Below are 57,671 nucleotides of genomic sequence, written 5' to 3'. Positions count from 1 at the left end.
GTGCGACCTTTAATCCCGAGTTAGCCAATTGCAGTGCTGCACGCATTCCAGCACCACCAGCACCAATAATTACCGCATCAAATTTGTTACGTGGAATTGCCATGCTTATTGTCCCCAAACGATCATTAAGCCCCAAATAAATTGACTAAGGAGCCATAAAACAACCAGCAATTGTACTGATAAACGTATAGCAGTACAGTTGATATAGTCTGTAGTTACTGTCCAAATACCTATCCAGGCGTGCAGTGTAAGAGCGAATAGCCCAATCGCTGTAGCTATTTGGAATACGGGGTTGGCAAATAAAGTATGCCATTGTTCAAAATTCAAGCCTGGATGCAAGAACAAAAAACCAAATAAAAAAACAGCGTATACTGCAAAATATACTGCAGTTACTCTCTGAATTAACCAATCTTTTAACCCATTACCTGTTAAGCTGGTGACATTATTTACCATATCCAGATTCCTAGAAAAATTGTCAAAATAACAGAAAGAACTATAACTAAAATAGCACTACGTCGCCCTGCACTGAGGTGCTCTCCATACCCCATATCCATTAGAAGGTGTCTTATTCCTGCTAATACATGGTAAATTAAAGCAGCACTAAAGGCCCAGAGCCCTAATTTGTAATAAGGACTGGTGAGCATCGATTTTGTTTGAATAAACAGGTCTTCTGATTGAAGAGATTTACCCAGAATAAATAACATCAAGGGCAATAATAAAAATAATGCAATCCCTGAAATCCTATGTAATATAGAAGCAATAGCCATAGGAGGAAATTTCAAGCTGCTTAAATCAAGATTAACTGGTCTTTTCTTGTCCACTATTAAATTCTTCCTCATTTAGAAAATGTTTTAAATATAGCACCGTCCGCAATACAATTCGAATAAAATTATTCCGTCGTTATTTTTGATGGATACTTACACTAAATATCATTGCAATGCACCATTTTGCTAAAAAACAAACAATTAGACAACTATAGTGCAATTTGGAACAGCTAAATTTCAATACATGCTAGCGAAGTATAGCACTCTGTCTTTATCACGCAAAGTTCAGTCTGTAAGGAAAATACATCCGCTTCTGGTCAATTGATAAAAGCAGTACTATGATTAAATAAAATGAACAAATAGGGATCTATATGCTCGTTAAAAGGCCTATATATAATCAACAATTAAACTGTGTAGCCTTTGAAATTTTATCGCATCAAAACATCCAGCCCACTGTTGAGATAAGTCATTGCCTTTTTGAATTAATTCATAATTCAGATACTGAATTACCACTATTTATTCCCTTCTCATTAAAAAATATTTTAGAGAATGTTGAGCCTCCAATAAATAACCCCATAATTTTAAAATTACCAGCGGAAGAAATAGAATCAATTTATTCTCTAACTGAATTACAAGAATCATTATTTTCTATAGCTCTTTTGATCAACACGCCTCAACAATTAGCTTGGTTAAATTTTGCTGAATATATCGCTTTAACGGAACAACTAATGAGTAGAGCAGATGTCACTAAAGTAGTTCAGTTTTCCAGAGCTAAAAATCGTAAAGTGATCGCTTATAACCTCAATAAGCCCATTAGTTTTGATAAGTGTAAAGCAATGACAATGGATTATTATTGTGGTGATTTTTTATTTAAGCCTTTAAACAATGATTCAACCAATCTAGCCGCCAATAAATTAAATGTATTGCACCTTATTCAAATACTGCAAAAAGACGATTGCGATTTTAATGAAATTTCTCTCATCATCCAATCAGATCCTCTGCTGAGCTTTCAGTTGCTTAAAATTGCAAACTCAATCGTATTTTCCAGTGGGCAGAAAATAGGTTCTATTGAGCAAGCCGTCGTTCGACTTGGTATGATTAATTTAAAGAACTGGATTATGCTCTTATCGATGAAAAATATTACCGATAAACCCCCAGAAATATTAGAATCGGGATTAATCAGGGCTCGTATGGCAGAACAGTTAGCAAAAGCCAGTAAAGATATTGTGAGTCAAAGTGCTTATATAGCAGGATTACTCTCTATATTAGACTGTTTAATAGATAGACCAATGAGTGAATTAATTAATCAAATTACTTTGGCCGATGAAATTAAAAATGCGTTGCTACATTATACAGGTCCGTTGGGTGAGTTACTCGCTCTTGTAATTGCTTATGAAGAAGGTCATTGGGAAAATGTTCCCCAGCCTTCTTTTCAGGGGCATGATTTGAGTAAATTATACATAGAGAGCCTCGATTTTGTGGCCAAAACCATACATAGTTAAATGCCTCTTCACCATGATACATCGGTGCATTAATCTACGACTTAATCATTATTAGATGATTCGACTATATTCTCCACCAGAAACATTAACCCCGTTTAATCCCAGCAGAACTAGGGCTGTGCGATACCTTATAAGTATCTCGTGGAGCCTCTGGAGGATAACCGTATTTGTCTGCCATGCGTTTCACATTGGACAAATAACGTTCGCCCCACTCACCAGGTTCAAAATTAGTAACAACTACGTTATAACTTAAGTTAATGATAGACTCAAAGGCCTTTCTTTGAGGCAGTTCATGCCCACCGAAAGCAACCTGCACTTCCGTTTCTGTACTAATCCCTCCAGATTTGAGGCGAGAAATAAGGATGTCTATCATTTTTTCTATGGTGAAGTACAACTTACACATAGACATTCCAGCACTCATCATGTCCTGGCTTTTTGAAGTTGACAGTTTATACCCTGAATCAAGAATATTATAAACAAACTCCTTTTCATTGGTTCCGGATATTATCTCTGGTTCAATAATTATTGGAGGAGAAATCCTTTCTATATGGGGAGATGAAATATAAAGATGAAAATCGGCCCAATGCCACCATATTTGATAAACCCGCTCAACCAATGTAATAGGATTACTAAGATCCTCTTCAATCATTGCTTTGCGAAAATCAAGTGTAGTTTCTGTGATACCTGGTTTTTCTTTATTTGTTGTCTCTGACATTTTTTCTACCCAAATATTAAGGGGATATTTGCTATATTAGCCCAATTTTAATTGATGAGCACGATAGATACAGTTTGAAAAGGTAAAAAACCTGTAAAAGTGGTTCTTTGGAATAATAATTAACAGCAAAGACAGTAATGAATTTAAATATGACGAACTATAGCTACCCGTCATCACGAAAGAAAAGGTTACATTTAAGCGATTATACTCATAATGCAGTAAAATATTGATAATACTCGGGAGGTTGAATGCGACATTTAAAGCAAGTGCTTTGACAATTAGCTTTCTCCTGGCATTTTCGTATCATTCCTTTACGTACCCATAAATCCAACATAGGCTGTAATGCGGACAACTCCAAGCGAAACTCTCGGGTTAATTGCTGAGTACTCACTACGCCTTCACGACGAATGAAATCACGTATTTGTAGTAGCACTTTGCCTCCTCACAATTTGTCCACCATAATAAAATAGCGTGACAACGCCGATTAAAACGAACGACATGCTAATAATCCAAATTAGACTATGTTGTGAATGTTCTAAAAATTTTGCACTCTGATAAAAAATTACCGCCACAAAATAGGCAACAAAAAAAGACCACGTCACAGAGAACCACATCAAGCGTTTATTCGCTTCTTGGCGAATAACTGCCATAGTAGAGACACAGGGAATATAAAGAAGCACAAACAACAGATAAGCATAAGCACCGATTTTGCCATCAAAGCGCTGAAACATGACTCCATAAACTGACTGAGATAACTGGCCATCATCAGCACTCGCAGCTATTGGATTCAACAATGCAGCACCGAGTTGGGATAAATTATTAGGAATAGACCATAAGGCATCGTAAATACCCCCCAAAAAATCAAAATGGGCGGCTGCAACCTCACCTACATGCCCTACCTGTGCGTAAAGAGAATTTAACGTACCCACGACAACTTCTTTAGCCAGCATTCCGGTTAATAAACCGACAGTAGCTGGCCAATTATCTTGATGAATGCCCATAGGAGCAAATAAAGGGGTTACCCATTGCCCAACGATGGACAATAGCGATTGAGTACTGGCCTCACCTGAATTAATACCGCCATCTAAAGTAATTGCATTTAGCCCACCCAAAATAACACAGATTGGAATAATTAGTTTCCCTGCTCGCAAAACAAAAAATTTCAATCGGAAAAACATTTCTTTAAATAAACGTCTTATTGCGGGTCTATGATATGCAGGTAACTCTAAAATCAAAGGTGATGCATGCCCTTTTAATGTAGTTTTACGCAGAATAAAACCCGTTAAAACAGCCATCAAAATACCTATAAAATATAACGAAAACACTACATTTTGACCACCACTAGGAAAAAAGGCAGCGACAAATACAGCATAAATAGCCAAACGAGCACTACATGACATAAAGGGGCTCATCATCACAGTCAACAAGCGATCACGCTCTGAGTCGAGAGTGCGGGCAGCCATAATAGCAGGCACATTACATCCAAAACCAACAATCATGGGAACAAATGATTTTCCTGGTAACCCCATGGCTCGCATTGCTTTATCAACAACAAAAGCTGCTCGTGCCATATATCCTGATGTTTCTAATAAAGATAAAAAGAAAAACATCGAGGCAATCACCGGAATAAACGTCAAGGTAGTATTAATACCTTTTCCAATACCATTAGCAATGATGGCAATCAACCAATGAGGAGCATGCCATTGTTGCAACAACCAGGAACTCCCTTTCACAAAAATAGTATCTGTACTGATATCAAAGAAGTCTTGAAATGCACCGCCTATGTTAATAGCAAATAAAAACATCAAATACATCATTGCGAAAAAAATAGGCAAAGCCCAAAAACGGTGCAACACTATCCTATCTAATTTTGCCGTAAAATGTTCACTAGCATCGCTATGCTTTTGTTGTACAAAAGAAGCAATTTCATGAATTTTCTGATAACGAACATCAGCCAAGATCACATCAAGCCCTAGATCCGCTGTAGAAATTTGAGCTAAATCAATTTTCATATTCCCATCAGTTACAAGACAATCGCCCTCGGCTAGTCGGCGCGAATAGTAATAAGCAAGGGATGGGGTATGTCCTTTATTAATTAATTGTGCTTCTAACTTATTTAATTCTTCTTGAATAGGCTGCGTCAAGGATAGCTTTATAGGGGAAACGGTTGGAGGCAGTTGTACTAATGCTTTTTGTAACGTAGTAATACCAATGTTTTTATGTGCCTGTATTGGAACAACAGGACAACCCAATTGTTTTGCCAATGCCTGAACATTAATAGAAATCCCCCTCTGCTCAGCAATGTCCATCATATTGAGAGCAACAATAACAGGCTTACCTAGTTCAAAAAGTTGACTGGTTAAGTACAAGTGTCGCTCTAAATGACACGCATCTATCACATTGATAATACAATCAGATTTTATAGTGACGATGGACTGAGCTGCGATTTGTTCATCCTGACTCAAACCCTCGGCATTAGCGACTAGAGAATAGACTCCTGGTAAATCAGTTATTTCTATGAGTTGCTCACCAAGCTGTAATTGTCCAGTTTTCTTTTCAACCGTTACTCCTGGCCAATTTCCTACCCGTTGATTGTCACCAGTGAGTGCATTAAATAGAGTGGTTTTACCGCAATTAGGGTTTCCAATTAATACTATGTGAGTCATAAGCGCTCCAATATCAATTGGCTCGCCTCTTCTTTACGTAATGTTAAGGAAGTCCCCCTGACCTCAATTTGCACAGGACAACCTAATGGTGCCATTCTAACAACGGAAAACTCTACACCACGAGTAACGCCAAGAGATAACAATCTACGTCTATACTGCGATTCTGTTGAGCCAAAATCAACCAATCGCACTCTATCTCCTTGTACTAAATCACTAATTTGCATGATGGAACAACACTCTATTCTAGATAAATTAATTTTAACACAAATGATATCGAGAATCATTCTCAATTATGTAAAAAAATAAACATTTCCTACTTATTTGCCCGTCTATCTTTTTAGTCCCTCCGCATCCTTGTCGTTCTATCCCTCTCTATCACCTAACCACCACCAACAAAGGAATTTTACTTTTTCTCTACGTCCCGCAACTTGCTCGGGATCCAATAGTGTCTTAATTTAATCGTGGTGCCCTATTCGCTTGCGGCTGATCTGTCGGCTTGCAACGACATTAATCTTCTTTTGGGCCGCGCTTAGCACCTACCTACCAGATACCTCAGGATGTGATTTGAGAACAGAGGCTTACAGCATATTCTTTACTATGCGTCGTGGATGACGTCTAAGATAATCAACCGATTGCATCTCATTCAAACGACTCAAAGTACGTTTAAATGTTTCTTGCATTTCTCCTTTAACATACAGCTCTTGCGCAGGAACATCCGCAGAGATAATGACATTAATTCCCCGATCGTACATGACATCAATGAAATGAATGAACATTATCGTTTGTGCGGTGTGATTCTCTGTCAACCGAGGAATACCGCTAATGAATATATTATCAAACTTATCAGCTATTTCTAAGTAATCTAATTGACTTCGCGGCAAATTACATAAAACATCAAAAACAAACCAAATAGATTTTTCATCACATTGCAAGTAAGGAATAGCTCGATTTTGCACGGTGATGCATCCATTTTTTTGAACGTCCTTGGCTAATACAAGAAACTGCTCTTGCATTTTTTTTTCAGTCAATTCATTTAAAGGATATAAATAAGCCTCTAATAGTGGCTCTCGTCCTAAACGATAATCTCTCTTTTCATTCAAAAAAAATACATCACAATTCTTTTTAATCAGCTCAATCGCAGGCATGAATCGTGCTCGTTGCACTCCATTTAAATACAGCTCATCTGGCTTTGTATTTGAGGAAATAACTAAAATGACGCCTTGAGCATTCAGGGCCTGCAACAATTCAGCCAAAATCATAGCATAAGCAACATCATGGACTAAGAACTCATCAAAACATAACAAGCGAATAGATTTTGCAATCTCTTTCGCAACTTGCTGTAAAGGATCCTTTTTCCCTTGTAATCGCCTTAATTGAGCATCAACCTGTTGCATAAAATGATGAAAGTGAAATCGTGCTTTTTTCTGCGCGGCCACATGCTCAAAAAATAAATCAACTAAATAAGTTTTCCCAACCCCCACCGGACCATATACATAAAGACCTTTAATTGAACTATTCTTCCACCAACGCCACCAAGAAGACTCCGATTGACTGAGCTCATCATTCAATCGTTGCATATGCACTAAAAGTTCTCTTTGCAAGGGATCGTTATCAATTTCACCTCGCGAAATGGCAGCTTCATATTGGTTGACCAAACTCATAGTGCAAGAACCTGAGGGCGAACGTACTCAATGAGCTTGGTTTTAAGCTCTATCAATTTTCCATGGAAAAAATGCCCCGTATCAGCAAACTCAATGACGGGTATTGCAGGTGAGGCCAGTTGAGCAAAGTTCATTACCAAAGAATAGGGTACTACCTCATCAGCGTCCCCTTGAATAATTAACCATGGATCTGGTTGAGGATTATATTCGGTATAATCATAATGATGCACTGGCGGTGCGATGGTAATTAGCAACATTGAAGCGAATTGAGCCGCAGTGCGATAAGCAACATAAGAACCAAAAGAAAAGCCCGCAAATATTAACTTGGTTTCAGGTTGTTCCCGTTGCCATGCCTTCACCAAAGCAATCATATCATCACTTTCCCCAATTCCATTATCATAAGCTCCCTCCGATTGCCCCACGCCACGAAAATTAAAGCGCAATGAAGGAATGCCTAATTCTTTAAAAACTCGAGCTAAAGTAGTCACCACTTTGTTGCTCATGGAACCACCCTGCAACGAATGAGGATGTCCAAGAAAAGCAACCGCGTTATCCTTTATCTGTTCAGGAACTGTTAACACCGCCTCTAATTGGCCAGCCAAGCCTTGCAATAGCAGAGGATGCTCGCCAGGAGTAGCTAATTTTTCAATGAATCTCATAAGAAACCTGTTATTATAAACTACCCGCATAATACCCTAGATTGTCTGTTGATATAAAGGTCAATAAATGAATGAAGCAAACGAACATAAAGAAATATCATCTCAGCAAAAAACGAAAAATAAGCGTTTTATTCTTCTTGTAGGGATACCTGCAATTCTTAGCCTACTTGTAGCGAGTGTTTATCTGATGAGCGGTCGTTATGTTGAAACAGAAGATGCTTATGTAAAAGCAGACAAGGTTCCCATTAGTTCCCAGGTTTCTGGTGTAATTAAGGAAGTCTTGGTTAAAGAAAATCAGGCAGTTACAGAGAATCAACTATTGTATCGCATTGATCCTCAGCCTTTTCAAGTGGCATTAGCTAAAGCTGAATCACAATTAGCACAAGCAAAAATAAACATCTTAGCTCTAAAATCTAGCTACCGTGAAAAACAAGCAGAAATTGCTCTGGCTCAAACAAAATATGCTTTTTCCCTGCGGAATAAAAAACGGCAGACTGATCTGGCAGCCAAACATTTTACCTCTATGTCTAGCCTTGATGATGCCAAAGAAGGGGCCGAAATTGCCGCGCAACAACTAGTGACGACAGGACATGATTTACAACGTTTAGCAGACTCTCTTGCGGGAGGCGTGGAAGAGCCTGTTGAAAAACATCCTAGTTATTTAGCTGCAAAAGCAGAATTGGACCAAGCAAAGTTAGACCTAGCTCATACTGAAATCAGAGCCTCGATGCCTGGTTCTATCAGTGCTCCCCCCAAATTAGGCCAATATATTACTACTGGCACCATTACCATGACGCTTGTAGCCAATCAACGTCCTTGGATTGAAGCTAATTTTCCGGAAAAAGATCTTACTAATATTCGTATAGGGCAAAATGTCACAACAACTATTGATGTGTATCCAGGAAAAAAATGGAATGGAATAGTCGAGAGTATCAGTCCAGCAACGGGCTCAGAATTTTCCATCATACCAGCTCAAAATGCTACAGGAAATTGGGTTAAAGTCGCTCAGCGCATAGCAGTTAAAATTAAATTGCTGCCGGCTCCGGATAATCCCTTGCTGCGTTCAGGATTAAGTTCTTGGGTGAAAATTGATACTAAATCAGGAAATGATGCTGCACAGAAAACATCTTAAGAAGAGCGTGACATCCAAAATGCAAGAAAGCCATACAACAATTAATCCGACACGAAGACTTTTTATCACACTCTCAGTGATGCTGGCCACCATTATGCAGGCACTAGATACAACTATTGCCAATGTAGCATTGCCCTACATGCAAGGAGGAATGGGAGCAACCCAAGAACAAATTTCCTGGGTATTAACTTCTTACATAGTTGCAGCAGCCATCTTTATGCCCATGACGGGATTTTTGGGTAATCGTTTTGGCCGAAAACGCATGTTTATATGGTCTGTAGTAGGATTTACTATAGCCTCTATGCTTTGTGGTGCCGCGCAAAGCTTGCCACAAATAGTGTTCTTTCGATTACTGCAGGGTATTTTTGGAGCCAGCCTCGTCCCGCTATCGCAATCGGTCCTACTCGATACCTATCCTCCGCAACAACACGGCTCCGCCATGGCAATTTGGGGAATAGGCGTCATGGTAGGTCCAATTTTAGGTCCCTCTTTAGGAGGATGGCTAACTGAGTATTATAGCTGGCGCTGGGTGTTCTACATCAATCTACCGTTAGGTTTATTAGCCTGGCTGGGATTGGCGACTTTTCTAGAAGAAAACGCCCTGGAGCATGAGAGACATTTTGATTTATTGGGCTTTATTTTTTTAAGCATTGCCATAGGTTCATTACAATTATTTCTGGATAGGGGGGAGTCGCTAGATTGGTTTAATAGCAATGAAATTATCATAGAAGGTGCCCTATCACTCTTATGTATTTATTTATTCATTTGCCACATACTCACTGCAAAACAACCATTTCTTGATCCGGGTATGTTCAAAGATCGGAATTTTAGCATTGGCCTTATTTTTATTTTCATCATTGGCATTATTCTTTTAGCGACTATGGCCTTATTGCCTCCTTTTTTACAAGGTTTAATGGGTTATCCAGTAATCGATATCGGTTTAGTATTGGCTCCAAGAGGTATAGGCACTATGGTTGCCATGATGGTGGTGGGAAAAATATCAAGTAAAATAGATGCTCGTTACCAAATCTTTTTGGGGATGGTGCTTACTAGTTATTCCTTATGGTTAATGACCTTGTTCGACACTGACATCAGTAGTTTTGACATAATCTATACAGGAATCATTCAAGGTTTGGGTCTGGGGTTTATTTTTGTTCCGTTATCAACATTAACCTTTGCTACCCTACCAGCACAATATCGCAATGATGGTACCCCTTTATTCAGTTTGCTGAGAAATATAGGAAGTAGCATTGGCATTTCTGTTGTCATGGCAAAACTGTCGCAAAATCTCCAAGCGAACCATGCAGCATTTTCTGCTTTTATTACCCCATTTAATCTAAGTCTACAGCAAGCAGCCCAATCAGGAGCAATAAACATCAACTCTGCTGCCGGGATTGTTTCTCTTAATGCCGAGGTAACGCGTCAGGCAACTATCCTTGCTTATTTGCAAGATTTTCGTTTCATGATGTGGTTAGTTATTTCTGCTGTTCCTTTGCTTTTATTGCTAAGATCACCTAATAAAACCGCAAATGAGACGACCTCTACCAGAGTAGTAGAGTTTGAATAACTATCTGCCTCTTTCACCAGAGACAACTAGTCTATTAGACAAATTGTCGCAATAATCTATTCACCTTCATCTCATTTAATTATATGATTCTAATGACGCACTGACCTATTACAGGCGGTGACTTTACTTTTAAATATAGAGGAGGACTTGATCCATGAGACAGGTACCCGTAAAACAGATTACTCTTTTTATGGCCTTTCGTTTTCTCCCAAGAAGGAGAATCGTATGAAAATCCAAGACTTTAAAAGAAAAAAGCAGGAACATAGCAAAATTTCTATGATTACCTGTTATGACTATCCTTCCGCCCGCATTGTTGCTGAATCCAATATTGATTGCGTATTGGTAGGTGACTCGGTGGCTATGGCTGTTCATGGCCATGAAACTACCATCATGGCGACTATAGACATGATGGTTCTTCATACTCAAGCAGTAGCACGAGGATTAAATAAACAATTTCTAATTAGTGACCTGCCTTTCTTAAGTCATAAAATTTCACTTACTCATACCATGAAGCAAGTTAAAAGTTTATTACAAGCTGGGGCTCATGCAATCAAAATAGAAGGAGCTGATGAAGATACCTGTCAGACCATTGCTTATTTAGTTAAGGCAGGGGTACCGGTCATGGGACATATTGGCTTAACACCACAATCTATTCATCAATTAGGTGGTTATAAAGTACAGGGGAAAAATCAAGAACAGGCAGAAGCATTATTACAACAAGCCAAGGACTTACAACAAGCGGGTTGTTTTGCCCTCGTCATTGAATGTGTTCCCCAGTCGCTTGCTCGAACCATTACTCAAATATTAAATATTCCTACCATTGGCATTGGAGCGGGCTCAGATACTGATGGCCAAGTCCTTGTTTGGCACGATATGCTGGGTTTACAAACATCATTTAACCCTAAATTTGTAAAAAAATATGCCCAGGGAAAAGACATCTTTGTTGATGCGTTAAATACCTATGTACAACAGGTACAACAGGTTAATTTTCCTACAGAAGAATATGCTTTTTAAGAAGAGATACTGATGCAAATTATTTCTAACCTTAACGATTGGATAGGCTTACGTAAAAGCCTATCCAATGACGCTACCCTAGGCTTTGTGCCCACTATGGGTAACCTACACGCAGGTCACGCTTCTTTATTTTCAACAAGTCAAAAAGAAAATAAATACACTGTTTCCAGTTTATTCATCAATCCAACTCAATTTAATAAATTAGACGATTTCACTCACTATCCACGCACGTTAGAAGCAGATATAGAGCTAATGACTCGCTCTGGAGTAGATTTTTGTCTATTGCCCACAGATCAAGATATCTATGCAGATGGTTATACTTATCAGATTCAAGAAAACAAACTCTGTCAATTGATGGAGGGTAAACACCGTCCGGGACATTTTAATGGGGTATTGACTGTGGTCATGAAATTACTTCAGCTAACTCGCCCACATAGAGCCTATTTTGGGGAAAAAGATTACCAACAATATTGGTTAATTCAAGGAATGGCTAACGCTTTCTTTATGGATATAGAAATAAAATCCTGTCCAACCATAAGAGAAGCAAGTGGATTAGCCTATAGTTCCCGCAACACCCGATTAAATCAGGAACAAAAAGTTCTTGCAAACCAATTTGCGGCTCTATTCCACCAACAAGACAAACCTTGTGACTTAATCGTTGAAGAACTAACTACCTTAGGAATCAAGGTTGAGTATGTTGAAGAATATCAAAATAGACGATTTGCTGCTGTTGTAATAGGTGATATTCGTTTAATTGATAATTATTCGCTGCTATAAATCAACCAGTAATTCATGAGTCAATCCAGGTCGGGCTACAAATAGCCCGACAAAATATCCTTATTGTAATTCCCATCTCGAATCACCCGCAGATGCCAGATCTAGTCACAGCCATATTCCTTGTTCTCATCAATTTCAAGTGTCGGCTATACGGTTGCCCGACCTACGGGAAACTCACATTTTAGGTTGATAACCGACCAAATATTACTATTTTTACTCCTATAATATTAATTATATGCTGTTGTGATTTTACTTTTTTTCTCCATACGTACAGAATGGAATGATAGCACCTTACGCTAAGATAAATTGCTCAACGAAACATTTTATTCAGGATGAATATATGCAAACAAATTGGTATGTAATTACTGGTGCTCCCTCGTCCGGAAAAACCACATTAATTAACCACTTAGCTGCAGCGGGTTATACCATAGCCCCCGAGGTGGCGAGAGAGTATATTGAGAAATTACTTGCCAATAATTATACATTGGACGATCTACATCACTATAATCATCAGCTACAAAGGGGAATTTTGGCAAATGTTTTAAAACGAGAAAGACGTCTTCAAAGAAATCAGCTCATCTTTTTCGATAGAGGAGCAACTGACAGCTTAGGATACTTTCATTATTATCATTTAAATACAACGCAGATAATGAATGCGTTCCAGCATGCTCAATATAAAAAAATCTTTTATTGCCATCAATTACCCATAGTCTATGATGCCGTTCGAGTTGAAGACCAACTCAGTGCAAAAAGAATAGGTGAGCTTATTTTTGAAGCTTACGCTACTCTCGGCTACCAACTGATTGAACTTCCGGCAATTCCTGTAGAGCAAAGAATAAAAATTATAATAGAACATATAGAAGCCGATTTAGACTTGACGGTAATACCTTAAAAATTAAATCCAGCTCGATAACGAGGAACAAGGTGCTTCGGGCATTTATTTCTTCCTAATTCTCCTTATAAGAAAAAATAAACCGATGCATTTCAATAACAATAACCTACGATTGTAGATCTCCTGGCATTCCAAGAGGCCATTTTCCATCTATAAAGGCATCACAAAGAACTGATAGATACCTATAGTAGCTCGGGAATAACTTGGCCTGTAGCTCCCACAACCTCTGTATCTGCCTGATGTACTGGATGCAAGTTTCCTGTAACTAAAGTAGATTGTGCTGGAATTCCAGCCCACTCAGTATTAGCAGGAAGACGTTCACCTTTCATCAACAGAGAAAGACTACCTAAAGTGGCGTTTTCCTCCATCAAGGTGTTATAAAGAACTATTGATGCGACTCCAACGTTACATCCAGAGCTAATAACAACATTAGATACTTTAAATATTCGGTCCTCATATAAATGTGTTTGTATCGTCACATCAGAATTCAGACAGACATCATCTCCAATGCTAATCAAATCGAACTCTGAAAATGAAACAGTGTCAGTATAAGCACGTTTTCCAACTTTACTCCCCAAACAGCGAGGGACTAAAAACGCATAAGGAGTTCCCAAGGCTAACTCAACAAAGTAAGAGCACATAAAATAATTGAATGAATATTCAACTATATCATTTTTCCATATAAAGATGTCCCAAATAGGCTTGGTCAAAGGCTTCAATCGTCCTAAAAGCATCCATTTTAAACCTACCAGCAGTCCTATAAGTCCAAGAACACTAAACAACTCAGCAACTGGTAAGGTCAACGCGGTCACGAACCAGGAGCTGTGAGCCAACATAAAATTCATTACAACAATTAAATTAAATAGGATAACCAGAGAAAACATAGTAGGAAGAATAATCCTAAAAAACTCTATTGCTAACCGAGTACAATAAATTTTCTTTGATGGGTTATATGTTTCTTTATCAGAATATCCTACGAATAATTCACGTTTCGGTAAAAATACGGCTGGAGAGCCAAGCCATGCAGTATTAACCTCAGCAGATTGATTACCCTCTGGAGCAATTGAAAGGGTTCCCAACAATCCACCATCGCCAATTTTTTTATCTCCAGGCAGTACACTAAAGTTACCAAGAAAGCCTTTTTCCCCCACAATTACAGGGGCATAAGTAATTGAATCGTTGTAAACCTTGGGCCACGCCATAGCAACAGCACTGGCGGAAAAACCTCCATCTTTAATAGTCACTAAATCGGGAATAATATGAGGTGTTTCTCCCATTTCCACACGTTTACCCAGTTTTGCTCCAAGTAAACGCATAAACATTGGCATATAAAGAGAATCTGACAGGATAAATACTTCACCCTCATCTAGCATTCTTGCAACAAGCCAATAGCGAAAATAATAAAGACTCCTAATGGGATATCGACCTGGTTTTATCTTATCCAAAATTATTTTTTTACATATAATGATAGAAAGATAATGCAACCCTAGAAATAAAATAGTACCTGCAGGAATAGCAAATAATAGCGTCGTTAAATAATTACCTTGTTCATAATAGTAGGTAACAAGAGATACACTGGGTAAAAAGCATAAAGTGTACATAATCATCAAAAATTGTATGCCCAGATAATGCAAAATACCAAAACAGGTATTTTCCAGCGTAGAAGACTCTTCTACTTCTACCTTTTGTCTAGTTATGTGATCGGGAGGAAGAACGCTTGGAACAGCAGGAGAACCAGCATAATAAGCTCCCTTAGGAATTAAGACATTAGCAGGTAGCATAGACATTTCTTCCAGTACCACATTGTCCTCTACCTGGGTATTGATATCGATAACGGAACGAGAACCTATGTACGAATTAACCCCTAAATTAATACCGCCTATTTTAAGCCAGCCGTCCTCTACCTTGTAACCGTTTAATTTTACATCAATACCTATGGAGCAATTATCACCTATGGTTAATAAATCAGGAACACCAATTAGCGTGGTGCCTATATGACAATTCTTGCCAACTTTAGCCCCTAATAAACGATAATATATTCTGTTTAATGGAGTCCCAGGCAAATATTTATTTAAATATAAAGTTCTTAACAGTTGATGAACCAACCACCAGCGAAAATAAAACCACCCCCAAAGTGGATATTGTCCCGGCTTAACTCTTCCCAGCAATAACCATTTCAAGCTCACGGGGATTATCACAGAAATGATAGGAAGAAACAAAAACAGCGCAAAAAGTCCTATCTGCGTCTCCCGAGAGATAAGTGAAAACTCAGCTGAATTCAATGCATAAAGTAATGCAACAGCCAGCAATTGCCACGTGCTTAAAGCATACTGAAACAAAATGCCAAATAATTGAGCAAAACCACATAAATAATATTTCCACTGCGGTGCTCTATATTTTTCTCTGGGAATGCTCTCTTCGTTACCCAAACTTGCATTAGAATTAGAGAATTTCTTTGCAAGTTGGCTAATAGTAGGATTTTTATATAAATCCAAAATGGATATATTCTTCAGTTTAGGGAGCTGACGTAAATTAGAAACAACCTTAGCAGCAAGCAATGAATGTCCACCTAGATCATAAAAGAAATCCGCATCAATGGAAGCCGAGGAACATTCCAAAATCTTTTCCCAAACCTCTGAAATGTCCTTTTCTAATTCTGTCGTAGGTGCTTGATAGGGTTTGTTAGTTTTAATTGCTGTTGGTTTCGGAAGTTCTTTTCTATTTATTTTACCGCTCGCTAATAAAGGAAATGCGTCCAATATTTCAATAAAGCAGGGAACCATATAATTAGGCAAGGTATTGCGCAAATAAGCTTTAAATTGATCTAAATCAAAATGCTTAGCTTTGTCTAAAGTGAGATAAGCAGCCAAAGCAGGTTGATCCAATGTTTGTAAAGAAACTGCTGCTTGCGTAACACCGGAAAACCCCATTATTACAGCTTCAATTTCATTGAGCTCGATACGAAACCCACGCAACTTCACTTGATCATCGACTCGACCAGCAAAATGAAGATTACCATGAATGTCTTTTGAGGCAAGATCCCCTGTTTTATACCAACGCTGGTTTTTATCTTTAGGATTTAAAACAAACTTTTCCTGAGTACTTTCTGGTCGATTCACATATCCTCGAGCTACTGCAGGCCCCGCAATACACAGCTCCCCTTCGTTACCAACTGTAACTTCATTGAGACATTCATCGACTATAAATACTTCATAGCCGGGTAGTGGCTTACCTATAGTCACTTCTTTATCCGGATGACATTCTGCAGATGTAGCAATTACAGTCGCCTCGGTAGGACCATACGTATTCATGATCTTCAGACCTGGCCTACTCCAACGTTTAACTAAATTGGCAGAACAGGTTTCACCGCCTAAAATTAATAATCGTAAATTGGGGAGTTGCCCCTCTAATGAAGACAGTAAAGTTGGTACTGTAGAAAAAACACTGACTTGATGATGTTTTAAGAATGAAATCAAACCAAGACCGGAGCGCACTTCTTTCTCAGTACAGGCAATAAGAGCAGCACCATTAGCAAAAGCCATCCATACTTCTTCTAAAGAAGCATCAAATGCCAATGAAAATCCCTGATAGACTCTATCTCTTTCAGACATTTCATAAAGATCACTGGCGACACGAACATAATGACATATATTTTTATGAGTTACTTCTACACCTTTAGGTTTACCGGTAGAACCTGATGTGTAAATGATGTAACACAAATTATCGATATCATTGGCCTGCTGAACGCTCGGCAATTTATCTGTGGATTGAGATGAAACGATTGTACTGAGTTCATCAAGAATAAAAGTACTTGGCCAATTAAGATTTTTTTGTTTATATTGATAGGAGGATGTCAATACAGCATCAAATGCTAAATCAGTAAAAATGTAATTAATACGTTCATCAGGATAATCCGAGTCTATTGGAACATAGGCAGCACCAATTTTTAATGCCGCTAAAATAGCAATATAACAATCGATGGAGCGCTCCAAGAGTATACCAACGATACCTCCTTTACTAATATTTTGCGAATACAAATAGTGCGCTAATTGATTAGAACGGTTCTCTAATTCTTGATATGAAATAAAGGCATTCTCACAGATTAATGCTATATTGTTTGGATAATTTTTGACTGATTCTTCAAAAAAATGATGAAGTTGCATAGAATTTTTACCGGTTAAAGCACCCATATTAGTTACTCCTACCAAACCTCTATTTTTCTATAATAAAATGGTGCGATGCACATTTTTAAAGAAATAGACAAACGCGCATACCTAATTATAGCGTACTTAGAGACACTAGTAGGAGATTTATACAAGAAGAAAAAAGACGAACGCCATTACATCCAATAATTTTATTGGATGTAATGATTCGTCACCTTCAAGCAACAGTATGTCTGACATATTAATACTTGGCGGGGTTCTATTCAACTTTTTTGCCTAGTTCCTATAATTATTTTATTTTTGGTGATACATAGTAATTGCTGCAGCAATAACCGCCGCCTTATGTTGGGGTAGTGATTTATTAGAATATTTTAACCATTCTGGGTGAGTATCAATTAAACTGGTAGTAAATATACCGCGTTGAAACTCTTCAGATTGAATCATCTCGAGATAATAAGGAATAGTTGTTTTAACTCCAAACATACGCATTTCATCTAAAGCACGTCGCGCACGGCGCAATACAGATTCCCAATCCAAGGCCCACGCAGTTAATTTTGCACAAAGAGAATCATAGTCCGGTGGAATATCGTAGCCGGTATAAATAGCGCTATCAGTTCTAACCCCTGGCCCACCAGGAGCATAGTAGCGAGTAATGCGTCCGAAACTGGGTAAAAAATCATTTTGCGGATCTTCTGCATTGATACGGAATTCTATGGCATATCCATTACGAGTAATTTGCTCCTGGGTCATAGCCAATGGTTCCCCTGCAGCAATCAGTATTTGCTGTTGCACTATATCAATCCCAGTGATTTGCTCTGTTACAGGGTGCTCAACCTGTAATCTAGTGTTCATTTCTAGAAAATAGGGATTGTTCTGCTCATCTAGAATGAATTCAATTGTGCCCGCATTGGTATATCCTACTCCTTGAGCAGCCCTTATCGCATATTGATAAAGTTGAGCTCTGATCTCATTATCCAGGCAAGGTGCCGGTGCAATTTCGACTAATTTTTGATGCCGACGTTGTATTGAACAGTCTCGCTCAAAAAGATGAAGAACTTTACCAAAATGATCTCCTAAAATTTGAACTTCTATATGACGGGGATTAGCAATATAGCGCTCCATATAAATATGAGCATTGCCAAATGATTTCTCAGCCTCGGATTGAACACGAGCAAATTGTTGCCTCACTTGACTGACGTCATGGCATAACCGGATTCCCCTGCCGCCCCCCCCGAAAGTGGCCTTAAGCATTACGGGATATCCTAGCGCTTTAGCGCATGATACGGCATCTTCGACTGTATCTAAATTTCCCTCACTACCAGGAATACTTGGAATACCTATTTTGCGTATCGCCTCTCTTGCTGCAATTTTTGACCCCATAGTAGCAATAACTGCAGATGATGGACCAATAAAGACTATGCCAGCCTTTTCACAAGCTGCTGCAAATTCAACATTTTCTGATAGAAAACCATAACCAGGATGGATGGCTTCGCATCCATTGGCCTTGGCACACTCTATTATTCTTTGTCCATTAAGATAGGCATCAAGAGGCTTCTTACTCAAACAATGCGCATAAGATGCCCTTTTCACGTGAAGGGAGAACTGATCTGCTTTACTGTATATGGCGACAGGGATAATACCCATTTCCTTGCAAGCACGGACTATACGCACAGCAATTTCACCACGATTTGCTACCAGAATTTTCTTAAACATTTAATCCCTTATACCAACTATTCACGTTGAGTTAAGAACCAATGAACCTCTTCGGAAACGCCACTGAGGGGACGAGTTGCCGGAGAGGTCTAATGCTCAACATGTTTTTTCAAATTTTAAAAATTTCATGTAAGAAATTAGTCATCGCCTGCCACGAACGTTGCTCCGCCATTTGATTGTAAATAATTCCCAAATTAGTATCATGGGCTTGAGGATTGGTAAAACCATGTTGAACGTGTCCATACATATGTACTTGCCAATCCACATCTGCCTCTGTCATTTCTTGGCAAAAGGCATTAACTGCATCAGGGCTAACCATAGGGTCATCATATCCGTGCAATGCTAAAACTTTAGCCTTAATTTTTTTGGCTTCGAGGTTATCTGGTTTTCCTAACAGGCCATGAAAACTCACTGCGCCTTTAATATCGGCTCCTGAGCGAGCTAAATCCAATGCACACAAACCGCCAAAGCAAAAGCCAATTACGGCAACGCAATTTTTATCTACTTCAGGCCTAGTAATAAGGGCATTGAATGCGGCATTTATTCTATCGCGTAACATCTCACGATTATCCGCTAAGGGCGCCATTAGTTCTTCCTTTTCTTCGATAGTAGAGCCAACACGGCCATGTCCGTACATATCTAAGGCAAAGCCAACATACCCCATTTTTGCAAGTAATGTTGCTTTTTGACACGCAAACTCATTCCGCCCACTCCAATCATGAGCCACAATCACAGCAGGTCGAGGATGCTTGTGTTCGTCATCATAGGCTATAAATCCATGTAGTTCATGGTTGCCATCGTGATAAATATAATTCGAAGTATGCATAAAAAAAATTCCTATAATGAACTATTAGTTAAGATTAAATATTGCTAATTTAACCCGAATTAGGTTTATGAATCTACTACAAAACATTGTTGAATTAAATTATAGGTTGATTATAGGGAAACATTAAAATTTTGGTCTAAACTAAAAGAAAACTAGACTTTTTGAATCTCCCTGTAGTGAGAGGAAACATAGGACATAGAACTAGAGTGTGCGCATCAGTAGACAAGGATGCAAACACCAACGCAGCGAAACCGTTCTCCACTGAGGTAGAGTCTCAAAAATGCCAATGTAAGGAATATCATCATGATGACTGATTCAATCACTTATCTGCGAGATTTTTTACACGCTCAATTGTGCTATCAATTTTTTATTACTCCTATTCATTTACCACTGGAAAAAAAATATAGACATTTTGCGAAGATGGCTTGTGAATTTATTGAGGGCAAACGGAGTGAAGTGATTCATCAAGAATACCCACGTCACCATGTATTGCATCGCTTTAAACCCACTACCAATCCTAATGCAAAAAAAATTCTTATTGCTCACGGCTGGATATCTCGCGCAGCCTACATGGTTAAATTAATTAAAGCGTTGCATCAACAAGGCTATGATGTATATGCAATTGATTTTCCAGCACATGGCGAGTCTAAAGGATTACAATTGCCCTGGCCTGATGCAGTGACCATTTTAAGAGAAATAGTGAATCAACATGGCCCCTTTTATGGAGTAATAGGACATTCGTTTGGCGGCTCCATGTTATTAAATATGCTAAACTTAGCGGGTCAATGTACTGAATGGCAATTAAACAATAGGCCTGAACGCGCCGTAATGATTGCCTCTCCTACCCACATGCGTAGCCCCGTAAATAGTATCGCGAGGAAATTTAAGCTTAGCGGCCATGGATATCTACAATTACGTCAATTAATCCGCCAGCAAGCAGAAATTGATCTTAATTTGATTCGTTTACGACATTTTACTACACAAATACCCGAGACTCATTTCCTATGCATTCATGGTGAACAAGACAGCACCGTAGATCCTAAAGAGTCCGTCGTTTTTTGCAAACAATACAAAAACGCCTACCTCTCTTTATTGCCAGAGGCAGACCACGTTAGCGTTTTAATGGATGAGCGAGTAGAAAAACTAGTATGTGACTTTTTAGAGAATTAATTTTCCATATACTGACGTATTTTCTTCATGGCATTTTTCTCTAGTTGCCTTACCCTTTCAGCGGAAATACCATATTTTTCTGCTAAATCATGTAAGGTTAACTTATCGTCAGCTAACCATCGTTGCTGTAAAATATCTTGGCTACGCTCGTCAAGTTGCTCCATAGCGAAAAACAACTTCTCACGTCCTTGATCCCCACTATCTTCTTGCTCTAATAGCAAGGCAGGATCATCATTACTATTGAATAAATAACGTTCTGGAGCCTTAAAAGCATCGTCATGATCATCAATATCTGGAGCATCATAAGGAGAGTCTAAAGCATTTAAACGCTGCTCCATGAGCAATACGTCTTCACGACTTACACCCAAATCGAGAGCAACAGCGGAGACTTCTTCATTACTCAGCCAGCCTAAGCGACTCTTCATTTGCCGTAAATTAAAAAATAATTTACGTTGCGCTTTAGTTGTAGCAATTTTAACAATGCGCCAGTTGCGCAAAACAAACTCATGTATTTCTGCTTTAATCCAATGGACAGCAAAAGAAACAAGACGAACCCCCATTTTAGGGTCGAAGCGTTTTACAGCCTTCATTAAGCCGACATTGCCTTCCTGAATCAAGTCATTTAAAGGCAGACCATAGCCTAAATAGCCTCGTGCCACACGAACAACATAACGTAAATGAGCAAGAACTAAATGTCTTGCTGCTTCAAGATCACCTTCAGAATGAAAGCGCTCGGCATAAGCAATTTCTTCTTCTAATGTGAGCAAAGGGATTTGATTTACGCGATGAATATAAGAATCAAGACTACCAACCGGTAGATTCATTGCGGTAAGCTGCAACTGTTGATTCATACTTCTTCCTCCAGTCATCAACAAAAAAAAGAATAAATTAATACCTGCTTGTAATTACTTATCTCTCTATTCACTCCTAAGCATAGCAAAAGATAATTAAGATAAACAACTACATCTAACTTATAAATAGAACCTACACTCAGGGTTCGGCTATTGTAGCTTGCGCCCATTGGCCCAACCTACAATTATTTCATAACCCAGTGCCATTTTGAGATAATGTACCACTAAAATTAATTATACATCAATTATAGGGCTCAATTGAAGCAAGCTGTCTTTTTACGGACAATCTGGCTCCTAGCCACCCAAGTATAATCGCAAATAATACCAGTAGCAAGATATGTCTTATTGATAATACGGATAGTGGATAATGCATTTGATAAGCAACGGCCAATTGATTAACGGCGGTACCTAAACTTAAAATAAAAATATTAACCAAAAATACAGCAAGAATTGCGCCAGCCATTCCATACCAAACACCTGTATAGAGAAATGGCCTCAATATGAAAGGATCTGTTGCCCCAATTAATTTTAATATCTGAATCTCCTCATGCCTGTTATGAATGGCCAAGCGTAAGGTGTTGCCAATAATTAATATCACGGCTAAAGCTAACAAAGACATTAGTGCTTTTGCCAAATTGGCAGCGAAACCTAGAATAAGATGCAATCGACTTATCCACTCCATATCCAATTTAGCCTCGGTTACCTGAGGTAAGGCTTCTAAATGCCTCGTGAGCAAATCTAGTTTTGCTGGGGAATCAACAGTCACCGCAGGAGCGACCTCAATAACGGCAGGTAAGGGATTTTCAGGCAAATAATTCATGATATCATGCATTCCCTCCTGTTGCGTTAACTCAGCTAAACCGTCTGCCGACGATTTCAAGGAAACTTGACCAACGCCGTCAGTATCCCGTACTTTCTGTAAGAAAACTTTTTGTTCAACCTCTGTTAATCCAGGCTTTAAATAGAGAGATATTTGCCCCCCTTGCTGCCATCCTGTAGTTAATTGACTCATGTTATAGGTAAATACCCAAAAAAGAGTAGGTAAGGCCAACGTAATCGCAATAACGATTACGGTCATTAATGTTGCTACCGGCTTGCGGCATAATAAATTCAAACTATAAGTTGCCGCTTGTAGATGATATGCAAAAAACGATCGCGCTTTTTTTAACACATCCGCCCCCCTTTTAACATCACAATACGATGTTTCATACGTGCTATCAAGGCCAAATCATGGGTGGCAATTAATATACTTACGCCAACATGGTTAAATTGTTCAAAAAGAGACATTATTTCCGCTGCAAGTTTAGGATCAAGATTCCCTGTTGGCTCATCGGCTAATAATAAAGCAGGTTTATGCACCACCGCGCGCGCGATACCTAATCGTTGCTGCTCTCCGCCGGATAAATGAACGGGCAACATTTTTTCCTTACTTAACAAACCAACCATATCCAGTGCGGCATGCACCCTTTTAGCAATCATAGGATAAGCCATACCTTGAATTTGCAATGGTAAAGCAACGTTATCAAAAACAGTCCTGTCGTTTAGAAAATGAGGGGATTGGAAGGTAATCCCTAGTTGACTTCGATGCATGGCCACATCACGTTTTTTTAAATGACTTAAATTTAAACCATTAACGGATAATTGACCTGAAGTAGGCCATTCCAGCAATGCAACCAATTTAAGTAGTGTGCTTTTTCCTGCGCCAGAATGGCCAGTAAGAAAAGCCATCTCTCCTTTTTTCAAAGAAAAATTCACCTGGCTCAATGCTTCAAAGCCCCCTGGATAACGTTTAGTAACCTGGTCAAATGTGATCATCATTAAATATTGCACTAACAAATTGAACTGCGTCGAAGGGCCGCAAATCTTCTATGCCCTCACCTACCCCTAAATAACGAAATGGTATTTTTAACTCATTAGCTATAGCAAATAATATTCCACCTTTTGCAGTCCCATCCAGTTTGGTCATAGTAACACCGGTCAAACCAATAGCTTCATTAAATTGACGAGCCTGCACCAAGGCGTTTTGTCCTATGCTCGCATCTAATACCAGCATAGTCTCGTGTGGTGCCTCAGGATCGAGTTTTTGTAACACTCGTTTCACTTTTTTCAACTCTTCCATCAAATTACTTTGCGTATGCAAACGCCCAGCGGTGTCGGCAATTAATACATCTATTTTACGGGCCTTCGCTGCTTGTAAAGCATCGAAAACTACCGAGGCACTATCTGCTCCAGTATGCTGAGCAATTACAGGAATATCGTTGCGCTCCCCCCATACATGCAACTGTTCTACCGCAGCTGCGCGGAACGTGTCGCCAGCCGCCAGCATTACTGTTTTACCTTGTTTCTGAAATTGCTTGGCTAATTTGCCAATGGTGGTTGTTTTACCAGCGCCATTAACACCTACCATTAAAATCACAAAAGGTGATTGATCGTTAGTGTCTAATGATAAAGGCTGAGAGCACTCATCGAGTATTTTCTGCAAATGCTGTTTCAAAGCGGAGTGTACTGAATCACCGTTAGATAATTCTTTGCGCTCTAATCTGTCTGCTAATTGCTTTAATACAACTTGGGTCGTATCTATACCCAGATCAGCACTAATTAATAGAGTTTCTAATTCCTCTAATAAATCCTTGCTAATTTCTTTTTTTCCAAGCAATAGGCGACTGATACCATCCCCTAATTGGTGGCGTGTTTTACTTAAACCTCGCCTAAAACGCGCAAAGATACCTTCTTTAGTTGTAACTTCTTGCACCGGTTCAATTGTTTCAACTGGGTCTTCAGGCACTGATTCAATATTATTTTCGATAATAGATGTGGGTGAATTTTTCTCAGCTTCTGAAGCTGGTAAATTCTGATTTCGTTTAAACCATTTAATCATTTAGTGTACAATTCCTAGGAAATATGAAATTCTATCACTTTTTTAGCTTTGAGGTTAAGTTGTGCGCAAAATTCTCATCACCATTTTCATGATAGTACTATCATGCCAGACCTTCGGCCAAGTTCAAGAGTTTACTTTGAATAATGGATTAAAAGTATTGGTTAAAGAAGATCACCGGGCTCCCATAGCAGTATCCATGGTTTGGTATAATGTGGGATCAGCTGATGAACCAGGAGGAATAACCGGAGTATCTCATGCCATTGAACACATGATGTTTAAAGGCACGCCTCAATATCCTCTGGGCGTATTTTCCAAAACTATAGCCGCTCAAGGAGGGCAAGAAAATGCATTTACTAATAACGATTATACTGCCTATTTTGAAAAAATAGCTGCTTCACGTCTAGCTACCAGTTTCGAACTGGAAGCTGATAGAATGAAAAATTTGCTACTGAATGCTGATGAATTTGCTAAAGAAATTAAAGTAATTCAGGAAGAGCGGCGTTTGCGTACCGATAATAATCCCCAAGCGCTAGCTTTCGAACGTTTTTTAGCAACAGCCCATTTGAGTGCTCCTTATAACCACCCGGTAATAGGGTGGATGAGCGATCTAAAACAAATGAGTGTTGAGGATCTTAAGAAATGGTATCAAACTTATTATGCTCCCAATAATGCCACTTTGGTCGTTGTAGGCGATGTTAATCCACAGGAAGTACATTCCCTTGCTGAACGCTATTTTGGTGATATTCCTAGAAAATTTGTTGCCGAACGCAAACTTATTAAAGAACCGCCCACCTTAGGTAAAAAATCAGTCACTATTCATGCTGCAGCTAAATTACCCTTACTCATGATGGGATATACGGTACCTAGCGTAAAAACGGCCCAAAATGCTTGGGAACCTTATGCACTAGAGATTATTGCGGGAATTCTCGATGCTGGAGAAGGTGCACGATTTGCCCAAAATCTTATCAGAGGAAGCCATGTAGCCACTGGCGTAGATGCTTATTACAACCTATATGCCAGATATCAAACTCAATTCATTGTATATGGAACACCCAATCAGAATCATCAGATTAAGGACTTTCGCAAAGCGGTGCTCAATGAACTTGATGACTTAAAAAAGACTCCTATCAAGAACGAAGAGCTACAAAGAGTTAAAAACCAAATCATAGCGCAAAAAACCTTTGAGAAAGATTCCATTTTTGGCCAAGCAATGGAGTTGGGTTTATTAGAAACAGTGGGCATAGGTTGGCAACAAACGAATAACTATACTCAGGCAATTAATGGTGTTACCGCGGAACAAATTCAACAAACAGCACAACGCTATTTCCAAGAAAACAATAGGACTGAGGCAGAATTAATTCCTCTAAGCAATGATAAGGTGAAACAATGAGAATATTCAGTGCATTAATTACTGCGATCATCATAGGCCTCTCTCATCAAACGTTTGCCAATACCTTCAAAACAGAAAAATGGCAAACAGCAAATGGGGTTCATGTGGTTTTTTATCAGGCAATGGAAGTACCTATGCTGGATGTCAGTTTAGCCTTTGCCGCAGGTTCTGCTTATGATGGCAAGCAATATGGTTTAAGTGCATTGACTACCCATATGCTAAATCAAGGCAACGCAGGTAAGGATGCAACAGCGATAGGTCAAGCCCTTGCGGATACAGGCTCTCAATTTGACGCCGAAGTCAGTAGAGATATGGTCATTCTAAACTTAAGAACGCTGACCAAAAAAGATGCGATGAACCAATCTCTAAACACCTTCAGTAAGATAATTAATCATCCTGATTTCCCTGATGAGGCCTTCGAACAAGAAAAAAAACAACAACTCATGGCTATTGAACAAGCTGACGAATCGCCAGATGATGTAGCAAACATCCATTTTTTTAAGGCATTATATCAGCAACACCCATACGCTCATCCAGTCAATGGCACGACTGCTACGGTTGGAACACTCAATAAGCAACAAGTTGTCAATTTTTATAAACAATATTACGTTGCTAGTAATGCCACATTAGTTCTCGTAGGAGCCATAGATAACTCTCAGGCCCATCAAATAGCAGAACAATTAACACAAGAACTGCCTAAAGGACTTCCAGCTGCAACCGTTGCTAAAGCAAATCAGCTAACTAAAGCAGAAAATATACATGTGGAATTCCCTTCCTCTCAAACCGTAGTGCGCTTAGGTCAAATAGGAATAGATCATCAAAATCTCCATTATTTTCCTTTAATGGTGGGTAATTATATTTTGGGTGGCGGCTCGTTAGTTTCAAAATTAGCTATTGAAGTGAGAGAAAAAAGGGGATTAACCTACGGAATATCCAGCCAGTTTACGCCTATGCCTGGCTATGGACCCTTTATCATTAGCCTATCGACAAAAAATAATCAAGCGGCTAATGCCCTTAAAATTGCGACAGATACGTTGCGTCAATTCATTAATGAAGGACCAAATAAACAAGAATTAGACGCGGCCAAGCAATACCTTACTGGTAGTTTCCCTCTTTCATTAGGTAGTAACCGTACTATTGCTAATTTATTATTACGCATGGCTTTTTACCACTTGCCAGATGATTACTTGGATCGTTACATTGCTCATATCAACGCAGTGACTACAGAAGATGTCAAGCAAGCATTTAAGCAACAAGTAAACCCAGATATATTACTTTTAATTACGGTTGGTCGATCTTGAATCACATTATTCGCATCATAGGGGGCTTATACCGGGGTAAAAAATTAAACGTTCCTGATGTAGAAGGTTTAAGACCTACTCCGGATCGAGTTCGCGAGACTCTTTTTAACTGGCTAATGCACGACATTAAAAATGCTCGTTGTCTCGATGCTTTTGCTGGTAGTGGCGCATTGGGATTTGAAGCATTTTCACGAGGAGCGACTAAAGTTGTCTTTGTAGAACAAGCACCAAAGGCTCATGTAAATCTACAAAAAATAATTGCGCAATTTAATAATCCCAAGTTGTCATTGATTAAAACAGACTCTAAAATTTATTTACAACAATGTGACGAACAATTTGATATTATTTTTTTAGACCCACCATTTGCGGGTAATTATATTCCTCAATGCCTCAATGAAATAGTGAACAAAAAGCTTCTATCTCCAGGTGGACTTGTATACACAGAATCGTCTACACAAATCCCTATAGACAACGCTCAGTGGCAACAAATCAAGTTAAAACAGGCGGGGCAAGTGGTATATGGTCTTCTGGAAAAAATCTAATAAAAAAGTTTTTCTCTCACTATTTTAACAATATCTTGACAAGGAGCCTTGCTCCTGTTTCAATCGAACGTATACTTATTATACTTTAAAAAGAACATTGCATGAGCAACAAGATTGTCATAATGTTTATTGTTTCAGCACTACTTTCAAGTTGTGGAACCACTTTTAAAAAACCACCAATTAACAACCCTAGTGATGATGCAACAATAAAACTAGCTGAGGCGGCTGTTTCTGTGAGTGATTCTATGCTGGAGATGGCTCGTGTTGAAAAAGTAATAATACCTCCGCATAAAGACAATACCCTTACCATTCCCAATGCTTATAATCTGCAAGCACGCGCCAGTGTTGACTGGTCCGGACCAATAGAAGAGTTAACAGCCCGTATTGCGAAAGCATCACATTTTAAAATGCGTGTAATAGGCCAATCCCCTTCTCTGCCTATTTTAATTAGTCTAAATATAAAAGACGAAAGTTTGGCAGAAATTCTCCGTAACATTGACTACCAAGCCGGTAAAAAAGCCTATATTCACGTGTACCCTAACAGTCAGGTTGTAGAACTACGATATGCAAAAATTTACTCTTAGCTTAGCCGTTATATTATCAGTATTGCTGGTGGCTTGTTCCTCGTCTCGTACCAATATGGGAGATACGGGTTCGTTAAAAGGGATACAAGCGATGGCCAATGGCAAATACATTCGCGCCCAGAAAAAACAAAAAATGAGTAAAATTCGTGAAATGGCGCTAAAAGAAACGGCTTTAAGTCTTGGGGCTCAATCCGGATTGGCGTGGCGTGCCAAACAAATAGACCAGTCGCTGACTAGACAATCTAGAAAACTAGATACCATCTTTGATTTTAATTCCCTAGTACTCGAACACAATATCCTACCTCCAGTATTACTCGAAGGTAGAAATACTTTGAATCTTGCTGATGCACAAAATATACGTATTTCAGATCGTACTTATAAAGTAGCGAAACAAGCACGTTTTATAACAGCTCCCCCCACCTGGCGCCAATATTTGTGGATGGATTACCAAAAACCCGAAGCGCCTAATGTATTCCTGCTCCCCAAAACTAAAGCAGAAAGGCAGTTATGGTGTATTTATACAACTAAAGGGTGGAAAAATGGCATAACTCAAGCCAATACCATTTTGGAAGAAAGTATCGCCCGCATTAAAGAAGATTTTGGTGGTATGATTCTTTATAGAAAACTCCTTGCTATGAACATTGTTTCGCCCCCTTATGTTTCCCATACCGACTTAGGAGTTACTGGAGATGGTTCTGAAATTCATATCGATGATCGAGTATTGAGAATTACTGCTCTACCTATATTGAATGTTAACAGTAATGAATGGAAAGCTGCTGTCGCAAAAGATGAGAATGCTCTAGAACAATTTAAAAACATGGAAAAAATTGCTAAGCAGTCTAGAATTATAATAACTAATAAATCTTGGCAGCCTGTTATTGCCCCTGTGAACTGATAATTAAGACTGGTAATAAGTATGAGCCATATTAATTTCATGCCTGATGAACCAACCCGTTTTACTCCTGTTTTTATGGACAGAATGTTGGAGCATTCCGAAAGTTTAAATGCATCAGACATCACCATACAAACGGGTGAACCCATTTTTGCAGAAGTTTATGGAAAGCTAATCAAAATTACTAATCGCCGCCTTTCAAATACTGAATTGGGCGATTTAATTAATGCAATTTATGGCCCCAATGCGACTACTCAGCTTCTTTCTGGTAAAGATATAGATACACATTATGAATTCCGTCCTAATAGAGGGGTTCGTTACCGCTATAGAGTAAATGCAACGGCCTGCTTGGTTGAAGGTCACGATTCAATTCAGATTACCTTAAGAACCATTCCGACGACACCGCCTAAATTAAGTACAATGAACTTGCCAGATAATATTCTTGAGGCTATAGCCCCTCAGGAAGGCATTGTATTTATTACCGGCGCCACGGGTTCAGGTAAATCAACGTTGCTAGCCTCAATTATTCGTGAACTCATAGAAACCGAAGACTCTAATAGAAAAGTACTTACTTACGAATCACCAATAGAATTCGTTTATGATGAAATTGATACCATTTCTGCCGTAGTTAGCCAATCCGAGATCCCGCGTCATTTACCCAGCTTTGCGGATGGCGTGAGAAACGCTTTAAGACGGAAACCGCGCTTAATTATGGTGGGTGAGTGTCGAGATGCAGAAACAATCAGTGCCGCGCTTGAAGCGGCCCTAACAGGGCATCCTGTATATACTACATTACATACCTCTGGCGTAGCCGAAACCATGCGTCGTCTCGTAACTTCGTTTGCCGGTGAAGAACGCCTTGGTAGAACTATAGATATTCTCGAAACAATTAGATTATGTATTTGGCAAAAATTGGTTCCAACGGTTGATGAACGACGAGTTGCTTTAAGAGAATATTTGGTCTTTGATGAGGAAGTAAGGGATACATTATTAGAAGGCGATCCGAATGATGTTACGTCAGCCACACGTAAATTAGTAAAGAAAAGAGGGCAATTAATGACTGTAGATGCACGAATGAAGTTTGAGCAAGGGATTATTAGTGAGCGTGTGTATAAATTAATTATCGCTGGTACTAAAGAGTATCAACGAGAGTAGCGCTACTCTTTGCTCCGCTACTCCTCCCATTGGCACTAATCTCGTAATTGCTCACGTAGTGACGTCAACTTAAGGTGTATAACCCGGATTTGACGAAGTCGTAATACGGCCTAAGTTATAAACGCTTAACTTGACTCCATTAATTGAACGACTCCCTTGTCTCTATAACAAGCCCGAATCACGGTTTCACAATAAAATAAAAACTTATTAATTTTATTAGGCTATAATATTCATAGAGTCTCAATAGACGAGCTCTTGTAGTCATGTTGCATGTATAGAACTAATCTACATAGAGAGGTTCACTTGAATAAAATTCTTCAAGCCTATTATGAAAGCGCTTTGACGTTAAAATTGCCGGTTACTTATGTAAATGAGATTAACAGCTTACACATTTGTTTCGGCAAAGAAAACTATTATTTACTTCGAGGAATTACCCATCTAAACAATGCATCCAGTATTTTTATTGCGAATAATAAGCACGCCACCAAGTTGTTATTTGAACAGGAAGGTATTTCAGTTCCTAAGGCTGTAACAATTAATAAGAGAAAACTGCAAAAATACTCTTTATCGAATTTAATAAAAAAATTACGTTTCCCCTTGGTAATAAAACCTATGCTCAATAGTCACAGTGGTATGGATGTTGTATGCAACATCAAAACCTATGATGATTTGTCATTCCAGTTGGAAAAAGCGTTACAAACATCCTCCGATATTCTTGTTGAAGAGTATCATGAAGGACTAAAAGAATACCGTGTATTGTTGCTAAAAAATCGTATTATCGGGGTTGTTGAACGCTTTGCTCCAATCATAGAAGGGGATGGCCAACTCACTATTGAGCAACTGATGACACAAAATGAGGAGTTTCCTCAAATAAATGATGACTGCCAAAACTGTCTTACAGATCAAGGGCTCTCACTAGACAGTATCCCGCATAAAGGGCAAGTTGTAAGGGTACGGTATGCAGTAAATCGTGCCCTTGGAGGACAGGTAGCCTTTGTCAACAAGAAAATTAATAGAGAAAACGCAAAGTACATACGAAAAGCAGCACAAATCACTGGACTGGACTTGGTTGGTCTTGATCTAATGTGCGAGCATATTAATCATCCCTTCAGCAAAACCAAATGGTTTATTCTGGAAGCCAACTTTCCTCCAGACATTACTCTACACGAATTACCAGACGATGGAAAAGGAATTAAGATTGGCAAAAAAGTACTAATACAACTCATTTTACGCCATCCTTTTGCCTATCTATATCACCGATTAAAGAACATTATGTCACCAACTCGAGGTGATTCCAATGGATAGAAATGTTAAATTATTTCATCAAGGGGCCATGGACTTACACTTACCCTGCACCTATATTCCAGAACTTGGGTATCTAAGAGTCGAGCTTGGAAGAAAACACTATTATTTTGTATATTCTATTTCGCCTATGAATCAAGGCGCTAGCGTATATCTTTCCAAGCATAAATATGCATTAAATAAATTACTGCAACGGGCTGGATTTCCCGTACCCAAAGCTACCGCCTTTAACAAAGAGAGATGGTCACAAAAACCATTAGATCAATTAGTAAAACACCTTAATTTTCCATTAGTTGCAAAACCAATGATGAATACCGTACGAGGTAAGGATGTATTGTGTAATATCCAAGATCTGGAAATGCTGTCTACCTACCTAAGTACCTTTTTCGACAAGTACAAGTATGTGCAAATAGAAGAGTTTCATACTAATTTGAAAGAATATCGTGTGCTGATTTTAAAAAACCGTGTTATTGGAGTACTAGAACGAACAGCAGCTCATCTCGTAGGAGATGGAATACATAATGTTGAAGAATTAATCGAGATAAGAAATGCGGAAAGAATTCGTTTGAGTAAAGAGCTAACCATTTCTCCATTAAAATTTGATATAGAGCATCAAAATTGCCTGAAAGAACAAGGATTATCTCTGCAAAGCATTATACCCGAAGGGCATAAAATTCGACTAGGCTATACAGTTAATACAGGGCGCGATGGAGATATATTTTCACTTGGAAAAAAAATACACCCTACCAATGCGAAACACTTATGCCAAGCGGCTCAAGTCATCGGATTAAATTACGTTGGTTTTGATGTGCTATGTGAAAATATCAATGTTCCTTTTAGACCCAATAGATGGATCATCATTGAGGCAAATTATTGTGCTGATACCACTCTTCATGAAATCCCAAATCAAGGAATACGAGCTGTTGTTACTAAAAAAATATTAAAGCAGTTAATTTATCGTCATCCCTTGTCTTACTTTTATCATCTGTGCCTTCGTAGTCGTCTATCTATTTATTTTAAATCAGGAATGATGACTTTACTTGTCTTGAGCCTAATTATCTCAAGTTTCATACGCTAGTAAATTACTCACAATTCACTATTATTATAAGGCAAACAATATAGGTGATAGCTTATCAATGATAGATAAGTCATGCTCTTTCATAAAAAAAACATCAACCTCTCATTACGTTGATGTTGCTCTGCAACGTAACAGCAGCAACCTCTGGGGCATAAAGTAGTTACCGTGTATCATCAAGACACTCCCCTGAGCAAAGAAAAAACATACACTATTGCAACCACTGATTTTTTTGCAAGTGGTAGTGGCGTTTTTTCGGTAATGAAAAAAGCAAAAATAACTAAGATAGGTGAGACAGATCATGCTACAGTGCTACAATATATTAAACAGCTACCACAACCAGTTACTGTTTCTATAGAAGGACGCATAAAGAAAGAGATACGTTACAAAAGTATTGCTGATTCATATCCTCCTCCTTGAATTAATAAATTAACCAACTCGAGCAATGAGACCCCTAAAGTGAGTGATTTACAAATACCAAGACGGGTAAGTAGATACCTTATAATGACCTTAAATAAAAAAGGTCCGTGTACCACTTATATTGATAAATATGCCCAGGAATTTATCCAATATGCCAGCCAACAAACAGCCCCTGTATTAGAGCTTGGTGCTGCTTATGGTTTTGTATCTATTGCAGCGTTAAACGAAGGGGCGACTGTTATCGCCAATGACCTTGAACCAAGGCATCTCGACATTTTATACAATCAGACGCCACCTGAGTATCGTAGTCGCCTGACATTACTTCCTGGAGAGTTTCCACAAGGAGTGGACTTAGAAGCACAAAGCATTGCTGGATGCTATATTGCTCATATGCTAGGCTATTTAGCCCCCTCCGCTCTGCAAATTGGCTTTGAGAAATTATTTACTTGGTTAAAAAACGACGCAAAATTATTTATTATTACGTCGACTCCTTATAAAGGAATTTCTAAGAAAATTATTCCTTTATATGAACAAAGAATACGTGAAGGGCACGAATGGCCTGGTTATTTTACTGATTTAAAAAACTTAATTGGTGAAAAAATGCCAAATACACTTCATTTTTTTGATGAGAAAATTTTAACCAGAGAGCTAGAACATGCGGGCTTTATCATAGAGCAAATAGAGTCGTATGCGCGATTAGATTTGCCCTCAAAAGCACTCTGGGATAGTAGGGAAGGTCTTATGGCTATCGCAAGAAAACCATAATAGATCATTCATTATTGAGAATACAAAATTATGAATAAAAATGCGGAACAATACTACCAAAGCGCGCTAGATTTATGCTTAGCTGTAACACCAATCCCCGAAATCGATGGATTTGACTTATATCTAGGGAAAACACGATATTTTTGCCGGGGAGTTGTTAATTGCTTTAATGATCATTGCAGTGTCAGTATTGCACGCAATAAATATTGCTCAAACAAGCTGCTTGAAAATGCAGGATTCCCTGTTCCTAAAGCCATAGCAATTAGCAAAACAGATTTTGAGGAGGGAAACTTAGAGGAATACTTAGTTGATTTGAAGTTTCCATTGGTGATAAAGCCTACTCAAGATGGTCGCCGAGGCAGGGATGTCTTATGCAATATACAATCGGTGGAGGAGTTAAAACGGCATTTAACGTCTCAATTTCTGACCGAGGAATTTATTTCTATTGAAGAGTTTCACGGTAATTTAAAATCATATCGAGTATTAATATTTAAAAATAAATTATTAGGTGTGGTACGGCGTTACCCAGCCCATGTGGTAGGAGATGGTCAGCATAACATTCAAGAACTTATTGACTTGAGCAACATCAAACGACAGAAAATTAGTGACATGCTTGCTCCTATTGTTGTTGATGATGAAGTACAAATCCGCTTAAAAGAACTGGGATTAACGCTTAACTCTATTCCTTATAAAGGTGAATCAGTCACCCTATGTTATGTATGTAACACTTCACGTGGCGGTACTTATGAACCTTTGGGTAAAAATATCTGCAAGGAAAATAAACGTATGCTTATTCGGGCTGCCCATACTTTAAATTTAAACTTGGTAGGATTTGATATTGAGTGCGCCGATATCAATCGTCCTATAGAAACTACTGCGGGAGTAATTATTGAAGCTAATGCCAATCCTAGCGTCAGAATTCATGAACTGGCGATTACTGGTGGAATTCCTCATGGTGTTACAAAAACAATTCTCCGTGCGCTGATTTACCGCCACCCCCTATCTTATCTATGGGGACTTTATAAAAATAAACGTACCGCCTTTTATATCCGCAGTCTGATGCTAATAATCGTTGCAACACTCTGCGCCATACTAATAGGCATCGCTACTTAATAATTGTGATAAGATAAATAATTATAGAACCGAAGAGAGAATGCATCATTGATAGAAATGCCACTCAATATTATAAAAGCGGCCAAAAGCTACTCTTGCCAGTAAAGTCTTTAGAAGAGATTGATGGTTTTGAGCTAAAATTAGGCTCTCATTACTATCTTTTTAAGGGTTGCGAAACCCCATTTAATAAGCTCAGTAGCTCAAACATAGCCGCGGATAAATATTGCACGAATAAATTATTAGAGCGTGCGGAAATCCCCGTGCCTAGTGCTGTTGCCATTCATGTAGACGAGTTTAATCAAAATCTAACTGAGGAAATAATAGCCGAACTAAAATTCCCCTTGGTTATTAAACCCTTACTTAATGGCGCTCAGGGAAAAGATGTGTTATGCAACATTCAAACCCTGGAAGAACTATTAATCCATCTGGAGAAATTATTTGCATCCTATGATTATTTAATGATCGAAGAATTTCACGGAAAACTAAAATCGTATCGCGTATTAGTTTTTAATAGAAAAGTCGTAGGAGTGGTTATACGTCATCCCGCTAGCATCATCGGGGATGGTAAACACACTATTGAAGAGCTAATCGCTTTAACCAATATTGCTCGCAAAAAAACCAATGATTTTCTGGGACCAATTATCGTAGATGATGAATGCCTAATCAGGTTAAAGGAATTAGGTATAGGAGTTAATTATATTCCCTCCATTGGTAAACGAATTGTACTATGTTACACCAGTAATGCCACCCGAGGAGGTACCTATGAAGCCTTGGGCAAACAAATTTGCAAAGAAAATCGTAAACTAATGATTCATGTGGCCAGGGTATTAGATTTAGGGCTTGCTGGTATTGATGTGGAATGTGCCGACATCAATACGCCTATAGAGGGTTCTAATGGCGTTATAATCGAAGTAAATCACCGCCCAAGTATCCGTATTCACGAGTTCCCTATCAGCGGTACCCCTCACCTGGTTACGAAACAAATCATGCGCTCTTTTATTTTTCGCCATCCTGTTGCGTATTTATGCTCGCTTTATTCCAATAAACACGTGGCTTTTTATATCCGATTATTCATTTTAATTTCTATTATAGGGCTAATTTATTTTTTTACTTAAGAACTATACCTGGATGCTTTTACTGAAATTAAATGCTACAATTTTGATATTGTAACGCATTAATTATACAATATTATTACACATGAATCATTTTTTTAGAGCTCTTAATCCTTTCTCCAAATCGTCTGGTATTTCCTATCGTACGAAGCCGCTTTTGCATATTTTAATGCCGGAAGAAATGCCCGATTTATTATCTCATGAAATTATTGAGTTAAAATGGAGTGAGGATTTATCCTGGTATGAAACAATCGATGCAACATACTTATGCATAGTAGGTGATCATTATGATCATCCTTCGGTAGCCCCTCAAAAAAATATTTTTGAACAAGTAATGACCGCTTTTTTCCGCCCCTATCTCATTCCTGTGATGATTGGTTCTGAAGTCTATGCTGTATATAATCGAAAAACAGGGATCAAAGGTATTTTAGATTATTTAATTTTCCCTTTACTAGCACGTAAGTTAATCGCAGATACCTGGTCAGAGGAGAGAAAAAACACGCCCATTATTAATGCATTAGCATGGGCGGTTGCTATCCCTCTTGAAGTAGCAAGACACTCAATAGCATTAGCATTAACGATTGCTGTCTCTCCTCTAGTGATACTGGTTCATCTATTGAGAAATTTAATTAATACACTATCAGGTCTATCGCTGCAAAATGATACACCTGATAATACGTCAGTAGGTTACATTGATTAGACCTATTTTTTTAAGCCATAACCCGTTTTAAAAATCCAGCTGATGAGGCAAAGACAGATGGCAGTGAAGGTCAAAATCATGATAACGCTGGTAGCAAGACTAACATCGCTATGTTCGTAAAAACTCCAGCGGAAACCGCTCACGAGGTAGACCACAGGATTCAGCAGTGAAAACTGATGCCAGAAAGGTGGCAGCATATTAATGGAATAAAAACTGCCTCCGAGGAAAGTCAGTGGCGTAATGATGAGTAGTGGAATAAGCTGTAATTTTTCAAAACCATCAGCCCAGATGCCAATAATGAAGCCCAGCAAACTAAACGTCACACTGGTCATGATCAGAAAAAATGTCATCCAAAGCGGATGAGCGATGTGCAAGGGTACAAAAAGCCAGGCCGTTGAGAGAACAATTGTACCAATGAGCACTGATTTGGTAGTAGCAGCCCCCACATAGCCCAGTACAACTTCAACAAAGGACATCGGCGCAGAGAGGACTTCATAAATCGTTCCAGTAAAGCGCGGAAAATAAATGCCGAAGGAAGCATTTGACACACTTTCGCCAAGCACTGTAAGCATGATCAGTCCAGGGACAATGAATGCCCCATAGGGTACGCCGTCAATGGATTGCATGCGCGAGCCGATGGCCGAGCCGAACACTATAAAATAGAGTACAGTGGAAATAACCGGAGATGCAATACTTTGCCCCAGCGTACGCAAAGTTCGCCCCATTTCAAAGGCATAAATTGCTCGGATACCACGAAGGTTCATTTGGCCTCCACCAGTTCAATAAAAATTTCTTCTAAACTGCTTTGACGAGTATAGATATCTTTAGGACGAATACCATTCGACTTTAGATTGTCTAATACGTCTGAGATATCATTCTCAGTTTCAGGATCATAAGTCAAAATCAGTTTACCGCCGTTTTCATCCTGCGCTAGCGTCAAAGGATAACGTCCCAATCCGGCCGGAATGCTAAGTAGTGGTTCGCGCAGCACGAAAATCATCTGACGCTTGCCCATTTTTTCCATGAGAATTTTTTTCTTTTCGGTCAGGATCAGATTACCATTATTGATGATACCAATACGGTCAGACATTTCTTGCGCCTCTTCGAGGTAATGAGTTGTGAGAATAATAGTAACTCCGGTATCACGCAAACTCCGTACCTGCGACCACATTGATTTGCGCAGTTCTACATCAACACCGGCTGTTGGTTCATCGAGAAACAGAATTTCTGGCTCATGCGACAATGCTTTGGCGATCATCACCCTCCTCTTCATCCCCCCCGATAAATGCCGAATTTGCTCATCTTTCTTCTCCCAAAGTGCAAGACGTTTTAGCACATCCTCTATATACGCAGGATTAGCTGCTTTGTTAAATAGCCCCCGACTAAATGTCACCGTGTTCCAAACTGATTCAAACGCATCGGTAGTTAACTCTTGAGGCACTAAGCCGACAGCAGCACGTGCTTCACGATATTGCTTGATGTTATCATAGCCAAATATGGTAATGGTACCACTGCTAAGACGAGATATACCGCATATGGTATTGATCAGCGTAGTTTTACCCGCGCCATTGGGTCCTAATAGCGCAAAAATCTCACCACGTTTAATTTCCAAGTTGATATCACTCAACGCATTAAAGCCATTGCTATAGATTTTGTTGAGTCCTGTGATAGTAATAGCGATACTGTTTTGCATTAAAAGATTTGCCCCTTCATTTTCAAAAATGATCAGTTTTTTGATTACCAAAAATTTATTCCTACCTCTTTTTATTTTGATAGCTTCATCAAATCAAGATCGCATAATTTTCCTAATATGGATACTGCTTATTATTGGCTCCTTGCTTTTATTTATGAACTAGCCAATCCTAACGACCTTTTTACTATTATTTGGTGTTATTCATCAACAAACTTAATGCATTTGTATTAAACTTATAATTATAAACATAAAAATTTAGACACTAAACCTTGTGCCTCATAATTGGTTTTGTTTCAATAAACCTCTTGCATAACTAGCATATTTTGCTTGAGTGCAAAGCATCAGTATTTCGAGGAGCAGAGGGAAGGAGTAACTCAATGACTTCAATTCAACTATTAGATGCCTCATTAAGAGATGGCGGCCATCGAACAAATTTTCATTTTTCAGATCAAGAATTAGAGGGAATCCTATTGCCCCTAGATAAAACCGGCGTGGAGTATATAGAAATTGGCTACCGTAATGGCTCTATCCGCCCAATAGATAATCTGGGAAGGGCAGGATTTTGTTACAAAGACTATCTTCATCTGTGCCGCTCCCTTATTAAAAAAGCTACTATTGCGGTAATGGCTCACCCGAATAACATCGATGAAGCTGACCTTATAGAGTTAAAAGACGCAGGGGTAAGCTTATTAAGAATATGTATTGCTAAAGATGGATTTGCAGAAGCAATACCAGTTATTAAAATAGCAAAGAAACTAAACTTGCAAGTATCTATTAATTTTATTCACATGACTTATTACACTGATGATGAGTTGGATGAAGTGGTAGAGCAAGCGAGTAAATATCAACCGGAGATGATCTATTTCGCTGATTCAAATGGCAGTATACTCCCCCAAAGAATTAAATCTATTTATGGTAAATATATCCCAAACTATCCCATCCCTTTTGGTTTTCATGCCCATGACAATATTGGTTTAGCTCATGCAAATGCTATTGCCGCCATGGATTCAGGTGTAGAACTCATCGATGCCTCCTTGGCCGGAATGGGAAAAGGAACGGGAAATTTAAAGACAGAATTTTTTATTGCCTATTTACATGCCATTCAGATAAAAAAATACAATTTACAGGAAGCATTAACTGCCGCAAACTACGTGCGAGATGCATTGCATATAGGTCATGAGCCCATTGAAATGGATGAGTTTGTCAGGGGAATTTCTGATCTTTCAACAGCCGACCTCAAGATATTTAATCAGAATAAAGAAGAAAAACTATAACCTATCACCTAATAGCACCAACTAAAATATGAGCTTAAAATGCAAAAAAAGAAAATATTGATCCTCCCATCAGATACGCCACATCCCGCTTATATTGACTCTATAATTAGCCCATTGGCTTTTTTAGAAACCGAATACAGTCTTCACCCCATAGACTCATTGTCCATAATGGAAGAACTCTCCAATGAACAATTTTATAGCCATTGGCAAGAAAAGCTTAGCCAATACATTCCTCATTACGATGCATTTTTTGGATTTTCATTTGGTGGGGTTATTCTCCAACAGTGTTTTTCTTTATTTACTCATCTGAATAAACCTCTAATATTATTTTCAGCCCCCAGTTTTGCCGATCAATCTCTAGCCCAAAAACTTGGTGAAGTTATCACTCTGTGTAACGAGTACAAAATTGATGAAGCACTACATAGTCTGTATCAACACGTTTATTATCCTAATGAGATACCTTTGCAAACCCACCAAATCACAGATAAAGAATTGGCAGCAAAACGAATCATTTATGGTTTAACAAGAGTATTAGAAACTGATTCAACGTCCATTATCAAAGAAAATCAAGTGAAGCATCTGCATTTAATTGGCGAATTGTCTCATCTGGTGAATAAAGATAATGTGCTTACCCCTCATCAAGGAACCTTACTTAGTGTCCCTGAAGCTGGAATGAGAATACTAAGAGATAATCTCCCCTTTTGTAAAAAGGTTATTTTGGAGGCATTAAACGGTGCAATCTAAAGAGGTCACAAAAATTGCAGTATTGCCAGGTGATGGTATTGGGATAGAGGTAACCCTTGCAGCAATACCCATCATTGAACAGCTTCGAATCCCCATCAAACTGACTTTGGGTGATATAGGCTGGTCCTATTGGCAAAAAGAAGGTAATCCCATTCCAGAAGGGACATGGCAACTTATTGCAGAATCAGATTCAGTTTTGCTAGGAGCCATAACCAGCAAGCCTCAACGAGAAGCAGCTAAAGAATTAGCGCTTCAATTTCAACAAAGCAATCACCATTATGTATCGCCAATAATCCAACTAAGACAAAAACTAGATTTGTTTGCTAATATTCGTCCTTGTTTTTCCATCAAAGGAAGTGAAAAACCATTTAACTTTTGCATCATTCGTGAAAATACCGAAGGCTTATATTCTGGTTTTGACTATGCTCCTCCACCTACACCTATCTATAATGTTATAACCCAACACCCACGCTGGCAAAAGACCCCAGCCAATGAACTTAGCTGTGCTTTACGTTTACAATCCAAAAATGGATTAGTACGTTTATTTGAGTATGCATTTCACTATGCTCATACCAACCAGATGAATCGCGTAACTTTTGCTGATAAACCCAATGTGCTTCGCCAAAGTGGGGAGTTTGCTAGAGAGTTTTTTGAACACGCATCACGTCAATATCCTCATATTAATGCCGATATTTTAAATGCTGATGCGGTTGCTTTATGGATGATCAGACGCCCAGAAGAATTTGGGGTCATCGTTGCAGAAAATATGTTCGGTGATATTTTATCCGATGTTGGTGCAGGCATCATGGGCGGATTAGGTTTTGCTCCTAGTGCTAATATTGGCCCCCAAGGAAGTTATTTTGAGCCTGTTCATGGTAGTGGACCACGAATGAAATCACAAAGTGCTAACCCTAGTGCTATGTTTTTATCTATAAGCATGCTGCTGGAGCATTTGGGCTATCAGAAAGAGGCACAGAGAATTATCAATGCAGTTATCAAGGTAGCCAATGAAAGGCGCTGGGTTACTTATGATTTAGGAGGAAACGCCACAACCCAAGAGATGGCCAATGCAATTATAGAGCAATGTATTAATTCTGAAGAACCGGTATCCGGAGTTGCGTTATCTTTTGTATTGCCCAAAATAGTCAATCAACCAATGACACGAACATGATAAAACAAATACAGAAATTACATTTATTCAGTACAACTGAAATTTCCGATGCGCTTGATGCCAGTAGAGTTGAGGGAGCCCTATTGAGCATAAAACCCTTATCACCAGGAATGAAAATAATTGGCCCCGCCTATACGATAAAGTATGAGGCGAATAAGGAACAAGCGACAACATTTAAAAATGCAGCCAATTACATCGATGCGATACCCGCAGAATCCGTTATTGTCATTGACAATAACGGACGCAGTGATTGCACTGTTTGGGGCGATATTCTGACTCAAGTAGCAATACGTAATAACATCGCCGGCACCGTCGTTTACGGGGCCGTTCGCGATGTAGCCGCCATTCGTGCGACTCCATATCCCGTATTTAGTACCTCTATTTACATGCGTTCAGGTAAAAATCGTGTCCATAAAATAGAAGAGCAGCACCCTCTATTGATTAATGACGTCACCATTAATCCCGGAGATATTATTTTCGCTGATGATAATGGAGTTTTAGTGATCCCCCTGCACTTGCTTACAGACATTATAAACAAAGCAGAAAACATTCAATTAACAGAAAATAAGATAAAAGAAGCGATAAAATCGGGCTCCTCGCTTGAGCAAGCAAGAAAAGAATACCGTTATGATCAACCCTGGTTAGGAAAAAAATAAGGTTTTAAATTGAATACATTTGATGATTATAAATTCATTGATATACATTACCACGCCTCTCCTGATCTTTACATCCGACGTTGGCATGCGCTTGAAGCAGGAAAAATTTATCAAACGATGAATGGCGCTGTAGTATTAAAAAGTCATCTGGGAGCAACCAGTATACAAGCCTCTCTTGCTCAAAAAATGGGCCTCCCTGTTTTTGCCTCTTTAGTGTTAAATCATATTGCTGGCGGGATAAATTATCAGGTCATTCTCCGCTCTTTAAGTGAATACCAACCAGTAATTAACAGCAAAATGATTGTCCATTTTCCAACCATTACTGGACGGACTATACAATCAAAACTAACAAGAACCTTATCTCATGCCTATTTAAGCAAACACACGTTAAACAGTGAAACCTTATTCGATACAAAACATCAATTACGTAAAGAGGTATTTGATATTTTAAAAATGGCTAGTGACTTTCCAATTATTTTATCCACTGGCCATGCATCCAAAGAAGAAGTATATAGTTTAATTGATGCCTGCATCCAATATAATGTTCCCGCGCTATTATTAAACCAACCCGCCAACCCTCTTACAGGATTAAATGCTTCCGCTTTAAAAGAACTCACTAAAAATGAATTTATTTGGATAGAACAAACAGCATTAACCTATTTGCTAGGTCATCAGGACGAAGAGGATTTTTCAGAGGTTTTAACGTCTGTGCCTCGAGTAATCTACAGCTCCGATTTAGGTCAAACCAGTCAAATGGATGTAATGGATTGGTTTGATTATTCCAAACAGATGTTCACTAAGCTGCAACTGTCAGAGCAACGACAGAAAGAAATATTACATAAAAATGCTTCTGCACTACTTGGCGCGACATAACACGGTACATGTAGGTCGGACCACAAATTGCCCGCCTGATGTGCTCCATTAGGCTACATCACGGCATATTGGACTGGCCTCAGCCCCCACCTACATCACATTTTAGACAAGGAATAAGACGTTTAAGTTGATGTCATTACGTGAACAGTTACACATAAAGAGAGTACCTGTAATTATATTATGACAACACTTCTTGTAAAAAAGTTACGGTGCTTTCCCATGAACGACGATCCGCTTTTGGATCATAATGTAAACCCATTTCATCATCATTAGCACCGGGAATCGCAAAAGAATGTTGTGTAAGACCATACATATGCACTTGCCAATCGGCCTCTCTCGCATTCATCTCAATGGCAAACTGCTCTATCTGCTCAGGCCTAACTATGGGATCATCATAACCATGTAATACCAAAATTTTGCCCTTCACTAGATTATTCACCGCTCCCTCTGGAGCTGTAAGTCGGCCATGAAAGGAAACGACACCTTTCACATCAGCTCCTGAACGGGCTAAATCCAACACGCACAAACCGCCAAAACAATAGCCAATTGCAGCAATTTTATCTTTATCAATCTGAGGTACGTAGCACAGTTTATTGTAAGCGGCCGCAATACGAGCCAATAGCATAGAGCGGTTTTCCATCAAAGGAGTCAATAAAGCCCTTTTTTCAACTTTATCATGCCCCAACTGCGCCTGTCCGTACATATCTATAGCAAAGCCAGCATATCCCATTTCTGCAAACTCAAGCGCCTTATCACAAACAAAATTACCTCGTCCGCCCCAATCATGTGCGATCATGACACCAGGTTGTTTAGATACATTATTCTGATAAGCTAGAAAACCTCGACAAAGGACGTCCCCCTCATAATACTCAATTTGCTCCGTAACGATCACATTGATCCTTTATTTCATGACAATGAGCCAAAATATATAGAAAAAATAATGCCGTAACAAGATAAGCCAGGCACTTTTGGTGGTTGTAGTGCAGATCTGTTAATTAGAAAAATAAAAAGCCGGCAAAGTCCGGCTCAATAATGCTGTTTGTGATACCTCGTCTAAAGACAACACGCCTTTAGAAGAGGATAGAGTGACTTTTTATTCCGGTGCTCCACCACCACCAACCCCTTTACCACCACTACTAGAAGAGGTTTTTGGAGGAGTATTACTACCTGTAGATTGAACCTTTCCGCCACCACCAGGTTTAGAGATAGCACTAAGTGCTTTTTGACCATGGGCACCAAGTTTAGCTCCGATTTGTCCTTGAGCATCCTGAGTTGCTTTAGAACCTTCGCCAACTTTAGATTTTACCTCTTCGCCCCATTGGGCAGTTTCCTGGCCAATACTTTCAGGTGTACCACCTATCCAACGTAAGACTTTATCAGGCAAGAGAGAAATCAAGGTAAATGCTTTCTGGACTACTACTAAATACATAGAGGTATAGATTAATATAGAGAAGAAATACGCATAAATTCCTGCCCAGTCCGAATAGCCACCTGATCCAGAACCATTTGTTGGCATTGAGTTGTTTAAATTAGCATCTTGTAATTGACCGTAACTTCCAGTCCAGGTGCTACTACACATGCCCCACGTTGAGGTTTGGCAAGCTTTCGGATCTTGTGAAGGACTGCTTTGAATGAAGCCAATAGCATGATCAAATCCCGCATTAAGAATCCAGACTCCAACATAGCTAAGAGCAATACCGGAAATATAGCCAATAATCATTAAAGCAGGCCTTAAAAAGATGTTCATCAAGATCATAATTGCTGCTTCACCCTTACCAAAAGCATCGTGTCCTTCAGGATGAGTAACTCCCAAAGCAACTACAGGTGCAGCAACCATAGCTTCTATCACGGCCATAATCCAAGCTAGAGTACCGAACGTAAAAATCATATAGGGTAAAATAGGAATGTAATATGCCGTAGTGAACCCCACGGTAACCATAACCCCAATCCACGCTAATAAAAGAGGTAGAGCTAAAGCAATTAAAGCAAAGATAAACAATCCAAAAAGTGGGATAATGGCACTGGTTATCGCCAAGTTCAAAAGCATCATCCACAAATTTGATGAGAAGTTAATATACATCACGCCCATATTAGCCAACGCAACAATAGGATTCACCCCCGGTTCATTGATGATCTTTAACCCATCTCTAAAAATTTCGGCCATCCCTTGGAGAGGTATCATCAGGAACGCCATAATAACCTGATTAATAATTTGAGAAAAAAGCATCAGGAATACGTTATATATATAGCGGAATATAGCATTGTAAAACAGGTTACCCATCATCCGGCCTAGACAGAATGAGAAGAACACAATTTTTACTGCACCACAGTCAAAGTTTTGTTCCTTCAAATAATAGGTTTGTGGATCGATTGAAAAATGAATCATATTGGCAAATTGTAAAGGAGCTATTCCTGGTTGTCCTGGTAACTGAATCATTAATGAATTAGTAACAAATCCATTAACCGATGCTGAGCCAACACTTGTAACCGCTGAACTACCTTGAATATCAGTCTTGCCAAATTTAGGTGCAGGTGTAGCATCACCTTGTTGAGCAACTCCTGGATTTTTAGGATCCTCTGTGGAGAAAGTACCATCGATTAATGCTTGCACCTGATTCAACATTGCCGTTGCATTAGATCCAAACCATGCACATACAGGACCATATTTAGGATCTTTACAAATATTCTGAGGCCCCCCTCCTTGCATACCTGTCTTACTGCCATTAAAACTTACCGTTGAATCCACTTGATCTGCATTTTTTACAGCATTACCATTTAATTTAACTAAATCGAAAAAATAAGCACCAGCCATCATCCATCCCTGTGTTGTGGCCTGAGCAATAAAAGCACGTGCACTATTTGCATTAGCCGCATCTGCGTTAAGCTTAATTAAATTCAAAGTAGGGCCCATAATCCCATTATAATCATTCATCGCTCCTTGAAATTCTGTTCCATTAAATAAAACACCGGAATTAGTATTGGTGGAAGAAGTAGATGCAGCGCCCCAAATAACACAAGTATCCTGATATGAGTTACAAGTGGTCCCATTAGCAGTATAAGGCACACCAAATTGTTCTTTAGCAATTAACGAATAGTTCTTATTAGTGGAAGAACTGCCGCTGGTGTTATTATTATTATTGTTGTTGTTCTTGTTCTTATCGGGATTTAATACAGGATTGTTATTAACCATCACTTGCGCTACAGCAGTAAAATCAGAATACATTTGTTGTATTCCAATAGCTCTGGACATTTGCGCCATTTTTATTTGAGACGAAGATATATTGTTAACTTTACCAACGGAACCATTCTGTCCTGTGCCAGGAGTGGTCGTTGGTAAACCTGAAATAGCATTCCATTTTATAGTTCCACAAACACCATTTAAAAAATAAAAGGGTGATCCATCTTTAAAATTAGGCATGTCAACACTAAAAGAATCCGAGTCTTTAATCACACCCTTATTGTCATTAATCGTCTGATTTTGAGCAGCAACCGCATTGACTGTGCTGATAAAATCAGGAACAGCGCTATTGCAGACCTTACGTGCGGCATCCGAAATAGGCTGCGTATTACATGGACCGTTTTTCATGTTAATATTAATTTGTCTTTGATTTTCTAATTGCTTTTGCAGACCTAACATGCATACTTCACCAACAAGGATAGTATAGGCACCAGAACTTACCCCATCTTGAGCATTGAGCCCGCTGGTCAAAGCGATAGTGGGATTAGTTTGTGCCTGGATAATTACTCCACCTCTATTTAAATATCCTAAGGCAGCTTCCCATACTTTATCCGCAGCTCCAATTCCTTGCACTACTATCCACATCACAAAAATCTGCATCAGACAATATCCTGATGCTTTAGGGATTAACAAAGCTAACCCTAACGTGGAACGCACAGGAATCCAAATAGAAGACCATTTTTGTCCCAACATTTGACCTTCATGGGCAGTATTCATTGTGGAAACAAGCAACGTATACATAATAACCATTCCACCCAAAGCTAAAACGGCGGAATTAAAAACAGCAAACATTGTTCCCATAATTTGGCTGCCGGTACCATGAAGGACACCATCTACCACACCAAATAAATTGCCAAGAAATACTACAGAAAGGTCACTCGCTGGTGGTGCAAAACTAAGAGACCCATCTGCTGCTAAAACTAAAGTCGGGAATAATGAGAGAAGTACAGTTACAACCAGTTTATTCATTCTTTTTCCCCCAATAAACCTTGTCTATACCATTCATTGAAAGTACACCCCAATTTACGGTGTTTAATCTGGAAGTACCAAAAATGATAACGGAAAGCTAAAACAAGTGCGATCAGTGTAACCACTAAGCTGACGATAACCGCTTTAAGTGAGCCATAGAAAATTTGATACCCGCCATAGCCAAGAAGTAAAATAGCAACAGCAAGCATCAGTATACTTAAACGAAATAAAGCGTTCTGTTTGGACAATAGCTCTGCATCACTAAGATGCATTCTAGTTTTTGCTGCATTAAAGGATTCACTAGTGACTGCCTGCTGCGGCACAAACATACGTTTAATGCCATTCTTCAAGGCAACTGTAAATGCCTTCATTCTATCCCAATCAAACCAAAAACGAATATTGATTATTCGTGTAATAACTCTTCCAATTCTGGAGCCTGATTTCTTTTTCATATTTTTTACTTTTTAGGTAATGGACTTTTAACTATCATAATATACTATAGTATTAAGTAGTGGTTTCGTCCATCAATCTAACACCGTAAAAAAAGAGTAAATAATGCCTGATCTAAGCCATGAAGCATCCGCCAAGTATTGGTTTGAATACATAGATCCAATGATATATAGGGTTATTACGTTTATGGAGAACGTAGAGGATTGGACTTTGGATGGAAATCCAGAGTTTGAAGAAGCCATGAACCAACTGGGAAAAGAACTCGATGATATAGAAAAAATTGACATGGGATTACTCGCTGAAGAAGAAAAGTTCATCCGTATCGTTGGAAATATTAAATCAGGGAGAGGATTACGTTTGCTTCAAGCAATAGATACTGTTCATCCAGGCAGTGCATCTCGTGTTTTAATCCATGCGGAGGAAACAAGTCTAGGCAGTCACGATCCTGCTGGTTTTTTTCTTAAACGTAATATAGTGTTCGAACGATTACGTTTATTGTCTCGTGTTTTTTGTCAATATCGATTAAAACTCGTTTTACGTGCACTCGAAGGGGACGAATAATGAAATTAGTATCCAAACTTACCCTGATTAACCTGTTTTGCTTGACTACATTCACAGCAACAGCCGATGACATTAGTAATCAGTACAACCAGCAAATGAATACTAATATGCAAACACTCACTAAGTATTTGCAATATCTAGGTGGCTATTTGGGATATGACTTAACCGTATCACCCACAGCAAACAATCAAACTATCAATCAGCAATTACTCAGCATTTCCACCACTCAACTTGCTCAGAGCTATGTTTATAGTACATTTTTTGGCGCATTTCCTGTTGCGGCACTCAGCAGTGCTATTCAAATAGTGCCCACAACAACTCCTGGCGCCAACATGATCAATAAACTAGCGAATACTACCTTTACTTATCAAGGATATAGCAGTGCCTCATCGAGCCAGCAAGGCAAAGTCTCTGCAAGCAGCTTAATTGATCAAGTAGGCTCGAATAGCCAGTATCAACAAGATCCTGTCAGCCAAGCAGTACTAAACATCTTAGGTACACCAGATTACACTTATTGCATGTCGACTGATCAACGCGATTGGAACCCTAGCTGTAATTATCTATATGAAAATCTAGTTACGTCTAACGTGATAGGGGCTCTTCCTGATAGCAAAGAATACTTCACTAGTACTTATAACCAACAATTAATCGGACAACTTAACGTAAACTCCCTGATGGGAACTATGCAATACTCTACTGAAAATACTAATCAAAACAATACGGGAAGCCCTACCCCTAACAGCCAGACCCCAGGCTTAACAGCGCAAAATCAGGCTCAGCAAGCACTTAACTTTATTCGTTATGCGTCTGGTTCTGTAGTTCCTGTTCCGTTACCAACGTTCAGTGCTTACAATGATCTATACAACATAGCAGTACCACCAGATGGCAGCAATGTGACGGTAATACAACAAAAACAAGCTCAAGCTACATTAAATAATTATCTTGCAAATTTGCGTGTTTATGCCGCTCAAAGCTCTGTGGGAATTGGTAACTTATATTACCTATTATCAAAAAGATTACCACAAAATCAAAGTGGTAGTAATAATGCCCTTCTTACCAGCCAAGCAATGAGCGAATTTAATATGGCAAGCTGGAGATTATTTAACCCAGATATGAGTCAAAACAAACAATGGATTACTCAATTAAATAATGCTTCGCCAGCTACCGTAGAAAAAGAAATTGCCACTCTTCTAGCTGAAATGAATTATCAGATGTATCTAGACCGCCAAATACAAGAGCGTATTCTCCTGACTAACTCCATTATGCTAATTCAAAACACCCGATCTGGCCAACCCAGCGCCAATTTTGGAAATCAAGAATCAGCCCCAACAACCAATCAATAACGTTACATATATTAAGCGCCCTTAGCCTAGGCTAAAGGCGCTTAATATAACTGTTCACCTAATGGCATCAATTTAGGGAATAGCCCCCCTATCCAAACTCAACTGTGAAGGGAAATTGCTTCGTCAACACGTCACTTTAATTTTGCCTCATTGCGCACTTACCGCACCACGACGAGTTTGGAAAGAAGCCTAATAAATCCTGTGTTAGATAGCATAGCTTGGTTGTTTACATCAACGATGCTTATAGACGCTAAATATATAGTCAATAGTTTTTTTATGATGTCCTGGAGTTTGCTCATCAACCCAACCTGATTGCAATTGGGTAATTAACTGATATTGCTCAAAAAAATGTTCTTTCCTTAGTAACTTAAAGATGCAATTCTCTTGAGATTGCAGAGGTTCGTAAGTAGTAATAACCCACTCGGGTTTTACTACAGTAGCAATATACTTTGCATAAAGAGCTAAATTTTCTTTATAAGGGGCATGTGCTAATTCAGGATTATTTAGACAATCAGTATCAATAAAGCGAAGGTCATTACGAACAGTAAAAGGAACTATTCCATTGTCACCAAAAAATACCGTAGCCCCTGGGGTTGCTTGGGTATTTAGAATATTGGCAACCGCTAAGCGAATTTGAGTTCTTTCTTTATATTGCCTAATGAAGGAGTGTAAATACTGTAGATCATTGCCCGGAATAAACACCAATGTAAAAATAACGACTGTCACAGTAATGACTATTTTAGTATCCACGCGATGAAGTTTAAAATAATCCAGAAAGTGACTAATTCCTAAAACAGGTAATAGAGTAAAGAGTGCAAAGGGCCCCAGAAATAAACGTAAAAAGTAAGTAATAACAGGGTTAGCCTTCCAAAGTAAAATGGCATAAAGAACTGAAGGTGACCATAATAACCAGTGCCGACTGTCTTTAAGGGAAAAAAAATAAGGCACAGATACAATGGCTAACGGAAGGAGTGTAATAAGAAAAACCGAATCAACGGCAAACAGTTGTCCAGGGACTAATCCTTTACAACTATAACTATTGGGAATCAAATAGCCGAAATAATTCCATCGCCAAATAAAATACATGGCGTAAGGCAAAAGAAAGCAAGAAAAAGTAATACCTAACCAAAGCAATATAATTTTGGATTCAGGAAAAACAGTTCTTATTCCGCACCGTTTCAAATGGAAAACAATAAATAATAGAATGGGAATACACCAAATTACCCCTTCAAACCGAGTCAAAGCAAGCAACAACAGGGTACAGTTAGTAACAATCCAGGCACGAGTTGAAATTAAAGAACAATTGAAATCAGTTTGTTTCGCACCAATTTGTTGATAGCCGAAAGCCACCGTGCATTGCCATACCAATAATAAGGATAACGCGCAATAAAACACGCTCTCCATACCACTCACAGTCCACCAGCTCACCCCTATGAAATGACTAAACATAAAGACTGGGAGTATCGCCAATAATGGACTAAAAAATAATCGCCCCAGACGATATAAAGCAAATAACCCACCGGCTAAACTAATACAGGAAATCATTTTGATAGTGCTGATTAACGGTAATTTTACTTTCATCACCGTAGCAGCAATAATAACCCACAAAAAATTGGAGTAACCCTCTACACGAGGAAGGTCTACATGCCATTGCAACCCATTCCCATTCACTAATTGACGAGCATAAATCCAAGCAATATAAGCATCATCAGTAGTAAATCCCCAAACGGCAACTAATGATGTAACAAGATCACAAAGACTCAAAAGAGCGATAACCAAGGTTAGAAACAACTCTTTGCGCAGAGATAAAGAATTCAAAATTTAGAGCACTCCAGGCAATACTTTAAACGATACCGGACCTTGTTTCGTATGCAAATTACTATTCGATCAATAGTTACTTAGACACAAAACCGATCATACCTCATTCAAGAACATTCTATTCACTCTTTATGCCAATGTCATTGATATTGCTATTAATTTTTTGATTTTAAAATTGGAGTGTTCACCAATGCTCTTTTTTTTAAGAAGGCAAAAGTAAGGTGCAAAAAATGGCTGATATGATATGATTCGATGCAAGTTGCGATGTGCAGACTGTTAGAGCTTGTTTGCAAATTCTTAAGGAATGAGTGAATCTCAGGACGAATTAACCTTCAATTCAGTGAGCCATTTAATGTCTACGCCCTTTATTTTTTATATCCGAGGAATGACCTGTGGCGGTTGCGCCAGTATCATAGAAAGCGCCCTACAAGAAACCTATTCAACGCGTTTAGAACTGTTCAAAGCAGATGTTGCAGCAAAGGACCCGAAAAAAACGATTATAATTCTCGCGGATACGGATAATGAAGAACATAAAATAACATGGGAAAAAATCAGAGCGCGAATAGAAGAACTGAGCTATAACTGCGAACCCTATGAATATCTCCCTGCTGACGAACAAGAACTGCCTCAAACAGAACTATATTCTGAGCCATTAATTACGCCACAAAGCATGATCCAAAAGTTAATCGCTAAAGGGCAAGCACTAATTAGCTCTCATTGGTTTCAGGGAGTTTTAGGTTGCAGCATTGGCATCGCGATGCTTATTGCAATGTTGGCTACAGGCGGATTACCCTTAGCAGCAATGATTCCCCTTGCTGGCCTAAGTATAGTTCTAACTCTTGTCCTGGGCGCAAACTCATATTATGACGCATGGAAAAAATTAGTTAATGCCCAAACGTTAACGATGGATAGCCTCTTTGCTATCAGTACCCTTTCTGTAATGGCCGTTTCGCTCGTTTCGTTTTTTGTACCTTGGTTACCTATGATGTTTGAGGCCAGTCTTCTCATTTATGGGTTTAGACATATTGGAATAGCGATAGAGGATACTATTAAAGAAAAAATTAGTTCCGTTAAATTTAAAGACCGAGCACCGAAAATAGTTAATTTACTCCTGCAAAATACCATAATCAAAACGCCACTCTTTCAAATAAAACCAGACGATACTCTCATTGTTAACCCAGGAGAAATCGTATCCGTTGATGGGATTTGTAAAGGCGAAACCTGGTTATATAACACGATTACTACAGGAGCCATTCTTCCTCGTCGTTTTCATCCAGGAGACAAAATATTTGCCGGTATGCGAGTGGCAGAAAAGTCCCCTCCTTTACAAATTCAGGTTACTAAACCGCAAAAAGAGTCTTATCTCGCTCGTCTGGACGCAAATATTGCTCAATCCCTAACCCAAAAGACGCCTCTAGAAATAAAAACACAACAAATCCTTACCTATTTTATCCCCACTGTTTTAGGACTTGCGATCGCCTCTGGAATAATTGTTGGTCTATTTTTCCCACCGGCGTTAGCCATACAATGTGCTATTTCAGTACTGGTTTCCGCATGCCCCTGTACTTTGGGATTAATTATTCCTTTAGCAGTAACGACAGGAGTAGATAAGGCAGCCGAGCATGGCATACAATTTAAAAAATCCAGAATACAAGATCCAGAACAAATAAATACTATAGTGTTTGATCTCAATGGAACACTAACAATGGGCGTTCCAACAGTGAGACACTATTCTCCTCTAGCTGATACCGGTATTTCACCAGCTCAACTCCTCAATATTTGTGATGCATTAGAAAAAGAATCAACGCATCCCATTGGAAAGGCAATTCACTCTTATACGCAAAAAAATTGCAGTCAAAAAAATGTAGTGACCTATTTAGATGACTCCCACCATGCAGGAGTATCCGGTACCATAGATGACTTTCATTATACTATAGGTAGCAGAACGCTGATGCAAAAAAAAGGTATCTCCACCGCCGCCATTGAAGAGTCTGTTAATCTAGAAGCTGGCGATAGCCTGGTTTTTGTCGCTCGTGAAACTGATCTTATTGGTTATATCATCATAACGGATCCTTTGCGTAAAGATGCTAAACCGATGATTGAAGCATTAACCCAAATGGGTAAAGATATTATTCTCTGTACCGGCGCTGATGAAAAGACAGCGGCCCGCTATGCTAAAGCACTGGGTATCACCAAAATCCACGCCAACAGTACGGCAACAACTATGGAAGAAGGGGATAGATCTAAACCCATTTTTATCCAATCACTACAAAATCAAGGACATGTAGTTGCCATGGTGGGAGATGCTGCCAACGATGCTCAAGCATTAGCAGTAAGTGACTTTGGTATTGCTATCCTATCTCACGACAGCGACGAGTTAACCCAACAACATGCAGGAGCTATTATTCACAGCGATTCGTTACGTCCGATAATCAATATTTTTGCTATCTCACAAGAAACAGTTGCCAATATAAATCAAAATTTATTCCTAAGTTTTGCTTATAATTTTATATCAATACTTCTGGCCGGAGGACTGTTACTAGCAGTTGGTGTTGCCCTTCCTCCAGCCTTAGGTGTAGTATTTATGGCACTACAAGCATGCACCATACTCTACAATGTTTATTGTTTTAAAAATCAACCACTGGAATATTCGCAAAACGAAACAATGGCAGCTGAAGAAACTCTAAGCACCGAAAGTTCTTCGGTGCAAAAGATAAATCAACATCTACCCAAACTTACCATTTCACCTCCATGTGAATCAGAGGGAGCCTCAATTGAAAAAGAAATTAGTTCTGAAAAACAATTAGCAGAAAAAGTGGTTCGTTCTGAGAAAAAAGACTGTTGTTCTTTTTTGCATGCCCAACAAGAGGAAACCGTTTCACTCCAACCCGTGGCAGAAACCACAATGCAACTGTAGTTCGGGCAATTTGTTGCCCGAACTACCTTTATAACGAAGGAATACCGTTAGACCATTGTAGCCAATTGCTTTTAGGGTAAGGCAAAGTAGTATCGACTAAATGCAAGGTGTAAGCATGTCTCGATTGATTAGAAAAGTTAGCCTTACTTTTATGAGGTACGCGTCCATGAAGTACAATTAAAGTTCCTTTTTCTACAGGAAGGGGAATGCTCTGTTCTTCAGGCCAAGAGGTTGAATCATAATGCTCAAAATAGATTTCATTTTCTCTACGAAACATTCTTTGTTTTAAAGGAGTAGTATGAGGGCAGGGAATAACCTCCAAACAACCATTTTCTAAAGTTGCATCTTCCAAAGCAAACCAGAAGCCTAAAGGATCACTGTCTTGGCCAAAGATATAACTACTGTCTTGATGACATAACACTTCAGCTCCTATCCCTGGCTGTTTAAAAATATACATGGACTGGACTAAGCCTAGTGACTTCACCCCAAGCTGATGACTTATATTTTTAATTCGCTCATCACGAGAATATTTCCTAAACACAGGATCTAATTCATGCAAGGCATGACCAATTTTATTAATTGATTGCTCAAAAGGCCGAATATTTTGTCCATTAATATCAAAAGCACCCGCTTCAAAAAAATAGTGAATTTTATCTCCTGAATCCAAGAAATATTGCTTTTTCGCATGTTCGTTTGTTTGACTAGAAAAAATTGTTTTAGGAATTGTCTCTTGATTATTCTTGATAAGAATACTGATTCGCTCCCTTAGAAGATCACAAACTTCTTTAGTAAAAAAATCAGTCAAAACTAAATAACCATTAGTGAAAAAGAAATCGCATTGCTGATTAGAAAGCTGCATTCCAAACTCCTTTTGAAAAAAATAAGTACAGACTATGACTATAATAAAGCCTATATATGACCGCCGCTCTTTTTTAATTTGAGCCTGATTTTCGAGCTTCCACGCACAGAAAATCAGGATGGTCGAGTCAGAAGAGTTAGCTCCTAAAATACTTCAGCTAATTTTTGCATCACATCATCAACAGAAATTAATTTCATTGCCTCATCACCATGCACATGGGTACCCCAAACATGTTGTTCCATGGTAAGTCCTAAAACTTTTTCTACCGCTTGAGGATAACGATTTACTACCAAATGAGGAAAAATATAAGGACCAGACACTAAAGGATTAGTGACCGCATGTAATGCTACAACTGGGGTGTTTACTGCTGCAGACATATGGGAGGGACCCGTATCAGGACAAAGAACAGCTGTTGCTTTACTAATTACCGCTAATAGTTGCTTGGGTTTTGTTTTACCCACAAGATCAGTTGCAGCCACAACCTGAAGAATTTTATCGGCCAATAATCGATCGTACTCTCCTGGCCCACCAGTTAAAACAATTTGCACCTGCCAGCGCTCTTGGGCTTGTTGTAACACAGCTATATATCGCTCCACTAACCAACTACGTTCCGGCTTACTAGCAGCAGGATTAACAACTAAGATAGGACCTTGTGAAGGCAAATGCTGCTCCGCCCATTCATAGTCAGCAGAGGGAATAGGCAAGTCCCAACGAATTACTTTTTCCCTAATACCTAAAGGCTCAGCAAACTTTAAAAATCCATCTAAAGTATGATCCATTCCTGGAGTTATTTTTTCTTTAATAAACCAGCCATGAGCATCCTTGGCTCTAAGAGGATCATAGCCAACCTTACGCTTTGCTTTAATGAAGGGATACAACACATTGGTTCTCATGCTCGCCTGAGGAGCTAATAGCACATCAAAATGACGCGCGCTCATTTGTTTTTTAAACCGCCACAAATCACTAAGTTTTTTTGGCTTATCTATTACAATAAACTCAACCCCATCCATTCCCTCAACCAAATCATAGGCTGGTCGTGAAATAATCCAAGTCAGTTTGGTCTCAGGTAAATGAGTCTGCAAAGTACGAATTAAGGGAACCGTCATCAAAACGTCCCCTAAAGCGGAAAGTCTAACGATACAAATAGAGTCAATCATTCTGCAAGACAAATCTAGAACCACAATAAGGACATACTTCTACCCCTGTTTCTTCTATCGGCAAATAAACTTTAGGATGTGAATTCCAAAGCTCCATCTCATTGGTAGGACAACTAAGGGGCAGCTCACTACGATGTACGACATAATTTTTTTTTGCATTTGCCGGTTCTTTGTTTGATGTTGACATGATGCTCCTTGACGGCATGATCAAAATTAAAGGGGAATATGATTAAAAAATATTACTGTAATCATACCCATTAAAGGGGCTTATTATCTAATATTTCACCGATTTTCGCTATAATCTCTTCACTAAAAGTCTCATTTTGAGGGTCATAACGTAGGCCGTCCTCCCAATGTCTGAGCCAAGTTAGCTGTCTCTTGGCGAGTTGTCTGGTTGCGGCAACTCCTTTATCACGCATTATATTGTAATCGTATTCGCATTGAAGATATTCCAAAACCTGTCTGTAGCCTACACAACGCATTGAGGGTAAATCAGCATGTACATCCCATTTTCTTTGTATACGTTGCACTTCTGCAACTAATCCGTCATTGAGCATAAGATCAAAACGTTGACCAATGCGCTTGTGTAACCACGCTCGGTCTTCTGGAAAAAGAATAAAATTAACAAAATGATAATGCGATGCACT

The 57,671-nt window shown here is 38.9% G+C and carries 54 protein-coding genes (2 of these 54 only partly in view); 28 read left to right on the top strand and 26 right to left on the bottom strand.

What is annotated here, in order from left to right:
* The 3 genes in view from sdhA to sdhC are tightly spaced (at most 2 nt apart) and all read right to left on the bottom strand, a layout consistent with a single transcriptional unit that may run on beyond the window.
* Window positions 1–103, bottom strand: partial view of a succinate dehydrogenase flavoprotein subunit gene (sdhA, locus tag LFA_RS01910; protein WP_045094686.1) — the beginning only. The gene continues 1,667 nt to the left of window position 1, outside the view; the window shows 103 of its 1,770 coding nt (coding positions 1–103); it begins with the start codon at window positions 101–103; its stop codon lies beyond the left edge, outside the window.
* 2 nt (window positions 104–105) lie between these two features.
* Window positions 106–453, bottom strand: a complete 348-nt coding sequence (sdhD, locus tag LFA_RS01905; RefSeq protein ID WP_045094685.1) for a succinate dehydrogenase, hydrophobic membrane anchor protein — start codon at window positions 451–453, stop codon at window positions 106–108.
* Complete coding sequence (gene sdhC / locus LFA_RS01900; RefSeq protein WP_045094684.1) at window positions 447–821, bottom strand: succinate dehydrogenase, cytochrome b556 subunit; 375 nt, start codon at window positions 819–821, stop codon at window positions 447–449. The genes sdhD and sdhC overlap by 7 nt, the downstream gene beginning before the upstream one ends.
* A 314-nt stretch (window positions 822–1,135) precedes the next feature.
* On the opposite strand from sdhC, the gene LFA_RS01895 reads away from it, so the two are divergent.
* Window positions 1,136–2,266 (top strand): EAL and HDOD domain-containing protein, encoded by a 1,131-nt coding sequence (locus tag LFA_RS01895; RefSeq protein WP_045094683.1) that lies wholly within the window; start codon window positions 1,136–1,138, stop codon window positions 2,264–2,266.
* A gap of 85 nt (window positions 2,267–2,351) precedes the next feature.
* On the opposite strand, the gene LFA_RS01890 is transcribed toward LFA_RS01895, so the two are convergent.
* The 6 genes from LFA_RS01890 to LFA_RS01865 form a co-directional block, all read right to left on the bottom strand.
* On the bottom strand, window positions 2,352–2,981 hold the full coding sequence (locus LFA_RS01890) for a hypothetical protein (RefSeq protein WP_045094682.1): 630 nt from the start codon (window positions 2,979–2,981) through the stop codon (window positions 2,352–2,354).
* Between the two features lie 208 nt (window positions 2,982–3,189).
* Window positions 3,190–3,414, bottom strand: a complete 225-nt coding sequence (locus LFA_RS01885; protein WP_045094681.1) for a FeoC-like transcriptional regulator — start codon at window positions 3,412–3,414, stop codon at window positions 3,190–3,192.
* Complete coding sequence (gene feoB / locus LFA_RS01880; protein WP_045094680.1) at window positions 3,395–5,647, bottom strand: Fe(2+) transporter permease subunit FeoB; 2,253 nt, start codon at window positions 5,645–5,647, stop codon at window positions 3,395–3,397. The genes LFA_RS01885 and feoB overlap by 20 nt, the downstream gene beginning before the upstream one ends.
* Window positions 5,644–5,871: a FeoA family protein gene (locus LFA_RS01875; RefSeq protein ID WP_045097351.1), complete on the bottom strand. Its 228-nt coding sequence runs from the start codon at window positions 5,869–5,871 to the stop codon at window positions 5,644–5,646. Before LFA_RS01875 ends, feoB begins: the two co-directional genes overlap by 4 nt.
* Before the next feature lie 354 nt (window positions 5,872–6,225).
* Window positions 6,226–7,308: a cell division protein ZapE gene (gene zapE / locus LFA_RS01870; protein WP_045094679.1), complete on the bottom strand. Its 1,083-nt coding sequence runs from the start codon at window positions 7,306–7,308 to the stop codon at window positions 6,226–6,228.
* Entirely contained in the window at window positions 7,305–7,967 is a 663-nt protein-coding gene (locus LFA_RS01865) for an alpha/beta hydrolase (protein WP_045094678.1), read from the bottom strand. Before LFA_RS01865 ends, zapE begins: the two co-directional genes overlap by 4 nt.
* A 67-nt stretch (window positions 7,968–8,034) precedes the next feature.
* Here LFA_RS01865 and LFA_RS01860 point away from each other — a divergent pair, with 67 nt between their 5' ends.
* The 5 genes from LFA_RS01860 to LFA_RS01840 all read left to right on the top strand — a co-directional run bounded on the left by LFA_RS01860 (window position 8,035) and on the right by LFA_RS01840 (window position 13,349).
* Window positions 8,035–9,099: an HlyD family secretion protein gene (locus tag LFA_RS01860; RefSeq protein ID WP_045094677.1), complete on the top strand. Its 1,065-nt coding sequence runs from the start codon at window positions 8,035–8,037 to the stop codon at window positions 9,097–9,099.
* A 7-nt stretch (window positions 9,100–9,106) separates the two neighbouring features.
* Window positions 9,107–10,666 (top strand): DHA2 family efflux MFS transporter permease subunit, encoded by a 1,560-nt coding sequence (locus LFA_RS01855; RefSeq protein WP_231865886.1) that lies wholly within the window; start codon window positions 9,107–9,109, stop codon window positions 10,664–10,666.
* Between the two features lie 225 nt (window positions 10,667–10,891).
* Window positions 10,892–11,680 (top strand): 3-methyl-2-oxobutanoate hydroxymethyltransferase, encoded by a 789-nt coding sequence (gene panB / locus LFA_RS01850; RefSeq protein ID WP_045094676.1) that lies wholly within the window; start codon window positions 10,892–10,894, stop codon window positions 11,678–11,680.
* 12 nt (window positions 11,681–11,692) lie between these two features.
* On the top strand, window positions 11,693–12,457 hold the full coding sequence (gene panC, locus LFA_RS01845) for a pantoate--beta-alanine ligase (RefSeq protein WP_045094675.1): 765 nt from the start codon (window positions 11,693–11,695) through the stop codon (window positions 12,455–12,457).
* 340 nt (window positions 12,458–12,797) lie between these two features.
* Window positions 12,798–13,349, top strand: a complete 552-nt coding sequence (locus tag LFA_RS01840) for an AAA family ATPase (RefSeq protein WP_045094674.1) — start codon at window positions 12,798–12,800, stop codon at window positions 13,347–13,349.
* A 182-nt stretch (window positions 13,350–13,531) separates the two neighbouring features.
* On the opposite strand, the gene LFA_RS01835 is transcribed toward LFA_RS01840, so the two are convergent.
* The 3 genes from LFA_RS01835 to LFA_RS01825 all read right to left on the bottom strand — a co-directional run bounded on the left by LFA_RS01835 (window position 13,532) and on the right by LFA_RS01825 (window position 20,051).
* Window positions 13,532–17,539 carry a Pls/PosA family non-ribosomal peptide synthetase gene (locus LFA_RS01835; RefSeq protein ID WP_231865885.1) on the bottom strand — a complete coding sequence of 1,336 codons (4,008 nt, stop codon included), beginning with the start codon at window positions 17,537–17,539 and terminating at the stop codon, window positions 13,532–13,534.
* A gap of 267 nt (window positions 17,540–17,806) precedes the next feature.
* Window positions 17,807–19,225, bottom strand: coding sequence for an acetyl-CoA carboxylase biotin carboxylase subunit (locus tag LFA_RS01830; protein WP_045094673.1), 1,419 nt, complete (start codon window positions 19,223–19,225; stop codon window positions 17,807–17,809).
* A gap of 109 nt (window positions 19,226–19,334) precedes the next feature.
* The gene (locus LFA_RS01825) at window positions 19,335–20,051 is read right to left on the bottom strand and encodes a dienelactone hydrolase family protein (protein WP_045094672.1); all 717 of its coding nucleotides are present in this window, start codon (window positions 20,049–20,051) and stop codon (window positions 19,335–19,337) included.
* Window positions 20,052–20,354: 303 nt separating this feature from the next.
* Here LFA_RS01825 and LFA_RS01820 point away from each other — a divergent pair, with 303 nt between their 5' ends.
* The gene (locus tag LFA_RS01820; protein WP_045094671.1) at window positions 20,355–21,221 is read left to right on the top strand and encodes an alpha/beta hydrolase; all 867 of its coding nucleotides are present in this window, start codon (window positions 20,355–20,357) and stop codon (window positions 21,219–21,221) included.
* Here the strand turns inward: LFA_RS01820 and rpoH are convergent.
* The 4 genes from rpoH to ftsY all read right to left on the bottom strand — a co-directional run bounded on the left by rpoH (window position 21,218) and on the right by ftsY (window position 24,950).
* Window positions 21,218–22,072 carry an RNA polymerase sigma factor RpoH gene (gene rpoH, locus LFA_RS01815; protein WP_045094670.1) on the bottom strand — a complete coding sequence of 285 codons (855 nt, stop codon included), beginning with the start codon at window positions 22,070–22,072 and terminating at the stop codon, window positions 21,218–21,220. The two genes, LFA_RS01820 and rpoH, sit on opposite strands and share 4 nt — an antisense overlap.
* A 241-nt stretch (window positions 22,073–22,313) precedes the next feature.
* Window positions 22,314–23,243, bottom strand: a complete 930-nt coding sequence (gene ftsX / locus LFA_RS01810; RefSeq protein WP_045094669.1) for a permease-like cell division protein FtsX — start codon at window positions 23,241–23,243, stop codon at window positions 22,314–22,316.
* Entirely contained in the window at window positions 23,237–23,887 is a 651-nt protein-coding gene (gene ftsE / locus LFA_RS01805; protein ID WP_045097348.1) for a cell division ATP-binding protein FtsE, read from the bottom strand. The genes ftsX and ftsE overlap by 7 nt, the downstream gene beginning before the upstream one ends.
* Window positions 23,874–24,950, bottom strand: coding sequence for a signal recognition particle-docking protein FtsY (gene ftsY, locus LFA_RS01800; protein WP_045094668.1), 1,077 nt, complete (start codon window positions 24,948–24,950; stop codon window positions 23,874–23,876). The genes ftsE and ftsY overlap by 14 nt, the downstream gene beginning before the upstream one ends.
* Window positions 24,951–25,011: 61 nt before the next feature.
* On the opposite strand from ftsY, the gene LFA_RS01795 reads away from it, so the two are divergent.
* The 13 genes from LFA_RS01795 to LFA_RS01735 all read left to right on the top strand — a co-directional run bounded on the left by LFA_RS01795 (window position 25,012) and on the right by LFA_RS01735 (window position 37,301).
* Window positions 25,012–26,340: a M16 family metallopeptidase gene (locus LFA_RS01795; RefSeq protein ID WP_045094667.1), complete on the top strand. Its 1,329-nt coding sequence runs from the start codon at window positions 25,012–25,014 to the stop codon at window positions 26,338–26,340.
* Window positions 26,337–27,641 (top strand): M16 family metallopeptidase, encoded by a 1,305-nt coding sequence (locus LFA_RS01790; RefSeq protein WP_045094666.1) that lies wholly within the window; start codon window positions 26,337–26,339, stop codon window positions 27,639–27,641. Before LFA_RS01795 ends, LFA_RS01790 begins: the two co-directional genes overlap by 4 nt.
* The gene (gene rsmD / locus LFA_RS01785) at window positions 27,638–28,183 is read left to right on the top strand and encodes a 16S rRNA (guanine(966)-N(2))-methyltransferase RsmD (RefSeq protein ID WP_045094665.1); all 546 of its coding nucleotides are present in this window, start codon (window positions 27,638–27,640) and stop codon (window positions 28,181–28,183) included. Before LFA_RS01790 ends, rsmD begins: the two co-directional genes overlap by 4 nt.
* Before the next feature lie 101 nt (window positions 28,184–28,284).
* Entirely contained in the window at window positions 28,285–28,767 is a 483-nt protein-coding gene (gene dotD / locus LFA_RS01780; RefSeq protein WP_045094664.1) for a type IVB secretion system lipoprotein DotD, read from the top strand.
* Entirely contained in the window at window positions 28,748–29,662 is a 915-nt protein-coding gene (locus LFA_RS01775) for a type IV secretion system DotC family protein (protein WP_045094663.1), read from the top strand. The genes dotD and LFA_RS01775 overlap by 20 nt, the downstream gene beginning before the upstream one ends.
* 39 nt (window positions 29,663–29,701) lie before the next feature.
* Window positions 29,702–30,814, top strand: coding sequence for a Dot/Icm type IV secretion system ATPase DotB (gene dotB / locus LFA_RS01770; protein ID WP_045097347.1), 1,113 nt, complete (start codon window positions 29,702–29,704; stop codon window positions 30,812–30,814).
* A 303-nt stretch (window positions 30,815–31,117) separates the two neighbouring features.
* Window positions 31,118–32,119, top strand: coding sequence for a hypothetical protein (locus tag LFA_RS01765; RefSeq protein WP_172653448.1), 1,002 nt, complete (start codon window positions 31,118–31,120; stop codon window positions 32,117–32,119).
* Window positions 32,112–33,194 (top strand): hypothetical protein, encoded by a 1,083-nt coding sequence (locus LFA_RS01760; protein ID WP_052673815.1) that lies wholly within the window; start codon window positions 32,112–32,114, stop codon window positions 33,192–33,194. The genes LFA_RS01765 and LFA_RS01760 overlap by 8 nt, the downstream gene beginning before the upstream one ends.
* A gap of 144 nt (window positions 33,195–33,338) precedes the next feature.
* Window positions 33,339–33,611, top strand: coding sequence for a 5'-nucleotidase C-terminal domain-containing protein (locus LFA_RS01755; protein WP_084602086.1), 273 nt, complete (start codon window positions 33,339–33,341; stop codon window positions 33,609–33,611).
* Between the two features lie 39 nt (window positions 33,612–33,650).
* Window positions 33,651–34,376, top strand: coding sequence for a class I SAM-dependent methyltransferase (locus tag LFA_RS01750; protein WP_157010245.1), 726 nt, complete (start codon window positions 33,651–33,653; stop codon window positions 34,374–34,376).
* A gap of 30 nt (window positions 34,377–34,406) precedes the next feature.
* Complete coding sequence (locus tag LFA_RS01745) at window positions 34,407–35,489, top strand: hypothetical protein (protein ID WP_045094660.1); 1,083 nt, start codon at window positions 34,407–34,409, stop codon at window positions 35,487–35,489.
* Between the two features lie 95 nt (window positions 35,490–35,584).
* Window positions 35,585–36,604, top strand: coding sequence for a UDP-N-acetylmuramyl peptide synthase (locus tag LFA_RS01740; protein ID WP_045094659.1), 1,020 nt, complete (start codon window positions 35,585–35,587; stop codon window positions 36,602–36,604).
* Between the two features lie 154 nt (window positions 36,605–36,758).
* Window positions 36,759–37,301, top strand: a complete 543-nt coding sequence (locus LFA_RS01735) for a hypothetical protein (RefSeq protein ID WP_157010244.1) — start codon at window positions 36,759–36,761, stop codon at window positions 37,299–37,301.
* Between the two features lie 2 nt (window positions 37,302–37,303).
* On the opposite strand, the gene LFA_RS01730 is transcribed toward LFA_RS01735, so the two are convergent.
* Entirely contained in the window at window positions 37,304–38,065 is a 762-nt protein-coding gene (locus tag LFA_RS01730) for an ABC transporter permease (protein ID WP_045094657.1), read from the bottom strand.
* Window positions 38,062–39,045: an ABC transporter ATP-binding protein gene (locus LFA_RS01725; protein ID WP_197541199.1), complete on the bottom strand. Its 984-nt coding sequence runs from the start codon at window positions 39,043–39,045 to the stop codon at window positions 38,062–38,064. Before LFA_RS01725 ends, LFA_RS01730 begins: the two co-directional genes overlap by 4 nt.
* A 326-nt stretch (window positions 39,046–39,371) precedes the next feature.
* Between LFA_RS01725 and LFA_RS01720 the strand changes: the two genes are divergently transcribed.
* The 5 genes from LFA_RS01720 to LFA_RS01700 are packed head-to-tail and all read left to right on the top strand — an operon-like array spanning window position 39,372 to window position 43,712.
* Window positions 39,372–40,268 (top strand): beta/alpha barrel domain-containing protein, encoded by an 897-nt coding sequence (locus LFA_RS01720; protein WP_045094656.1) that lies wholly within the window; start codon window positions 39,372–39,374, stop codon window positions 40,266–40,268.
* A 39-nt stretch (window positions 40,269–40,307) separates the two neighbouring features.
* Window positions 40,308–41,012 (top strand): hypothetical protein, encoded by a 705-nt coding sequence (locus tag LFA_RS01715; RefSeq protein ID WP_045094655.1) that lies wholly within the window; start codon window positions 40,308–40,310, stop codon window positions 41,010–41,012.
* Window positions 41,002–42,183 carry an isocitrate/isopropylmalate dehydrogenase family protein gene (locus tag LFA_RS20580; RefSeq protein ID WP_065814354.1) on the top strand — a complete coding sequence of 394 codons (1,182 nt, stop codon included), beginning with the start codon at window positions 41,002–41,004 and terminating at the stop codon, window positions 42,181–42,183. The genes LFA_RS01715 and LFA_RS20580 overlap by 11 nt, the downstream gene beginning before the upstream one ends.
* Window positions 42,180–42,839 (top strand): RraA family protein, encoded by a 660-nt coding sequence (locus LFA_RS20575; protein ID WP_045094654.1) that lies wholly within the window; start codon window positions 42,180–42,182, stop codon window positions 42,837–42,839. Before LFA_RS20580 ends, LFA_RS20575 begins: the two co-directional genes overlap by 4 nt.
* A gap of 9 nt (window positions 42,840–42,848) precedes the next feature.
* Window positions 42,849–43,712: a DUF6282 family protein gene (locus tag LFA_RS01700; protein WP_045094653.1), complete on the top strand. Its 864-nt coding sequence runs from the start codon at window positions 42,849–42,851 to the stop codon at window positions 43,710–43,712.
* 178 nt (window positions 43,713–43,890) lie between these two features.
* Here LFA_RS01700 and LFA_RS01695 read toward each other — a convergent pair whose 3' ends face one another.
* The 3 genes from LFA_RS01695 to icmV form a co-directional block, all read right to left on the bottom strand.
* Window positions 43,891–44,604 carry a dienelactone hydrolase family protein gene (locus tag LFA_RS01695; RefSeq protein ID WP_045094652.1) on the bottom strand — a complete coding sequence of 238 codons (714 nt, stop codon included), beginning with the start codon at window positions 44,602–44,604 and terminating at the stop codon, window positions 43,891–43,893.
* Between the two features lie 201 nt (window positions 44,605–44,805).
* Window positions 44,806–47,919 carry a type IVB secretion system protein DotA gene (dotA, locus tag LFA_RS01690; protein WP_045094651.1) on the bottom strand — a complete coding sequence of 1,038 codons (3,114 nt, stop codon included), beginning with the start codon at window positions 47,917–47,919 and terminating at the stop codon, window positions 44,806–44,808.
* Entirely contained in the window at window positions 47,916–48,371 is a 456-nt protein-coding gene (gene icmV / locus LFA_RS01685; RefSeq protein WP_045094650.1) for a type IVB secretion system protein IcmV, read from the bottom strand. The genes dotA and icmV overlap by 4 nt, the downstream gene beginning before the upstream one ends.
* A 103-nt stretch (window positions 48,372–48,474) precedes the next feature.
* On the opposite strand from icmV, the gene icmW reads away from it, so the two are divergent.
* Window positions 48,475–48,930, top strand: a complete 456-nt coding sequence (gene icmW / locus LFA_RS01680) for a type IVB secretion system protein IcmW (RefSeq protein ID WP_045094649.1) — start codon at window positions 48,475–48,477, stop codon at window positions 48,928–48,930.
* Window positions 48,930–50,273: a type IVB secretion system protein IcmX gene (gene icmX, locus LFA_RS01675; RefSeq protein WP_045094648.1), complete on the top strand. Its 1,344-nt coding sequence runs from the start codon at window positions 48,930–48,932 to the stop codon at window positions 50,271–50,273. The genes icmW and icmX overlap by 1 nt, the downstream gene beginning before the upstream one ends.
* 231 nt (window positions 50,274–50,504) lie before the next feature.
* Here the strand turns inward: icmX and LFA_RS01670 are convergent, their stop codons facing one another.
* Window positions 50,505–52,091: a hypothetical protein gene (locus tag LFA_RS01670; RefSeq protein WP_045094647.1), complete on the bottom strand. Its 1,587-nt coding sequence runs from the start codon at window positions 52,089–52,091 to the stop codon at window positions 50,505–50,507.
* Window positions 52,092–52,443: 352 nt separating this feature from the next.
* Here LFA_RS01670 and LFA_RS01665 point away from each other — a divergent pair, with 352 nt between their 5' ends.
* Window positions 52,444–55,008, top strand: coding sequence for a heavy metal translocating P-type ATPase (locus LFA_RS01665; protein WP_052673814.1), 2,565 nt, complete (start codon window positions 52,444–52,446; stop codon window positions 55,006–55,008).
* A gap of 28 nt (window positions 55,009–55,036) precedes the next feature.
* On the opposite strand, the gene LFA_RS01660 is transcribed toward LFA_RS01665, so the two are convergent.
* The 4 genes from LFA_RS01660 to miaA form a co-directional block, all read right to left on the bottom strand.
* Window positions 55,037–55,867: a phytanoyl-CoA dioxygenase family protein gene (locus tag LFA_RS01660; RefSeq protein ID WP_045094646.1), complete on the bottom strand. Its 831-nt coding sequence runs from the start codon at window positions 55,865–55,867 to the stop codon at window positions 55,037–55,039.
* 143 nt (window positions 55,868–56,010) lie between these two features.
* Window positions 56,011–57,024: a glycosyltransferase family 9 protein gene (locus LFA_RS01655; protein WP_045094645.1), complete on the bottom strand. Its 1,014-nt coding sequence runs from the start codon at window positions 57,022–57,024 to the stop codon at window positions 56,011–56,013.
* Window positions 57,017–57,211, bottom strand: a complete 195-nt coding sequence (locus tag LFA_RS01650; RefSeq protein WP_045094644.1) for a zinc-finger domain-containing protein — start codon at window positions 57,209–57,211, stop codon at window positions 57,017–57,019. The genes LFA_RS01655 and LFA_RS01650 overlap by 8 nt, the downstream gene beginning before the upstream one ends.
* Window positions 57,212–57,281: 70 nt before the next feature.
* A protein-coding gene (gene miaA, locus LFA_RS01645; protein ID WP_045094643.1) for a tRNA (adenosine(37)-N6)-dimethylallyltransferase MiaA crosses the window boundary here: on the bottom strand, window positions 57,282–57,671 show its 3' end. The gene runs 549 nt beyond the window's last position; 390 of the gene's 939 nt are visible here — the last part of the coding sequence; its start codon lies off the right edge, out of view; it ends in the stop codon at window positions 57,282–57,284.

The sequence above is a fragment of the Legionella fallonii LLAP-10 genome (assembly GCF_000953135.1).
GTDB lineage: Bacteria > Pseudomonadota > Gammaproteobacteria > Legionellales > Legionellaceae > Legionella > Legionella fallonii.
The sequence above is the reverse complement of the archived record's forward strand: the minus strand, read 5'-3'. Positions and strand labels throughout refer to the sequence as shown.

Bases quoted from the DNA above. Each gene is read 5' to 3' on its own strand.
- LFA_RS01730 (WP_045094657.1), bottom strand. From the start codon at position 38,065: ATGAACCTTCGTGGTATCCGAGCAATTTATGCCTTTGAAATGGGGCGA.
- LFA_RS01825 (WP_045094672.1), bottom strand. From the start codon at position 20,051: ATGCATACTTCGAATTATATTTATCACGATGGCAACCATGAACTACAT.
- icmV (WP_045094650.1), bottom strand. From the start codon at position 48,371: ATGAAAAAGAAATCAGGCTCCAGAATTGGAAGAGTTATTACACGAATA.
- LFA_RS01840 (WP_045094674.1), top strand. From the start codon at position 12,798: ATGCAAACAAATTGGTATGTAATTACTGGTGCTCCCTCGTCCGGAAAA.
- LFA_RS01760 (WP_052673815.1), top strand. From the start codon at position 32,112: ATGGATAGAAATGTTAAATTATTTCATCAAGGGGCCATGGACTTACAC.
- ftsY (WP_045094668.1), bottom strand. From the start codon at position 24,950: ATGATTAAATGGTTTAAACGAAATCAGAATTTACCAGCTTCAGAAGCT.
- icmW (WP_045094649.1), top strand. From the start codon at position 48,475: ATGCCTGATCTAAGCCATGAAGCATCCGCCAAGTATTGGTTTGAATAC.
- panB (WP_045094676.1), top strand. From the start codon at position 10,892: ATGAAAATCCAAGACTTTAAAAGAAAAAAGCAGGAACATAGCAAAATT.
- panC (WP_045094675.1), top strand. From the start codon at position 11,693: ATGCAAATTATTTCTAACCTTAACGATTGGATAGGCTTACGTAAAAGC.
- LFA_RS01655 (WP_045094645.1), bottom strand. From the start codon at position 57,024: ATGATTGACTCTATTTGTATCGTTAGACTTTCCGCTTTAGGGGACGTT.
- ftsE (WP_045097348.1), bottom strand. From the start codon at position 23,887: ATGATCACATTTGACCAGGTTACTAAACGTTATCCAGGGGGCTTTGAA.
- dotA (WP_045094651.1), bottom strand. From the start codon at position 47,919: ATGAATAAACTGGTTGTAACTGTACTTCTCTCATTATTCCCGACTTTA.
- LFA_RS01865 (WP_045094678.1), bottom strand. From the start codon at position 7,967: ATGAGATTCATTGAAAAATTAGCTACTCCTGGCGAGCATCCTCTGCTA.
- LFA_RS01660 (WP_045094646.1), bottom strand. From the start codon at position 55,867: ATGCAGCTTTCTAATCAGCAATGCGATTTCTTTTTCACTAATGGTTAT.
- icmX (WP_045094648.1), top strand. From the start codon at position 48,930: ATGAAATTAGTATCCAAACTTACCCTGATTAACCTGTTTTGCTTGACT.
- LFA_RS01650 (WP_045094644.1), bottom strand. From the start codon at position 57,211: ATGTCAACATCAAACAAAGAACCGGCAAATGCAAAAAAAAATTATGTC.
- dotB (WP_045097347.1), top strand. From the start codon at position 29,702: ATGCCTGATGAACCAACCCGTTTTACTCCTGTTTTTATGGACAGAATG.
- LFA_RS01790 (WP_045094666.1), top strand. From the start codon at position 26,337: ATGAGAATATTCAGTGCATTAATTACTGCGATCATCATAGGCCTCTCT.
- rpoH (WP_045094670.1), bottom strand. From the start codon at position 22,072: ATGAATCAACAGTTGCAGCTTACCGCAATGAATCTACCGGTTGGTAGT.
- feoB (WP_045094680.1), bottom strand. From the start codon at position 5,647: ATGACTCACATAGTATTAATTGGAAACCCTAATTGCGGTAAAACCACT.
- LFA_RS01835 (WP_231865885.1), bottom strand. From the start codon at position 17,539: ATGGGTGCTTTAACCGGTAAAAATTCTATGCAACTTCATCATTTTTTT.
- LFA_RS01830 (WP_045094673.1), bottom strand. From the start codon at position 19,225: ATGTTTAAGAAAATTCTGGTAGCAAATCGTGGTGAAATTGCTGTGCGT.
- LFA_RS01860 (WP_045094677.1), top strand. From the start codon at position 8,035: ATGAATGAAGCAAACGAACATAAAGAAATATCATCTCAGCAAAAAACG.
- sdhD (WP_045094685.1), bottom strand. From the start codon at position 453: ATGGTAAATAATGTCACCAGCTTAACAGGTAATGGGTTAAAAGATTGG.
- LFA_RS01665 (WP_052673814.1), top strand. From the start codon at position 52,444: ATGTCTACGCCCTTTATTTTTTATATCCGAGGAATGACCTGTGGCGGT.
- LFA_RS20575 (WP_045094654.1), top strand. From the start codon at position 42,180: ATGATAAAACAAATACAGAAATTACATTTATTCAGTACAACTGAAATT.
- LFA_RS01895 (WP_045094683.1), top strand. From the start codon at position 1,136: ATGCTCGTTAAAAGGCCTATATATAATCAACAATTAAACTGTGTAGCC.
- dotD (WP_045094664.1), top strand. From the start codon at position 28,285: ATGAGCAACAAGATTGTCATAATGTTTATTGTTTCAGCACTACTTTCA.
- LFA_RS01715 (WP_045094655.1), top strand. From the start codon at position 40,308: ATGCAAAAAAAGAAAATATTGATCCTCCCATCAGATACGCCACATCCC.
- LFA_RS01890 (WP_045094682.1), bottom strand. From the start codon at position 2,981: ATGTCAGAGACAACAAATAAAGAAAAACCAGGTATCACAGAAACTACA.
- LFA_RS01875 (WP_045097351.1), bottom strand. From the start codon at position 5,871: ATGCAAATTAGTGATTTAGTACAAGGAGATAGAGTGCGATTGGTTGAT.
- LFA_RS01820 (WP_045094671.1), top strand. From the start codon at position 20,355: ATGATGACTGATTCAATCACTTATCTGCGAGATTTTTTACACGCTCAA.
- zapE (WP_045094679.1), bottom strand. From the start codon at position 7,308: ATGAGTTTGGTCAACCAATATGAAGCTGCCATTTCGCGAGGTGAAATT.
- LFA_RS01745 (WP_045094660.1), top strand. From the start codon at position 34,407: ATGAATAAAAATGCGGAACAATACTACCAAAGCGCGCTAGATTTATGC.
- LFA_RS01720 (WP_045094656.1), top strand. From the start codon at position 39,372: ATGACTTCAATTCAACTATTAGATGCCTCATTAAGAGATGGCGGCCAT.
- LFA_RS01775 (WP_045094663.1), top strand. From the start codon at position 28,748: ATGCAAAAATTTACTCTTAGCTTAGCCGTTATATTATCAGTATTGCTG.